The following is a 57,671-nucleotide window of genomic DNA, read 5'->3' on the forward strand; positions in this document are numbered from 1 at the left end:
CCGTCCACGAAGGACAGCACCGTCGCCTCGTCGTACTCGGTGGTGAACGAGGTCGACAGCCACAGACCGTAGGACCAGTCGGGGACGGCGGGCGGGCGGCCGGAGCGGGCGGTGTAGCGGTCGAGGACCTCGAGCGGGGTGCCGCCGCCGTAGACCTCGTACCGCAGTCGCTCTCCGGGCACGGAGAACTGGGTGGCGGAGACGTTCTCGGAGCCCACCTCGAAGGACACCGGGCCGGCATCGTCCACGAGCACGCCGTAGCCCCGAGAGGACAGGTAGAAGGGCACGTTCTTGTAGGCCTGCTCGGAGTTGGTGCCGCCGTCGGCGTTCCAGATGTCGATGCTCTGCCCGTTCTTCACGAAGGCGCCGAAGCGCTCTCCGAGTCCGTACACGTGCTCGCCGACGTCCAGGGACAGCTGCTCGTGGACGAAGGGGCCCTCGCCCTCGACCTGTGCGTACCCGATCGAGCGCTCGGTCGAGGAGGTGAGGACCTCCCCGTCCCACAGGTAGTCGACATGCCACGGCCCGGACAGGGCGATCCGGGCTGTCAGGCGTCCCGAGGAGAACTCGACGACCTCCCGCTCGTCATCGCGATGGATCCGCGGGGTCACCGGGGCGTCCTCGAGGACGAAGCGGGGGCGGGACTGGCGGTGCCCCGCGAAATGCTCGATCTCCACGGCGATGACGTCCTCCCGCGGGGCGGCGAAGCTGACCGTGATGACCGGGGTGTTCAGGGTGTCCCCGCGCGTGAGGATCCGTGTGACCGGTGCGTGCACGCGCAGCTCGTCGCCGCGCTGCTCGACGTCGTGCACGCCTGCAGGTCGCTGCAGCGTCACCCCGTCGCGGATCAGCCAGTAGCCATTGGTGAATTTCATCGGAGTACTCCTCGGAGGTGGACTGCTCGGGCGTCCAGGTGTCCTGGTGCGCGGGGTGAGGGGGCGGTGTCCCGGCGATCGGCCGGGTCGGTGATCAGCGCTGCTGCGTCACGAGGCCGGTCATGGCGAGCGGGCCGACGAGTCGTGCGCGGACCCGCCCGGTGGGCCGTCCCCGTTCGGAGGGCACGGTGTGCGGCAGCGACAGGCTCGGCGTGGTCGCGGGGTCTGCGGCGGCGGGGTCGATCAGCTCGACGCGGGAGGCGGGCTCGTCCTCGGCGCCCAGCGGGCGGCTCTCCAGCGAGGTGACGACGGTGCCGGCGTCGAGCACGAAGTCCGCCCAGCCCGGCGCGGTCCCGGTGGGGCGCAGGTCGGTGCCGGCCAGGAGCGTGAGCGCGCCGCGGGCGAGCCCCGAGGTCTCCTCGGCCCGCTCCGCGGGGACGCGGCCGGGGCGGGCGAGCGGCACCGGGGCCTCCTCCCGCACGACGGCGGGGACGCGCACCTCGTGGGAGGAGACGGCATCGGTGCTGGAACGGGCGACCCGGATGGTCACCGGTCCGTCCGGCAGCTCCCAGCCCTCGCGGTCCGGGGCGAACAGGGCCAGGCGGTCGAACGGGACCAGGAGCCGGACGGTCGTCGTCCCCTGCTCGGCGACCTCGCTGGTCGCGAAGCCGACGAGCCGGGTGCGGGGGGCCGCGTAGCGGCGCCGGGAGAAGGAGTCGACCGGGACGTCGGCATAGACCTGGACGATCTCGTGGAGCGGGCCCGCGGTATGCCGCGAGGGCGGCGGGGAGAGTGTGACCTCGACCTGCAGGCCGTCTGCCGTGGCCGTGACCTCGCTCCGCTCCCATCGCGGGCGGTCGATCGCGAGGCCGTGGCCGAAGGCGAAGCGTGCCTCCTGGCCGTACAGGTAGGTCGACGAGGTGGTGATGACGTCGTAGTCCAGGACGGACGGCAGCGGCGCGGAGCCGGGCCAGGTCTGCGCGAGCCGCCCCGAGAAGCTGCGGCGCCCCGTCAGCAGGTCGGCGAGGGCGGTGCCCTCCGCCTCCCCGGCATGGCTGGACCACACCACGGCCCCCACCCGGTCCTCGAGCCCCTCGAGGTCGTAGGGGTAGGAGGAGATGAGGACGAGGACGGTGGCGACGTCATCGGGGAGCGCGGCGAGCCGCTCGGCCGCGGCGCGGGCGGGGGCGGGCAGGCGCACGTCCGGACGGTCCTCGGTCTCCCGGCCGTGGACGTGGGGGTCGTTGCCGAGCACGAGCACGACGGTCTCGGCGCCGCGCGCGGCCGCGTCGAACGCCTCGCGCCCGGAGTGATGCTCAGCGACCGTGAAGGGGACGGCGGAGCCCGGCCGGTGGTCACGCAGCACGAGGGCGCCGCTTCGGTGCTCGACCCCGACCGACCGGCCGGAGCCGAGGTGCTGCAGGCGCCAGGTGCCGCCCGGCTCCCTCGTGCGGCGGAAGGTCTCCTGGGCGACCCAGCCGCCGATCCGGTCGGCGCACGCGGCCAGGCGTCCTCGCTCGTCGGGGGCGACCAGGCGCTGCGTGGAGGTCTCGCGCAGCGCGATCACGTCGTCGTCCAGCTCGAGCACCTCGAGGCGCGCGGCCTCGTGCGAGAGCGGGGCGGGGCCGTCCGCGGCCGGCCGCTTGCAGCGCAGCGAGGAGTCGGCGGCCAGGAGCACCGGGTCGGCAGAGACGGCGTCGGGGCAGACGCCCCCGGGGGCCGGTGGGAGCGGCGCGGACAGCGAGATCCGGTCCAGCGCCCGTGACGTGACGACGTCATGGCCCTCGGAGCGGCTCCGCAGCGCGTCGGCCAGGGGCGTGGCGTCGTGGAAGTCCCCGCTGTACCAGTCGCGCAGGACGGTGTGCGCCCGCTCGCCGAGCACCGCGGTGCGGCCCGGCCTCAGGGGCAGCGCCTGCGGGTCGCGTCGTGCCAGGAGCACTGCCGAGCGGGTGGCGACCTCGCGCGCCAGGGCGTGCGCGGCCACCCGGTCCACGGGCGCGGACGGCGCCGGGGAGTCGTCGAACTCCCCGGTGCGGGCGCGGGCCACGAGCTGGCGCACCACGGCGCGATCGAGGTGGGACTCCTCGATCAGCCCCTGCTCGAGCGCGTCGGTGAGCGCGGCGACGGTCTCGGTGGGATCGGCGTCGTTGTCGGTGAAGGAGTCCACGCCCGCGCGAAGCATCGCGGCGTACGCCTCGGGGGCGCCCGGGACGACCCCCTGGGTGCGGAACAGGTTCGAGGGAGCGCCCGCGTCCGAGACCACGAAGAGCAGATCGGGGTCCGGCAGCCGGGAGCGCAGCTGCGACTCCAGCAGGTCGGTGAGGTGGGCCGGTCGCCCGTTGACGAGGTTGTAGGAGAGCATCACGGAGGCGGCCAGGCCGCGCACCAGCGGTTCGAGGTGCCCGGGCAGCTCGTACTCGTGGAGCACCCGCGGGGAGAGGTCGGAGCTCGTCGCGTCCCGGTCGGTCTCGTTCGAGTAGGCCAGGAAGTGCTTGAGGGTCGGGAGGGTCGTCCACGTGTCTCCCTCGCCGCGCAGCCCGCCCGAGAAGCCGCAGGCCAGTTCCGCGTTCAGGAGCGGATCCTCCGAATAACCCTCCTCCGTGCGGCCCCACAGCGGATGGCGAAGCGGATTCACCACGGGCGCCCACACATCCAGGCTGGTGCGGGGATCTGCCGCGTGCAACGCGCGCACCTCGGAAGCGATCGCGGCGCCGACCTCTGACAGGAGCTCCGGGTCCCAGGACGCGGCCATCCCGACCGGTTGGGGGAACTGGGTCGCCGGCCCCCTCCAGGCCACGCCGTGCAGGGCCTCGGTACCGGTGACGAAGGGGGCGATGCCGAGCCGGGCGACCCCGGGGGAGTGCTGGTGCAGCTGGGCGATCCTCTCCCGGACCGTCATGGCGGCGACCGTGCGGCGCGCCCATTCCAGGCGTGACAGGTCCTGCGGGGAGACCTCGGCGACGGGGCGGGGACGGGACGAGGAGGAGGGCATGGCACCTTCTGACTGTCAGGACGGGAACGGGCGTCGGTGTCGGCGAGCGTCTTGCGAGCGTTCCTGGAGCGGAGTTAAGATCCACCCTATCGAAACGCTTCGATGGTCGACAAGTCCCCTCAGGATCCGGGTCGAGCCGTCCCCCGGAGCTCGTCGATCCCCTGTGCGCCGAACGGCGGCGCAGCGTCCCCCACGAGGAAGTGAGCGCATCCATGAACGTCCGACCGAACAGCCCTCAGAGCACCCGCAGCCTCCCGATGTCCCGCCGGAACGCCCTCGGCCTCGCCGGCCTCGGCGCCGGCTTCGCGCTGACCACCTCGGCCTGCGGTTCCGGAGGCTCCGGCGCAGGCGGGTCCGGGGGCTCGGCTGGAGGAGTCCTCACCGGCGCCGACCTCGCCGAGCAGGTGCAGGCGAACACCCCCTCCAGCGAGCTGTCCTTCCTGGTCGAGCCCGACTACCCGAGCGTGAACGGCTCGACCCCCGGCTATGCGGCGATGCCCTCCGAGTTCGAGACCTCCGTCCCCGACACGCCGGGCGCGGGCAGCACCTTCACCGTCATGAGCCCCGCCTGGTGGACCACGCCGCCGTCCCTGGGCGACAACGCCTACTACGACGCGGTGAACGAGGCGCTGGGGGCGACGCTCGACTTCCAGCCCTCCGACGGCAATGCCTACGCGGACAAGATCCAGACCGTGCTCGCCTCCCCGCGGAGCATGCCGGACTGGATCGTGCTGCCCTCCTGGAACATCCCGCCGCGCTTCATCGAGGGCGTGGAGAACATGTTCTCGGACCTCACCGAGCACCTGCAGGGCGATGGCATCAAGGACTATCCGAACCTCGCCCGCCTCGACCCCGCCACCTGGCAGTACTGCATGTTCAACGGCCGGATCTTCGGCCTGCCCTATCCGTCCGAGCTCATCACCGACGCCCTCTTCTACCGGCGCGATCTCTTCGACGAGCTCGGCCTCGACGTGCCCACCAGCGCTGACGAGCTGCTCGCCGTCCTCGCCGAGGCGACGGACGCGAGCGCCAACCGCTGGGGATGCGAGGACATCTGGACCGGCATCCAGCTGCTCCACGGTCTCCCGCCGACCTTCCGCGAGGAGGGCGGGGCGCTCGTCCACCGGTTCGAGACGCCGGAGTTCAAGGAGGCGATCGCGCTGCTCACCGAGATCATCGCGCAGGGGTCGATGCATCCCGACGCCGTCGCCGGCACGGGCAACGCCAAGGACCGCTTCGAGGCGGGGCAGACGCTCGTCATGAACGACGGCGTCGGCGGCTGGCACGAGGGCCTTGCCCGCGTGAGGCCGGGCAACCCCGACTACGACCCGATGGCCATGGACTTCTTCGCGCCGGACGGCGGCGACCCCGTCCTCTTCCGCAGCCACCCCGTCAACATCTTCTCCTTCCTGAAGAAGTCCGAGGACGAGGAGCGCGTCAAGGAGGCCCTGCGCATCGCCGACTTCTGCGCAGCCCAGTTCGGGACCACGGAGAACACCCTCCTCAGCTACGGGGAGGAGGGCGTGCACCACACCCTCGACGACGACGGCGTCCCGCAGCTGACCGACCAGGGCAGCCGCGAGATCACCTCCACCTACGAGTTCCTCGCGCAGCCCGCGATCTCCAACTCGGTCGTCCAGTTCCCGGAATACGTCCGCGACTCCTCCGAGTGGATGGCGCGGCAGTCCGAGTTCGTGCAGGAGCCGCTCTTCTTCGGGATCCAGATCCAGGAGCCCGCGAAGTTCGGCTCGCTCGGGCAGCCGATCGACGACCTCGTCGTCGACATCTCCCGCGGCCGCGCGAGCATCGACACCCTCGACGCCGCCGTCGAGAAGTGGCGCACGGACGGCGGCGACGAGCTGCGCGAGTTCTACGCCGAGTTCCTCGACTGAGCGTCGAGCGAGGTCATGAACAACCGAGGAACGGAGAGAGCATGAGCACCGCGCCGACCGTGCAGGAGAAGGCAGATAGGGGCGGCCCCTCCGGGGGCCGCGCCCCCGCATCCCGTCCGCCCTCCCGCTCTGCGCCCTGGAGGACCCGCCTGCGCCGTGACCGGTCCCTGCTGCTGATGACGCTGCCGCTGGTCGTGCTGCTGCTGGTGTTCGCCTATGTGCCGATCCTCGGCAACGTGATCGCGTTCCAGGACTACTCGCCCTTCGTCGGGATCCGCAGCAGCGAGTTCGTCGGGCTCGAGAACTTCCAGCGGGTCATCGCCGATTCGGCGTTCTGGAACGCCGTGACGAACACGCTGATCATCACCGCGTTCCAGCTGGTGTTCTTCTTCCCCATCCCGATCGCGCTCGCGATCCTGCTGAACTCGATCCTGTCGGTGCGGATCCGCACCGTCATCCAGTCGATCGTCTATCTGCCCCACTTCTTCTCGTGGGTGGTCGTGGTCTCGGTCTTCTACCAGATCTTCGGCGGGGCGGGGATAGTCAACCAGTTCCTGCGCGGCATCGGTGCGCCGCCGTGGGACTTCGTGACGAACCCGGACACCTTCCTGATCCTCATCACCTCGCAGATCATCTGGAAGGACGCGGGCTGGGGCATCATCGTCTTCCTCGCCGCGCTGAACGCGATCGATCCGGGCCTGTACGAGGCCGCCGCGATCGACGGAGCCGGCAAGTGGAAGCGCATCTGGCACGTCACCCTGCCGGGGATGCGCTCGGTGATCGTGCTGCTGCTGATCCTCCAGCTCGGCAACGCCCTGTCCGTCGGCTTCGAGCAGCTCATCCTGCAGCGGGACGCGGTCGGTGCCGGGGCGGCGGAGGTGCTCGACACCTTCGTCTACTACACCGGCATCCAGAACGGCGACTGGAGCTATGCGGCGGCCGCCGGACTCATCAAGGGGGTGGTCAGCACCGTGCTGATCATCGCAGCGAACAAGGTCGCCCACCTGCTGGGCGAAGCGGGGGTGTACCAGAAGGCATGAAGACCTCGACCGACCACGAACCCGACATCGCCCCGGCGATCGCGACGATCGACGAGGGGCTCCCTCGGGCGCGCCGCCGCGCCGGCGGCCAGCGCCCCGCGTGGGACGAGGAGCCCGGCCTCGTCGTCAAGAGCGGCAAGGGGACCGTGCTGGTCCTCATCTGCCTGGTCATCCTGGGGCCGCTCTACACGATCATCCTCACGAGCCTGTCGCCGCAGTCCGCGATCACCGCCGCCGGCGGGCTCGTCATCATCCCCGACGGGATCACGCTCGACGCGTACCGGCAGGTCCTCTCCGGCGGCGTGGTCACGCGGGCCGTGCTGGTCAGCATCGGCGTGACCGCCGTGGGGACCTTCCTCTCCGTGCTGGTGTCCGTCCTGGCCGCCTACGGCCTCTCCCGACCGGGGACCTTCGCGCACCGGCCGATCCTGTTCCTGCTGCTGGGGACGATGTTCTTCGGCGCCGGGATGATCCCCACGTACCTGCTGGTCGACGCGCTGCACATGATCGACACCTACTGGGCGCTGATCCTGCCCACGGCGGTCAACGCGTTCAACATCATCATCATGCGCGGCTTCTTCCAGGGCATCGACCAGGGGATCCTCGAGTCCGCGCGCATCGACGGGGCCTCCGACTGGCGGATCCTGTTCCAGATGGTGCTGCCGATGTCCAAGGCGGTCGTCGCGGTGGTCTCCCTGTTCTACGCGGTGGGCTACTGGAACGCCTTCTTCAACGCGGTGCTCTACATCAACACCCCGGAGAAGCTCCCTCTGCAGGTGGTGCTGCGCTCCTTCGTGCTGCAGGGGGTCTCGGTGCCCGGGCAGGTGGACGTGGGCTCCGGCCAGGTGGCGACGCTCGCGGTGCAGATGGCCGTCATGGTCATCGCACTGGTCCCGGTGCTCCTGGTGTACCCGTTCGTGCAGCGCCACTTCACCTCTGGCGTCATGATCGGGGCGGTGAAGGGCTGATCGCGTCCGCAGGCCGGACCGCCCTCGCCGGGCTCAGCCCCGGGTGGTCCCGCGCGCCTGGAAGGTCGGGCTGAGCAGTCGGGAGCGGCGGGGCGCCTCCCGGTCGGCCAGATGCTCGAGGAGCATCGTCACGGCGGTGCGCCCGATGGTCGCGATCGGGAGGTCCACCCCTGAGACGTCCCAGGGGCCCGTGGTCGCCACGAGCTTAGGAGCGAGGGCGACGACCTGGACCGCCTCCGGGCAGTCCACGCCCGCAGCCGCGAAGGCGCGCCCGAGCAGGGGCAGCGCCCGCTCGTGGTGGACGAACAGGCCGTCGTGTCCGGCCCCGTCGAGGATCTCGGCGGCGACGAAGGTGGAGACCTCCTCGAGGTCCGCGGCGATCTCGACGATCTCGACGGGGATGCCGAGGTCCCGGCAGGCCCGGGTGTACCCGAGCCGGGCACGGTGCGCGTAGGTCGGGGTCCTCCCTTCGCGGGAGGCAGGTGAGGTGACCATCGCGATCCGCTGCGAGCCGCGGCGGTGCATCTGGTGCACCGCGTCCTCGGCGGCCGCCAGGAAGTCGAAGTCCACGCACGTGAGCCCTCCGGTCTCGTCGGGATAGCCGATGAGCACGACGGGTCTGGTGAGCCGGGCGAGGGACGGGATGCGAGGGTCGTCCTCCACCAGATCCATGACGATGAGGGCGTCGACCTTGCCCTCGTCGACGACCCGCAGGGTGCGGGCATGGTCCTCGGCCGTCACCAGCAGGATGTCGAAGTCCTGCTCGTGCGCCGCTGCGAGGAAGGAGCTGACGAAGGCCATGATCACATGCGCATCGACGGCCTCCCGCTGGGGGACTGCGACTCCGAGCAGCGAGGTGCGCTTCAGGGCGAGCGCCCGGGCGCTCGCCGCCGGGTGGTACTCGAGACGGGCGATCGCGGCCTGGATGCGCTCCCTGGTCTCCGCCGAGATCGGACGCTTGCCGCTGAGGGCGTAGCTGACCGTGCTCAGGGAGACCCCCGCCTCCCGGGCGATATCGGTCATCGTGGCCATCGTGGATGTGTTCCCGTTCCGTCGAGCAGTGGCAGGGGCGTCAGTCATTCTCTCCCGTTCAGGATCGGAACGCGACGTCCGCACCTCGCCCCCGGTCGGACCACGCCGTGACGTCGACCTCGACCGTCCCCCGGCGCGGGACGGCGACCTCGGCGGTGCACCCGCGCCACCGCACCCGGTGCGTGCCGGCTCCTCCCGGCCCGGCCGCGCTCAGCCTCACCGCCGACGGGCATCCGTCGGCCCACTCCATGTCCACCACGAGCCCGGGGCGCGCACGGAGTCCCGAGACCCGTCCGTCGCGGAGCAGCTCGGGGACCGTGGGCAGCAGCTCCACCTCGCCGCGATGGGACTGGAGGAGGCACTCGGCGACCGCGGCGACGATCCCGAAGTTCGCGTCCATCTGGAACGGCGGATGGGCCGAGAAGAGGTTCGGGTACAGGCCCGCGCGTTCGCCCTGAGGAGTCTCCGCGGGGCGCAGGAACATCTCCAGCAGCCGCTGCACGCGTGCGGGCCGGCGCAGCCGCGCCCACAGGCAGGCCTTCCAGGCCAGCGACCAGCCGGTGGCCTCGTCGCCGCGGGCCTCGAGGGTCGCGGCGACGGCTTCCTCGGCGGCGGCGTCGAGCGCGTCGGTGCCGGGAAAGGCGAAGGCCAGGTGGGAGACGTGCCGGTGCGTCGGCTCCTCCTCCGGGAGCGAGGCGTGCCACTCGAGGACCCGCCCGTCGTGCCCGATCTGCGGATCCGGAAGGCGGGGGAGGAGCTTCCGGGCGCGCTCGACGACGGGATCGTCGTCCACCCCGAGGTGATCCGCCGCATCGACCAGGCCGCGCAGTGTCTCGCGCACCAGCCAGCGATCCATGCCGGAGCCCTCGGTGAGCGCTGCCGGGGTGGCGTCCTCCATGAGCCACCGACTCTCCGGCGAGGTCGAGGGGAAGGTGACCAGGCGACCCTCGCTGTCCGGGTGCAGCAGGCAGAGCGCGAAGCGGGCGGCCTCGCGTCGGTGCGGGAACCTGCGACGAGCGCGTTCGGCGGGGCGCTCGCCGCTGTAGGAGGCGATGTCGTCGAGCTGCAGCTCGAGCCAGAGCCCGCCCATGGGCCAGATCGCCCACCGTGTCTCCCCGGCGACGGGGGCGGTGTACCCCCAGGCGTCGGTGTTGTGGTGCACGGTCCAGCCGTCCGCGCCGTACAGGCGACGTGCCGTCTGGCGACCCCGCTCCCGGAGCAGCGCGACGAACTCCTCGAGCGCCTCCGCCGCGTGCGGCACGTGGGCGGGGCCGACGAGCCAGTGGTTCATCTCCAGGTTGATGTTCGTGGTGAAGTTCGAGGACCAGGGGGCGATCAGCTCGCGGTTCCAGATCCCCTGCAGGTTGGCAGGAGGCAGGCCGGGCCGGGAGGCGGCGTCCAGGAGGTACCGGCCGTAGGCGACCACCGTGGACAGGAGAGGGGCGAGCGCTGCCGGCTCCGGGGCGTCCCCCGCGGGCGGCTCGGTCTGCTCCGCGCCTCTGGTCGAGTCGCGGAGCACGAGGCGCATCCCGCTGGGCTGGGCCGCCCGGTGCGCGGCATGGCGGGCGAGGAGGTCGGACTCGGCGCGTGCGAGCGCCTCTGCTGCGGTGCGCGCCGCGTCGTCGACGATGTCAGCCGTCGGCCGATCGGGTCGTTCGCCGAGGCCGCGCCATGAGGTGCTGATCGCGCACACCAGCAGACACCGGCCGTCCTCGCACCGCCACCGGAGGGCGACGGCCGCGTGCGAGGCGTCATCGCCGAACTGCACGGGCGGCGCACCGGGGGCGTGGCCGGGAGGGGCGTCCGAGGGGGCCCGCAGCAGCACGTCGAGGCCGTCTGCTGAGGCGGTGCGGGTGATCTCGCGCAGCGGCGAGGTGAAGGTGACCTCGAGGGTCTGCTGCGGCGCGAGCGGGAAGGCGTGGACCAGCACTTCGTCCGCAGCGCTGATCAGGCTGAGGTGCTCGGCTCCCCCCGGCTCGATCACGCGGTGCACCCCTGTGTCCAGATCCAGCTCTCTCGTCGGCTCCGACGTGTGCTCGGAGGCGGCGCCGCGTGCGACGACCAGGTCGCCCACGGGAAGATAGGCCTGCGACCAGGTCATGCCGAGCACGGACAGCTCCTGCTCGGCGGCGGGGACCTGGCCCTGCGAGAACAGCTTCCGGGCGCGGGCGAGCGCGTCGCGCGCGGTCACCTGGTCCACGAGGCGATCCTGGTGGACGTCAGGCGCACCCGACCACAGCGTCGACTCGTTCAGGGAGAACCGTGCGTGCTCCGGATCCCCCCAGGCCATCGCGGCCAGGCGGCCGTTGCCGAGAGGGAGTGCTTCGAGCCAGCGTCTCGCCGCTCCACGGCGGATGAGGGTGCGGTGGTCCATCGGGTGATCGGGTCCCCTCTGCGTTCTGCGGTCGGCATCATTCAGTGCGCTCGCTCGATCCACGTGACGGGATGGTCGAACACGGGCTTCAGCGCCGCGCGCGCGGCCCCGTGCAGGGCGGGGTCGGCGAGGGTGTCGGCGCGCTGGATCGCGACCGGTCCGGCCTCGGCGGCGAGGGCGTGGGCGTCCACGGTCTGCTGCACCACCGGGGTGATCTCCTCGGCGATCGGGGCGAGATAGCCCGAGAGCACCACGGTGGACAGGTCCAGCACGTTCAGGGCGTTCGCGATCGCGAGTCCGAGGGAGCGGCCGATCACGCCGATCACCTCGGCGCGGCTCGAGCTGCGGGCGAGCTCCTCGACCAGGTCCTCGATCCGCACGTCGTCGGAGAGCCCTGCCTGGCGCACCAGGGAGAGATAGGAGATGTAGGCCTCGAGGCAGCCGCGCCGGCCGCAGCGGCACCGCCGCCCCTCGGGGGCGACGACGGTGTGCCCGAACTCGCCGGCCCACCCGTGCGCGCCCTCGAGGATGGTGCCGCCCAGCACCACCGCGCCGCCCACGCCGGTGGACCCGCGCACGTAGAGGAACGACTCTCCCGGCCGGCGGTCGATCTCGGTGAGCACGGAGAGGCGGTTGTCGTTCTGGGCGTCGACGGGCCAGGTCGCCGGCGCGATCAGCTCCTGGAGGCGGGAGACGACGGGCACGTCCGCCCAGTCCAGGCCGGGGGCGGAGAGGATCCGGCCGTCCTCGGGGGAGAGGCGTCCGGGGATCGCGGCGGTCACGCCCACGACCGGGACGTCGCGAGCTTCGTCGCGGACCTCGTGCACGAGCTGGGCTGCCAGCGCCAGGGCATCCTCCGCGGTGCCCTCGGCGACCCGGTGGTAGGTGGTGCGGCGGGCGAGCTCGGCGCCGGTGAGGTCGATGCCGAGGCAGGAGATGTGATCGGCCGCGATCTCGAGGCCGATCGCGATGAGCGTGCCGGAGGCGGGGCGCAGCGGCACCATCGGCCGCCCGGCGCCGGCCGCGACCGGCTCGCCCTCCTCGACCAGGCCGGCGCCGACGAGCTCCTCGACCAGCTTGGAGACGGTCGGCTTGGTCAGGCGGGTCCGGGTCGCCAGGCCCGCCCGGGAGGTGGGGGAGGAGGCGGTCTGCAGGGCGCGCAGCACGGCGGAGAGGTTGTGCTCGCGCAGGTGGGTGGACTGCATCGGGTCCTTCCTCTCGTCCTCGTCGTCGGCGGGGAGAGCTGGTGGGCCGTTCGGCTTGTGTGGGACAGCTTCCCATGGGTAGATTAGTAACGGAAACTTACTAAGGGATGGCGTGCGCCGCGAGCACCTGCCCGCAGCGCCACGACGACGCCGTCGACCCGACCGAGGAGCACCGCCCCATGACCGCACCCACCCCCACCCGCGACGACAAGTTCTCCTTCGGCCTGTGGACCACCGGCTGGCAGGCGCAGGACCAGTTCGGTTCCGCCACCCGCCCGCCGCTCGAGCTGACCGCCCACATCCGCAAGCTCGCCGAGCTCGGCGCCTGGGGCTTCACCTTCCACGACAACGACGTGGTCCCCTTCGACGCCACCCCCACCGAGCGCCAGCGGATCATCGACCAGCTCAAGGCCGTCACCGAGGAGACGGGTCTGGTGATCGAGATGGTCACCACCGACACCTTCGCCCACCCCGTCTTCAAGGACGGCGCCTTCACCTCCAACGACCGCTCCGTGCGCCGCTTCGGCCTGCGCAAGGTGCTCGCCAACGTCGACCTCGCCGCCGAGCTCGGCGCGACCACCTTCGTGATGTGGGGCGGGCGAGAGGGCTCCGAGTACGACGGCTCCAAGGATCTCCACGCCGCCCTCGAGCGCTACCGCGAGGGCCTGGACACCGTGGCCGGCTACATCAAGGACAAGGGCTACGACCTGCGCATCGGCCTCGAGCCCAAGCCCAACGAGCCCCGCGGCAACATCTTCCTGCCCACCGTCGGCCATGCGCTCGCCTTCATCGAGCAGCTCGAGCACGGCGACATCGTGGGCATCAACCCCGAGACCGGCCACGAGCAGATGGCCACCCTGAACTACACCCACGGCCTCGCCCAGGCGCTGTGGAGCGACAAGCTCTTCCACATCGACCTCAACGGCCAGCACGGCCCGATGTACGACCAGGACCTGGTGTTCGGCCACGGTGACCTGATCAGCGCGTTCTTCACCGTGGACCTGCTCGAGAACGGCTTCCCGTCGAAGCCCGGCGCCTACCAGGGCGCCCGCCACTTCGACTTCAAGCCCTCCCGCACCGAGCACGAGCAGGGCCAGTACGACTCCGCCGCGGCGAACATGGAGATGTACCTGATGCTCAAGGAGCGGGCCCTCGCCTTCCGGGCCGACTCCGAGGTGCAGGAGGCGCTGGCCTACTCCGGCATCGACGAGCTCGCCCAGCCCACCCTCGGCGAGGGCGAGACCCTCGAGGACCTCCTCGCGGACCGCTCCACCTTCGAGGACTTCGACGCCGATGCGGCGGGGGAGCGGAACTACGGCTTCGTGCGCCTGCAGCAGCTGGCCATGCAGCACCTCCTCGGCTTCCGCGCCTGAGCCCGGCCGGGCCCGGGGCGCGCCGCGCCGCTGGGCCCGGGATACGGCAGGGCCGTGTCGAATGGTGGCGCTCAGCCAGCTTCCGTCCCTCATAGGGTCGATGGATGCTGGCTGAGCGCCGGTTCTCGCAACCCGGCTCCGCTCGCCCACGCCTCTCCTGCTCCGCCCCCACTTCGCCCCTCCCACTCCGTCCCGCCCGCAAAGGACCACCTCATGGCATCGCTCGTCCTCGGCATCGACTCCTCCACCCAGTCCACGAAGGCGCTGCTCGTCGACGCCGAGACCGGTCAGGTCCTCGAGGAGCGCCGCGCCGCGCATCCCGACGGCACCGAGGTGGACCCCCGCTCCTGGCTCGCCGCGGTCGACGACGCGGCCGGGCCGCTGCTCGAGCGGGCCGACGCCGTCTCCGTCGGCGGCCAACAGCACGGCATGGTGCTCCTGGACGAGGCCGGCGAGGTGGTGCGTCCTGCGCTGCTGTGGAACGACACCCGCTCCGCCCCGCAGGCGCAGACCCTCATCGAGGAGATGGGTGGCGCCGCGGCGAGCGTCGAGGAGATCGGCAGCCTCATGGTCGCCTCCTTCACCGCGAGCAAGCTGCGCTGGGTGCGCGACGAGGAGCCCGAGAACGCACAGCGCGCCGCCCGGGTGCTCCTCCCGCACGACTACGTCTCCCTCCACCTCGCCGAGCCCGGTACCGCGCCGTTCACCGACCGCGGCGACGCCTCCGGCACCGGCTACTACTCCACCCGCGAGGAGGCATGGCGGCCGGATCTCGCCGAGGCCGCGCTGGGCCGCGCCGTCGAGCTGCCGCGCCTTCCGTCGGCCCCGCAGGAGATCATGGCCCGCACCGCTGTGACCTCCACGGGCCGTGGCGGAGCCGCGATCGCTGCCGGGACCGGCGACAACATGGCCGCCGCGCTCGGCCTGTCCCTCGGCCCGGGCGACGTCTCCGTCTCGATCGGCACCTCCGGGGTGTGCGCGATGGTGAGCGACGCCCGGCCCGGGGACGCGAGCGGGACCGTGACCGGCTTCGCCGACGCGACCGGCCGTTTCCTGCCCATGACCACCACCATCAACGCCTCCCGCATCCTCGAGGCCGGCCGCGCCCTGCTCGGCGTGGACCACGAGGAGATGGCGCAGCTGGCCCTCGCCTCCGTCCCCGGTGCGCACGGCGTCACCCTCCTGCCCTACTTCGACGGGGAGCGCACGCCGAACCGGCCCACCGCCCGCGCCACCCTCACCGGCATGAGCACCTCCACCACCCGCGAGGACGTGGCCCGCGCCTACGTCGAGGGCCTGCTCTGCTCGCTCGCCGACGGCATCGCCGCCCTCGAGGAGCGCACCGGCACCGCCGCCCGGCGCATCACCCTGATCGGCGGCGGCGCCCGCTCCCGCGCCGTCCAGCAGCTGGCACCGGCGATCTTCGGCCGCGAGGTCACGATCGCGCCCGACGGCGAGTACGTCGCCCTCGGCGCCGCCCGCCAGGCCGCCTGGGCGCTCGCCGGCATCGCAGAGCCGCCGGCCTGGGAGATCAGCGGCTCGCAGGTCGTCGACGCGGAGCCGACGCCCGAGGTGCTGGGCACCTACCGGGAGTTGAAGGAGCGGACCGAGGGCTGGGGCTGAAGGATTCTGGCGGCGTTCCCGCGGGAACGCCTCCCGCAGCTCAGCGCAGATGCACTGTCCCGTCGCGGTCCACATCGACGTGCGCCGACATCGCGGCGCAGAGGTCGATCCGCTGCCAGGACGAGGTGGAGTGGACGCTGAGGTCCAGGGGATGGCCGGAGTCGATCGCCGTCAGCTCGAGCACTTGCCGTCGCTGCCCCTCGGTGAGACGGGGATGGCTGGTCCGCAGCAGGGACGCGGCGATCCGGGGGACGTCCATCGGCACGCCGCTCGGGGCGACCCGGCCGAAGCCGTAGGTCAGTCGTTCGCGGTAGAGGCGGCACGCCTCCTCGGCCGGAAGGTAGGCGGTGTCCCTCTGGACGAAGCGCAGCAGGTCGCGGCCGCAGTCCTCCTGCAGCACCGCGTACAGCTCGGCACGAGCCGCGAGCAGCAGCTCGGCGAACTCGTCGTCCGCCCAGCGCTTGGCGATCGCGGCCTGGCCCATCATGCGGCCGCCGATCACGTCCAGCGGGTAGTGCATCGCCATCACGATCCGGAAGTGGCCGGACTCGGCGGTGCGCGCGAGGATCTGCGGGGCGAGCTCCGGAAGCAGCGTCGCCAGCAGCGTGCCCTGCCAGTAGGCCTGGTTCGTGTGGCCGCTGGGATACGCGCCCGAGGTCGAGGAGTAGGCGTCCCCGCCCTCCTTGTCCCGGGGGACGTAGCGGTCCGGCGCGACGACGTAGGGCCGGTCGTAGTCGAAGAACTCCTTGGCCGGGTTGGTCGACTCGCTCTGGGCCCGCCCTCCGTCCTTGTGGATCAGGGACGTGGTGCGGGGCAGTCGCCCGGCGTCCACCGCCGCCTGGTAGATCTCGCCGAGCCGTGCGCCGAGGCCGTTCGCCATCGTGTAGGACATGTCGCCGTACTCGTCGACGATCGCCGCAGCCTCCTGCTCGTCGGACGCGTCGTGGTTGATCCGCAGCGTGCGCTCGAGGTTCTCCTCGAGCACCTCGGGATGCTCCCGCTGCAGGGTCAGGAAGCCGGACAGCATCGGGACGTAGTCGACCGTGCGATCGGAGGCGTACTCGGCGGAGAGCTGCGCCTCGGTGAAGGGCCGGGGGCTGTCCACGTCGACGTCGTCGAGGCCCGGGATCCGCCCCCGGCCCGGCCCGTGACCGCGGCCGCCCGCCAGTGCCGGGCCCGCGGCCGTGGCGGCAGGTGCGCGGCCGCCGAGCACCCCGACCGCGGCGGCGGCCGAGCCCGCCAGGGCCATCGACAGCAGGGAACGGCGAGCTGGTGGGGAGGCGACCGCGTGGTTCGCCGAGGCGACAGCGCTCGCCGAGTCGGCAGGGGCTTCAGGCGCCGGGGAGCCGGAAGGCTCGGTGGGCGGGGCGGGGACGACGGGCGTGCTGGGAGGCATCGGGGATCCTTGCTCGAGGCGTCGGGCGAATCTGGGACGTCAGATGTGGAGGTCTCGCCGCCGCAGGTGCAGCGTCAGCGGGTCGGAGGAGGACGCGGGGATCAGCAGCACCTCGCCGCCGGGCTCGTCGGTGGCGCCGAGGAAGGCGTACGCCTCCCCGGGGTCGTAGAAGGCGCGCCCGCCGAGTGCGCCCGAGGCCGTGATCTCGATCCGCTCCTCGGCGCCGCTGAGCGTGCAGCGGGCGCTGCGCTCCCCGGCGTCCGGCCCGGAGATGCCGGGGGCCGGTTCGAGGACGGAGCGCCTCCGGGCCTCGCGGCGCGGCGCCGTGTTGGGGTCGCTGTCGAGGTCTCCGCCGTCGAGGGCGAGCAGCAGGCAGAGCGGGACGACGGGTCCCTCGAACTCCCAGCGCAGCAGCAGCTCGTCGGCCTCCAGCTCGACGTGCAGCGCGGTGCCCAGCGAGATGCGCTGGGTGGGCCGACGGGAGAACGCCATGGCGGCGGCGAAACGGCCGTTGAACTCGAGCGGGTACTCGCCGGACGGAGCGCGGTCGGCGCTCTCCAGGGGGCCGAAGTACTCGGCGCCGACCTCCTCGGTGAGCAGATAGCGCAGGGGAGCGGCATCGAGCGGGGTGCCGCCGCCCGGGGCGTCGCCCGTCCCGCCGGCCGGGCCGTCGCTCTCCGCCACCGATTCGACCCGCTGCGGCGGACCCGGCCGCAGCGGGCCGAGGGAGAAGAAGTCCCGCGAGAGCCGCAGCTCGCGCACCCCGAGCTCGCGGCCGCGGAAGCGGGCGAGGACGGGGCGGGAGGCCGAGCCGGAGGTGATCCGGCCCAGCGCAGCGGTGTCGGTGCCGCCGTGCAGCACCGTCCGGGAGGTCCCGTGATCGGCTGTGACCAGGCCCGATGTGTCCAGCTCGACCACCTCGGGGGCCGACGGCGCCGCCTCCGGCGCCGGGGCGGGCAGGGCCGAGAGGGCGTCCGGCTGCTCCGCGGCCAGGGCCAGCAAGGTCATCACTGCATCGGCGTCGGCCCGCGTGCTGGTCCGCAGCGCCGCGCGAGCCGTCCACGGATCCCCGGTGCGGGCGGCATGGGCGCGGAACCACGGATGCAGCGCCCCGCCGTCGAACAGCGCGAACTGGTCCTGGCGCCGGGAGGCGAGCGTCTCCACCATGCCCCGGTCGTCGGTGAGGGAGGCCTGGCGACGCGTCGCACGGTCGGCCGCGTCCTGCAGGTCGGGACGCGAGAGGACCCGGCCCATGGTCCACAGCGCAGGGATCGAGACGTGCGCGGCGTAGTTGGCGCTGCGCTCGGAGAACATGCCGTCCTCCTGCAGGTCCACCCCCTCGGCGAGCCACTGCTCGGCCCGGGAGCGGGTCGCCTGATCGCCGTGCGCCTCCCACAGCCGGGACAGCGCCGAGGCGATCTCCCAGCGGTGGTTGGGGGTGTGCACCCCGCCCGTGAGCAGTGCGGGGGTCGCGGCGAGGAGCAGCCGGTCCAGCGCGGGCAGCAGCGACTCCGGCGCACCGGGCGCCGTGCGCGCCCAGCCGAGGTCGTTCAGGGTGAAGGCGCTGTCGGGCGGGGAGTCGAGGTTGTCCCCGCCGCGGAAGGTGCCGCTGGGGTTCTGGAGCTCGGCGAGAGCGTCGAGCGCCTGGTCAGCGACCTCCAGCAGCCCCTGCTCCGACTGGCCGTGCGGGCCATCGCCGAGGAGCAGGAGGAGCACGGCGTCGCGGACCACCCGGCCCAGGGCCCGATGCGAGGGCTTCGCGAGCACCGTCTGCGCCCGTGTCGGCAGGTCCTCCGCGGCGCGTTCCAGCAGGAGCCGCTGGCCCTCCGGCAGAGCGGAGGCGTCGAGATCAGGCGCTGTCGGGCCGGGGTCTGTCGGGTCGGGCACGGGCACTCCTCCTCGGACGTCACGCGGGACGCCGGTCGGTCCTGTCGGTCAGTCCTTCAGCCCGGAGCTGATGTCGGAGTTCATGATCTGGCGTCGGAACACCAGGAACAGCAGCACCATCGGGATCAGCGAGATCACCGAGGCCCCGAGCAGCACCGACCAGTCGATGTTCTCCGCGCCGACGATCGAGCGCAGCGCGATCTGCAGGGTGTACTTCTTCTGGTCGTTCAGCACCAGCAGCGGCCAGATGTAGTCGTTCCAGCGCCACTGGAACGAGAAGATCGCGAGCACGGCGATGATCGGGCGCGCGATCGGCAGCATCAGGGTGAAGAAGATCCGGAACTCCCCGGCGCCGTCGATCCGCGCCGCCTGCAGCAGCTCGTCCGGCACCGTGAGGAAGAACTGGCGGAACATGAAGATGCCGGTCGCCGTGATGATCGACGGGATGATGATCCCGGCCAGCGAGTTGTACAGCCCGAGCCCCAGGATCACCGCGAAGGTCGAGGGCATGATGACCTCGGTGGGCAGCATCGTGGTCGCGAGGATGCACAGGAAGAACGCCTGCACCCAGCGGCTGCGGTACTTCGCCAGGGCGAAGCCGGTGCAGGCGCTGACGAACACGGTGAACACCGTGGTCACGACCGCGACGATGGCCGTGTTCAGGAAGTACGTCTTGAAGTCGAAGCGGGACCAGGCGGTCTGGAACCCGCTGACGGTCCAGTCCTGCGGGAGCAGCCGCAGGGGCCAGGTGAACAGCTCGCTGCCCGGCTTGAAGGAGCTCAGCAGGAACCACGCCACGGGGATCAGGAACAGGGCGGCGAGCGCCCACAGCAGCGCGGTCGGCGCGATCCAGCGCAGGGAGGGGTTCACTCGAGATCACTCCTGTCGAAGCGCTTCTGGATGAGGGCGATGAGCAGGAGGATCACCATCAGCACCATCGAGGCGGCGCTCGCGTAGCCGATCTTGGACTGCTCGAAGCCGGTCTTGTAGATGTACTGGACGATGAGCACGTTCGAGGTGCCGGGACCGCCGCCGTTCAGCGCCTGGATCATCGCGAACTCCTTCATCGCGTTGATGGTCCCCAGCAGGATCACCATGAACGAGGTGGGGCGCAGCAGCGGCCAGGTGATCCGCACGAACCGGGTGACCGGGCCCGCGCCGTCCAGCGAGGCCGCCTCCAGATAGGAGGCGGGCACGTTGCGCATCGCCGCCATGAACAGCAGCATCGAGAACGCGGTGCCGCCCCAGGAGCCGGCGAGGATCACGACGATCAGGGCGAGGTTCGGATCCGCGGCCCATTTCAGGGGATCCAGTCCTGCGGTGGAGAGCAGGTAGTTCACCAGGCCGAAGTTCTCCCCGAACAGCCAGCGGAAGATCACGCCGGTCACGATCGGCGAGACCAGCCAGGGGAAGAAGAAGATCACCTGGGCGATCGTCGTGCCCTTCGCGCCGCGGGCGACCAGCAGGGCGCTGATCAGCAGGGAGAGGAAGTACCCGAACGGCACCGCGACCGCCGTGTACAGCACGGTCCGCAGCAGGCTCGAGTAGAACTCGTCGTCCCCGAACAGGGCGGTGTAGTTCTCCACGCCCACGAATTCCGCGTCCCCGTAGCCGCGATAGTCCGTGAAGGAGTAGAAGACGCCCAGTCCCGCCGGCCCCACGAAGAAGATGAGGAACAGGACGATCGCGGGCAGGAGGAAGGCGGCGGCGACGAGCCCGCGCCGGCGCCGTTCGCGGACGGCGTTCGGGCGTCGTGCGCCGTCGCCGGCGCGGACCGGCGGCGGGGGCGGCGGTGCGAGGTCGGTGCTGGGCGCTGCGGCGGACATGTGCTCAGGCGAGGCTCTCGTTGAGCTGGTCCAGAGCGGTGGTCACGGCGTCTGCGACGGAGACGTCCCCGGCGATGGCCTTGACCGTCTCGTCGCGCAGCGGGTCGCCGCTGAGCGGGGCGGCGGCGCCGGAGACCTGCAGCTCGAGCTCGCGGGTCTTGCCTTCGCCGACGAAGGCGGGGGAGGCCGCGATCGCCGCGTTGTAGAGGTCGAAGTCCTCCTGGCGGTCGTCGTAGCTGACCTCGATGCCCTCGGTCGCGGGCAGGAAGCCGGCGATGCGCGAGATCTCCGCGTAGTTCTCGGGGCTGTACAGCCACGACACGAAGTCCAGGGCCTGCTCCTCCTGGCCGGTCCCCTCGAACACGACGATCTGGGCCGCGGCGCCGAAGTTCGTCGCCTGCTCGGGCTGGGCGGGCATCGGCACGCCGATCCACTCGAAGTCCGCGATGTTGGCGATGAAGTCGGCGATCTGCCAGGAGCCCGAGTAGTAGGCCGTGACCTGGCCGGTCTTGAACATGGCGTTGGGGTCCTCCTCCGTCAGCCAGACGGAGCGGGGCATGACCTCGTCGTCGTTCATCGCCACGAATCGCTCGAGAGCCTCGACGGCGGCGTCGTCCGCCGCGTACTGGCTGAGGTCCTCGCTCAGGGCCAGCCCCTCGGAGCCGTGCTGGTACAGGAACGAGTTCAGGCGGTGGGAGCTGCGGTCCATGGTGAGGGAGAACTTCACCCCGGTCTTCTCGCGCACGGTGTTCGCCGCCTCGAGGAACTCGTCCCATGTCCACACATTGTCGTCGATCGAGGTCGGGTACTCGACGCCCGCCTCGTCCCACAGGTCGCGATTGAGGAACATGCCGACGGCGGTGAGGTCGCTGGGCAGTGCGGGGACCTTCCCGTCCTCGTCCGCGGCGACCATGCCCTCGATGGGCTTCACCTCGGCGGCGATGTCCGCGAGGTCCACGGTGCGGTCCAGCCAGACCGGATCGACCGCGGGCATGCGGCCGAGGGCGGGCAGGTCGTTCGCCTTCGCGGCGTTGCGGACCTTCGTCTCGAGGTCGTCGTAGGGGACGTCGACGATCTCGACTACCACGCCGGTCTCCTCCTGGTACTTCTCGACCATGGCCGCGTAGCCGCCGCCCTGGTTCGCATCGCCCGAGAGGATGAACTGCAGGGGGCCGTCCGACGTTCCCGAGGAGCTGCCCCCGCAGGCGGCGACGGCGGGCACGGCAGCGGTGGCGAGCCCCGCGGCGAGCAGGGTGCGGCGGTTCATGGTGGGCATCGGATCTCCTCGAGAGTTGCGCTTCGTCGACGCGACCGGAGCCCTCTGCATCGTTGTAGTACTCGCGGAGCCCGGTGGGTGGGTCATATCGTCCGGACAAAGACCTGGTTTGTCAAGCGCTTTCCGCTGTGGCGTCATGGAGGCCCCGACGGACGGCGCCCCACGACGGCGGAAGTACCGGTACCCTCCATCGCAGACACGGGGTGCCCCGACGGGGCTGAGATCACACCCGGTGAACCTGATCGAGTTCGTACTCGCGGAGGGATGTCGTCGATGAGCTGTGCGCTGCTGGTATGCACGCCGTCGTCCCATGCATCGGTCCCCGCGGCGCAGGCTTCCCTGCCGCGCCATCGGGGCGGCATCGCCGCGCGCCCGGACCTCCCGGGCTCGCCGGCCGGGTCCTCGTGTCCTCTCCAGCGCGGTGCCGCATCCCGGCGCCGCTCCGTGCGCGATGCGCTCCCGCCCGCTGCGCGGCGGGTGCGGTCGCATGCCCTGAAAGGACCGACCGACCATGACCACACCGACCCCTGACCAGACCACCCGCACGGCCCCGCCGCTCTCCGAGCAGGTCGTCCTGGTCACCGGCGGCGCCCGCGGCCTCGGCCGTGCGCTCACCGAGGCCTTCCTGCGTGAAGGCGCCCGAGTCGTCATCGACCACCTCACCAGCGAGGACGCCGCACGCGAGCTCGCCGAGAACCATCCGGGCCGCGCCGTCGCCGTGCGCGGGGACGTCCGCGACCGGGCCCAGGTCGAGGCCCTGTTCGAGCAGGCCGAGGACGCCTTCGGCGCCCCCGTCGACACCGTCGTGAACAACGCCCTGACCGGCTTCACCTTCGACGGGGATGCACGCGCGAAGGCGCACGAGATCGGCTACGACGCCTTCTCCGCCCAGTTCTCCGGGGCCGTGCAGGGCGCGCTGAACACGATCCAGGCCGCGCTGCCCGGCTTCGCCCGGGCGGGCTCCGGGCGCGTCGTCAACGTCGGCACCAACCTGTTCCAGCACCCCGTCGTGCCCTATCACGACTACACCGCGGCGAAGGCGGCGCTGCTGGCGCTGACCCGCACCTTCGCCGCCGACCTCGGCCCGCGCGGCATCACCGTGAACATGGTCAGCGGTGGGCTGCTGCGCACCACCGACGCGAGCGCCGCGACTCCCGAGGCGGTCTTCGACGCGATCGCCGCGGGCACCCCGCTGCAGTCGGTCACCACGCCCGCGGAGTTCGCCGACGCCGCGCTCTTCTTCGCCTCGCCGTGGTCCCGCTCCGTGACCGGGCAGAACCTCGTCGTCGACGGCGGGCTGGTGAAGGACTGATGGCGGCCGCGCCCCGCCGCCACGTGCGGCTGAACCTGTTCGCGCATGCCTGCGGCCACCACGCCGCGGCCTGGCGGGAACCGGGCTCCTCGGTCTCCCGCCTCGGCGAGATCGGCTACTGGGAGGAGCTCGCCCGGATCGCCGAGCGCGGCCGGCTCGATGCGCTCTTCCTCGCCGACGGCCAGTCGATCGGGACCGCCGGCGTCGAGCGCGGCCCCGCCTGGACGCTCGAACCGCTCACCGTGCTCACGGCGCTGGCCCGCGCCACCGAGCGGATCGGACTGGTCACGACGGTCTCGAGCACCTTCTGGGACCCGTTCCACGCCGCCCGCCTGCTGGCGAGCCTCGACCACATCTCCCGCGGCCGGGCCGGGATCAACGTGGTCACCTCGATGACCGACGACGAGGCCCGCAACCACAGCATGTCCGCGCTGCCGGACCACGAGCACCGCTACGCCACCGCGGCGGAGTTCATCGAGGTGCTCCAGGGCCTGTGGGACTCCTGGCCCGCCGGCAGCATCCTCGCCGATCCGGACGGGGTGTACGTCGACCCGGCACGGCTGCGGCCGCCGCACCACCACGGGGAGTCCTTCCAGGTCGCCGGACCGCTCAACGTGCCGACGCCGCCGCAGGGCCGCCCGGTCCTGTTCCAGGCCGGCGCCTCCGAGCCGGGACGCGAGCTCGCCGCCCGCCATGCCGAGGGGATCTACGCCGTGGCCTGGGACCTCGACTCCGCCCGCGCCTATCGCAGCGACATCCGCAACCGGTCCGCCGCGCAGGGCCGGGACCCGGAGGCGATCGCGGTGATGCCGGGGCTGGTCGTCCATGTCGCCTCGAGCGAGGAGGAGGCCCGTCGGGCGCGCGCCGAGCTCGACGCCCGCCTGCCGGTCGCGGACTCCCTGCGTCAGCTCTCCTTCTTCATCGGCCAGGACGCCTCGGACTGGGAGCTCGACGCGCCCGTCCCGGCGCTCCCGCCGCTCGAGGAGTTCACCGGCCCGAAGGGGCGCTACGCCACGGTGCTGCGCATCGTCGAGTCCGTGCGGCCGACGGTGCGGGAGCTGCTGGGCCTGCTCGCCGCCGGCGGCGGCCACGCGACCGTGATCGGCACCCCGGAGTCGGTGGCCGACGAGATCGAGCGCTGGGTCGACGCGGGTGCGGCCGACGGCTTCAACCTCATGCCGCCCACCCTCCCCGGCGGGATCGAGGACTTCGTCGACCAGGTCGTGCCCGTGCTGCAGCGGCGCGGACGCTTCCGCCGCGAGTACGAGGGGACCACGCTGCGGGAGCACCTGGGGCTGCCTCGACCTCAGCCCTTCGAATCCCGCGCGTAGCGGACCGGGATCAGCTCACCGGCACCCGCACCGTCGCCTGCACCGGCAGGTGGTCGCTCGGGAACACCCCGTCGGGTCGCGTCGCAGTGATCGAGGCCTCGAGCACCTCCACGCCGGGGCTCGCCAGGACCCAGTCGATCCGGAACGGGGACTCCTCGACCTCGCCGAAGTGCGGGAAGGTGCTCCAGCCCGGGGTGGTGCGCTCGGCCGCGGCGAGCCAGGTGTCCTGCAGCCCGAACTCCTCGACCAGCACCTCGTAGGCGGGGGAGTCGGCGGCGACGGAGTTGAAGTCGCCCGTGACCAGCACCGGCAGGTGCAGGAGGTGGAACTGGCGCAGAGTGTCCGCGATCAGCTGCGCGCCCTTGACCTTCGCCTGCGTGATCACGTGGTCGAGGTGGGTGTTCAGGTGCACCAGCTCCCCGCCCGTCTCGCGGTCCCGGAAGCGCGCCCACACCGCGACCCGCGGCCCGGCGTTGCCCCAGGTCGCGGAGCCGATCTCGCGCGGACGGTCCGAGAGCCAGAACTGGTTCCAGGCCACCAGCTCGAGCCGCTCCGTGTCGAACAGGATCGGGTTGATCAGCCCGTCGCTGCCGCCGCGGGTGGCCATGCCGAGGCGCCGGTACGCCCCTCCCAGCCCGCGCTCGACCGGCCCGAAGGTGTGCTCCTGCATCTCCTGCAGCCCCACCAGGTGCGGGCGCTCACCGGCCAGGAGCGCCTCGATCGCCGGGGCGCGGCGCGGCCAGTGCCCCGGATCGTCCTCGGTGGTCCGATCGGTCGCGAACAGCGCGTTGAAGCTCATCACGCGCAGCAGCGGGACATCGGCCGACGGGGAGGGCAGGGCGGGCGTGGTCATGCGGGGGACTCCTGGGGTGGGACGGTGGGAAGGGATCGGAGGAGGCGAGCGGGACGAGCCCGCTCACCAGTAGCGCTCGAGCGCCTCCTCGACGGAAGCGAGCGCCTCGAGGGAGCGCTCGTGATGGCGCACCACCACCCCGCTGACCAGCGCGTCGGCGAGGAACAGCTCGGCGATGCGGCTGGTGAGGTTCCCGGTGCGCAGCGGAGTGCTGTCCTGCACCGCGAGCAGCACGTGGTCGGCGACCTCCGCCGCCGGGGAGGTGGACAGGCGGGAGATCAGCACGGTGAGGCAGCCGCGGCGCTTCGCCTCGGTGAGCTGGGGGACGGTCTCGCTCGCGGTGCCGGTCTCCGAGACCACGATCAGCACGTCACCGGGACGCGCTGCGGCCAGGCCGATCACAGCCGAGGGCGGGTCGTGGAAGCTCGTGGCGGGGATGGCGAGGCTGCGCAGCTTGTGCTCGAGGGAGACGGCGATCAGGTGCGCGGAGCCCGCCCCCGTGGCGAAGACGTGACCGGCCGCCCCGAGCGCCTGGACGATGCTCGCGAACACCTCCATGTCCAGCAGGCGCGAGGTCTCCTCGATCGATCCCGAGGCGAGCACTCCGAGACTCCCCACGAGCTCCGGCAGAGGCGTCTGGGCCGTGATGTCGCCGGTGACCCGCGCGGCCCCGCCGGCGGGACGCTCTGCGGCGAGCACCAGCTCGGTGCGCAGCGTCGCGAACCGCTCGATGCCGAGGGTCCGGCACAGCCGGGTCACGGAGGCGGCCGAGGCGCCCGCTCGCTCGGCGTACTCGGTGATCGTCATCCGCCCCACCTCGGCCGGCGAGTGCAGGGCGAGCTCGGCCAGGCGCTGCAGCTGCGGAGGCAGAGTCGGCAGGGAGGTGCGCAGCAGCGCGAGGACCGGCGGGTGCGCGGACCCCGTCGCGTCGGGTGCGGTCGAGGGCATGGGGGCCTTCCTGGTCGTGGGCTCCCGGACGGGTCCGGGCCCGTGTGCTGGGCATCATGGCATGCAGGGCGGAGCCGCTACTTCAGGGCGCCGGCGCTCAGCCCCTGCTGGACCTGCTTCTGGAACAGGACGTACACCACCAGCACCGGCACCATCGAGATGATCAGCCCCGCGAACAGCTGCGCCATCGACGTCGGCGAGGTCTCGTAGTTCTCCCCGAGCGCGAGCGCGGCCAGGCCCTGGCTGAGCACGAAGTTCGAGCGCTCCTCGTCCTGCTGCGGGTTCAGCACCTGCGGGAGCAGGAACTGGTTCCACTGCCCCAGCACGTTGAACACGCCGATCGAGATCAGGCCCGGGCGCGCCAGCGGCAGCATGATCCGGAAGAACACCCCGAAGTGACCGGCCCCGTCCAGGAACGCCGCCTCCGCGAGCTCCTTCGGCAGGGTGCGGAAGAACCCGGTGAGGAAGAAGATCGAGAAGGGCAGCGAGAACGCGGCGTACACGAGCACCAGGCCCAGGCTCGAGGCGAACAGGCCCAGGCCCTGCACGATCCGCACCAGCGGCACGATCGCGAGGAACACCGGGAAGGTCATCCCCGCCAGGTACAGCCAGTACAGCGCCCGGCTGCCGGGGAAGGGATAGCGCGCCATCACGTAGGCGGTCATCACCGACAGCAGCATCGTCAGCACCACGCCGCCGCTGACCACGATCACCGTGTTCATGAAGAACGCGCCGATGTTCGCGGTCCGCCACGCATCGACGTACACGCCCAGGCGCAGCTCGCCGGGCAGGCCGAAGGGGTCGTTGTAGATCTCCTCGTTGGTCTTCAGCGAGGAGGCGAGGATCCACACCAGCGGCACCAGCACCACCAGCGCCCAGGGCACGAGCATCAGGTGCGGCAGCCCGGAGGCGCGGGGCCGACGCGGCCGACGAGGACCGTGCGGCCCGTCGGCCGCGGACGAGGAGGGCGCCGACGGCTCGGGCGCCGACGGCTCCGTGGCGGGAGGGGAGAAGACCATCAGTACTCGAGCTCCTCGCGCTTGGTGAGGCGGAAGGTGACCAGGGCCAGCGCCACGGAGCCGAGCATCATCACGGTGCCCATCGCCGAGGCGTAGCCGAACTGGGAGTTGTAGGAGAACGCGGTGCGGTAGAGATAGGTCGACATCACGTCGGCCCCCGAGTCCGCCGCGGTCCCGGTCATGGCCATCACCGCGACCAGCGCGTACGAGTCCAGGGTGCCGATCGCGAGATAGATCAGCGCGGTCTGGGCATGGGACCAGATCAGCGGCAGGGTCACGTGCGCGAAGCTGCGCAGCCTGCCCGCGCCGTCCAGCGACGCCGCCTCGTACAGCTCCTGCGGCACCCCGCTCATCGCGGACAGGAACAGCACCATGTAGAAGCCGACCGAGGACCACACCGCCGCCAGCGCGATCGCGAGCAGGATCGTGCGCGGGTTGCCGAGCGGCCCGTTCGGCACGATCGCGAGGATGTCGGTGCCCACCAGGCGCAGCACGCCGTCCAGCAGCCCGCCGCGCGAGGCGTAGATGTAGCTGAACATGATGCCGATGATCACCACGGGAACGACCTGCGGGAAGAAGAAAAGCACCCGGTAGGCGCCCGCCCCGCGGACGGCCCGGAGCGTGCCCGAGCCGCCGCGGGTGATCAGCGTGGCCAGCATCAGCGCGAGCCCCAGGGTGACCACCGGGATGATCACCAGCAGCACCGCGTTGTGCGACACCGCCCGCCACCAGGCGCCGTCCCGGGTCATCCGCACGTAGTTGTCGAACCCCACGTACTCGAGCGTGGGGGTGTAGCCCGTCCAGTTCGTGAACGAGATCTGCACCCCCTGCGCGAAGCTCGACAGCACGAACACCGTGTACAGGACCAGGCCGGGCGTGATGAAGGTGAGGATCAGCCACCACCTGCCGCGCAGATGCATCAGCGGGTCGGCTTCGCGATCGCGTCGTCGCCTGCCGTGCGGTCCGCCGCCTCCTGGCAGCGGCTGAGGAAGCCGTCGACGTCGAGGTCGTCCAGCAGCAGCGCGATGAGCGCCGCGCGGGTCTCCTCCGCCATCGCCGGGTACCAGGTCGGGTACTTCACCACCTGCCAGGGCTCGACGGCGTTGGAGCGCTCGATCATCGCGATGAGCGTCGTGAACGGCTCGCTGAGCTGCTGGTCGTCGTGCGCGCCGGCGACCACGGTCACGGAGTTGCTCAGCTCGGCGTAGTTCCGCGCCGACTCCTTCGACAGCAGCGCGCGCAGGAACTCGAGGGCGGCAGGCCTGTTCGCCGCGCCCTCGGGCACGAACCAGCCGGCCCCGGGGTTGTTCGGGGTGAGGTCGGCGAGCGCCGGATCGGGGGAGGGCAGCGCCGACGCGGTCATGCGGAAGCCCTCCGGGATCGCGGACCTCATCTCGTTCTCGAGCCAGGCGCCGACGGGGATGAACACCGCCTCGTGGTTCAGCCACGCGGTCTGGGACTGGACGTGGGTCATCTGCGCGACGCCCGGGAGGATCAGCTCGTCGGTGCGCAGCTGCAGCAGCGCCTCGGCGGCCTCGCGCACGGCGTCCTGCTGCCAGGCGCCGTCCTCGAGGTTGTCGATGCTCTTCCACACCTCCTGCCCGCCGAGCTTGGCCACGAGCGGCTGGAAGAGTCCCTCGTCGGGGTAGTTCGCGTGCTGCCCGGTGAAGGCGAAGGGGTGGATCCCCTCATCCTTGATCTGCGCGGACAGCGACATCAGCTCGTCCCAGGTGGTCGGCAGCTCCCAGCCCTTCTCCTCGAGCAGGGCGGCGTCGTGCCAGAGCGCCCAGGCGTACTGGACGGTGTTCAGGCCCACGAGGGTGCCGCCGACGGTGCCCGCCTCGCGCACCCCCGGGTTCAGGGACTCCTCGACGGTGATCTCGGGATCGTCCCAGCTGGGTGCGGCCATGAGGTCCTCGAGCGAGGCGAGCTGGGAGTTCGCGGCGAGCGAGGTGATGTCCAGCGAGCCGGCGCCGGAGTTCTGGAAGAGGTCCGGGGGAGTGCCGTTCACGAACTGGGGCTGGAGGGTGCTGAGGTCCTCGGTGCGCACGATGTCCGCATCGACGCCGGGGTGCTTCTCCTCGAGGAGCTGCTCGGTGAGGTCGAGATACGGCACGCCGCCCCCGCCGTCGAAGACGAAGGCCTTCAGCTCGCCGTCGCCGACGCCGAAGGGGTTCTCGGGGTCGGCCCCGGCACCGCCGTCGGAGGAGCCGGAGCCGCCGGTTCCGGCATCGGCGCCCGGGGCGCCCGAGGTCGCGCAGGCGGAGAGGCCGAGGGCGCCGACCGCCCCGGTCAGGCCCAGGAAGGAGCGGCGGCTGGTGGGGGAGACGGGGCGGAACGGGGTGGGGGAGTGCTCGACAGACACGACGGGCCTTTCGACGTCCGAGGGAGTGGCCTGTTCAGCGTGCGCGGCCCAGATGACGGGCCGGTGACCTGGGGGTGAAAATCGGGACCACGCTGTCCGGTGCTGACGTTAACGATTTTCATCACCAGGCGGAAGGCAATGCGGCAGAGGGCCGACGAGAGGCGCCCCGGCTCAGGCCCTGGCGAGGATCGCGTCGGCGAAGAGCTCGGTCACCTCGGGGGCGAGGTGCAGGTTGTAGGTCGGCTCGAGCAGCTCCGCCTCGAGCAGGGCGAGGCCGTGCTCGGCGGAGTCGACCATGTCGATCCGCCCGTACAGCGGCGTGGGCAGCCCGGTGGCCTCGGCGACCGCGGCGAGCACCCGCTCGGCGAAGGCCCGTTCGGCATCGCTCACCGCGACCAGGCGAGGATCCTCCTGGTAGGTGCCGCCGCGCAGACCGCCGCCGCGCGCGAGGAGCGCGCCCTTGGCGACCGCGTGGGTGAAGCGGCCGTCGAGCGTGTACACCGCCTTCTCCTGCCCCGCGGAGAGCTCGGGGACCTCGGGCTGCAGCATCACGGTTCCGCCCGCGGCCAGGATCTCCCGGCCGAGGTCGAGCGCGGCGGGGTCCTCGCGTGCGAACAGGCCGGTGCGCTGCGATCCGGCGCCGACCGCTGGCTTCACCACCGCGTGCGCGGCGTGGTCCGGCGCGGCGAGCGCCTCCTGGAGGGAGGCGGCATCGCGGTGGTAGGTCGTCGGGATCACAGTGATCCCCGCGGTCTCGAGCTCGGCGAGATAGCGCTTGTCCATGTTCCAGCGGAGGAGCGCGGGCTCGTTGAGCACCCGGGTCAGGGAGCCGGCGCGCTCCAGCCAGTGCGAGAACTCCTCCGCGTGTCGGGCGTAGTCCCAGGGGCTGCGGATCACGGCGAGATCCCAGGAGGCCCAGTCCACCCCGGGATTGTGCCAGTCCAGCGACCGCGCGTGAACACCTCGGGCGCGCAGCGCGGCGATGAGCGGGGCGCAGTCGCGGTCGGGATCCGCGGAGGTGAAGGCGTCGGGAGAGGTGGTCACGATGCCGATGCGGGTCATGCTCCGAGGCTAGGGCAGGTGCCGTGACGCCGGTCGGCGCGCCCGCCCTGCGGCACCCGGGCCGACCCGCTCGCAAGGCATCGGTCGTGCATGTGTATGCGGGGCATGCAGGATGTTCGGCGGCGGCGACCTCCTCCGGATGTCTGACAATCCAGTAATGCACGCGGACCAGGGGTTGTTACCGGTTCGTTGCCGTCCGGCTGGCAACTTCCTGAAGGCTGTGCGAGTATCTATGCGACTCCACGCGTGATCGAGGACGAGGACGCGGTGCCCGAGTAGGCCCGCGCCGTCCCTGCCGTCCCGGCGCGCCGCCACCGGCGCGCCCACCCGGAGCTGAGGTGAGACCTCGTCCGGACGCAGCTCGACGGAATCTGCGACGGGGGTCGATCGCCGGTCGGCCCCGCGGGTCCCACCTGGCCTCGCGCGCCCTCCGGCGCGGGGGACCGGCCGTACGAGACCGGTTGTCCGCGACGAAAGGAAGTCCAGTGCCGCCCGCGCCCTCAGGCGAGATCGTCCAGCTCGGAATCATCGGAGTGCTCCTCCTCCTGCTCCTGTTCTACGGGGGCACCATGTGGATGTCGGTCGCGATCTCCCGGAAGAAGGAGAACGCCGACGACTACATGACCGCCGGCAACCGCATCGGCTTCGGCGTCTCCGCCGCGTCGATGACCGCCACCTGGATCTGGGCGTCCTCGATGTACGCCTCGGTCACCGCCGGCTACACCTACGGCGTCTCCGGCCCCATCCACTACGGGCTCTGGGGTGCGCTGATGATCCTGTTCATCTACCCCTTCGGCAAGCGGATCCGCGCCGTCGCGCCCCGCGCCCACACCCTTGCCGAGGTGATGTACGCCCGCCACGGCCGCTCCTCGCAGCTGATGCTCGCCGGCTCCAACGTGCTCGGCTCCGTCATCTCCCTGACCTCGAACTTCATCGCGGGTGGGGCGATCATCGCGATGCTGTCCCCGCTCAGCTTCGGCGCGGGCATCCTCATCATCGCCGGCGGCGTGCTGCTGTACACCCTGTGGTCCGGCTTCCGCGCCTCCGTCCTGACCGACTTCGCGCAGGTCATGGCGATGCTCGGCGCGGCCGTCGTGATCATCCCGGCCGTCTTCTTCCTCGCCGGCGGACCCTCGATGTTCGCCGAGGGCGTCTCGGCCGGGCACGTCACCCCGCAGCAGGAGAGCTTCTTCTCCTCCGACGCCTTCATGAACCAGGGCGCCCCCTACATCGCCGCTGTGCTCGCCTACGCGATCGGCAACCAGACCATCGCCCAGCGCCTCTTCGCCGTGCGCGAGGACCTCATCAAGCCCACCTTCATCACCGCGACCGTCGGCTACGGCGCGACCGTGATCGGCGTGGGCATGCTCGGCGTGATGGCGCTGTACCTGGGCATCGAGCCCATGGGCGGCGACGTGAACAACCTGATGCCGCAGATGGTGGGCACCTACCTGCCCGTCGCGCTGGTCGCGCTCGCGTTCATCATGATCGTCGGCTCGCTGTCCTCCACCGCCGACTCCGACCTCGCCGCGCTCAGCTCGATCGTCATGACCGACATCTACGGCCAGTCCGTCGGCCGACGGAACGCCGACCCGAAGCTCATGCTGCTGATCGGCCGGATCACGATGATCGTCGCGACGGGACTGGCGCTCTACTTCGCCACCGCCCGCTTCAACATCCTGGACCTGCTGGTGTTCGTCGGCGCCCTGTGGGGCTGCCTCGTGTTCCCGGTGATCGCCTCCTTCTACTGGAAGAAGGTCACGAACAAGGCCTTCACGCTCTCCGTGATCGCGGCGCTGGCGGTGTTCCTGCCGGTGCGCTTCCAGCTGATCCCGCTCGAGGGCGCCTGGGCGCTGCTGGTCGAGCTGCTGGCGATCATCGGCGTCGGCGTGGTGCTCGGCATCATGGCCTTCGGCTTCTTCGGCCTGCGCCCGGCGATCGTGATCGGTGCGACCACGACCATCGCGGTGCTGCCCTTCGGCTTCGGGTTCCTGCGGGACTTCGAGACGCTCTCCGGCTCCCTCGTCGCCTACTCGGTGTCGTTCCTCGTGTGCTACCTGCTCAGCGTGCGCTCCTCGCAGGACTTCGACTTCTCGGTGATCAAGAAGGTCACCGGCGACTTCGACGAGGAGACGCCGGTCTCCGGCGCGGAGCCGCGGCCCGGCACCGACCCCGACGACCTCGACCGCGTGACCGCCGATCGCTGACCTGCCCGTTCCCATCTCAGCGGGCCACGACCCCGGCCCGCGCCCCTCGAAGGAGGAGAGACCATGACCGCTCTGCTGACCGCCTACGTGCTCATGTGGCCCGTGCTCGTGCTCGGGATCCTCATCACCATCGCCCGCGGCTTCGCCAAGGACGTCGCCGAGGCCCGCAAGGAGGGCCGCCCGATCATCTGAGTGCCGATCTGGGCTGTGAGCCGCCGGTCGCGAGGCCGGCGCTCCGGGCGACCTGCAGAATGGGGCGTCTGGCGGCATGCCGGGGCGATGAGCGCCGCGGCGTGCCGCTGGGCGCCTCTTTCTGCAGGCGGATCAGTTCCCGACGCCGCTGTTGCGGTAGGCCTGCTTGAGGATCCGCAGGGACGTCATCGCCTCGGCCGGTCCGATCCAGAACGGCTCCGGGGCGTCCAGGCCGGCGTAGAAGTCCCGGATCAGCTCCTCGTGGGAGATGCCCCAGTAGGAGCGGCCGCCCGCAGTCGCGACCCGGTCGGAGAAGGTGTCCACGCGCCCGTCCTTCCAGCGCACCGTCAGCCCGCCGGCGGCGCCGGAGCGCACCTCCAGGTACGCGTGGTCCGTCTCGACCTCGAGCTCGACGGGCCGGGCGACCGGCGCGGTGAGCGTCGCGAAGAACGTGGTGGTGATGCCGGAGGCGTGATGGAGGACCAGATCGGCCGTGTCCTCGGTCTCCACCACGCCGGCGAACTTCTTCTGCGAGACCAGTCCCTCGGTCCGCTCGACCGGGCCCAGCAGCCACTGCACGAGGTCCAGGGTGTGGATCGCCTGGTTGATCAGCAGGCCGCCGCCCGCGGTCTCCCAGCGGCCGCGCCACGGCTTCGCGGCGTAGTACTCGGCCGTGCGCGTCCACACCACCGAGGCGTACGCCCCGCGCACCGCGCCCAGCTCACCGCTCGCGAGCAGGCGGGCGAGCTCCTGGCTGCCGCGGTTGTAGCGGTTCTGGAAGCAGATCGCGATCTTCGGCGCGCCCGCGCCGCCGTCGGCCCGCGGGGCGGAGGTCGTGGCCAGCGCCTCGACCAGGCGCTCGCCCTCGGCGAGGGTGTGCGCGAGCGGCTTCTCCTGCAGCACGTGCACGCCCCGCTCGAGCGCGGCGAGGGAGGGGCCGACGTGCTGGTCGTGCGGGGTGGTCACGTGCACCGCATCCGGTGAGAGCTGCTCGATCAGCTCCTCCGCGGTGGCGAAGGTCGGCACGGACAGCTCGGCCGCGGCGCGCTCCCGGGCCGCGGGGTCGACATCGGCGACGCCCACGAGCTCGAGCCCGTCGATCGCCTCGATCGCTTCGACGTGGACGACGGACACGTCCCCGCAGCCGATCAGTCCGATGCGCCGCTGCGCCATGAGCCGTGCCTCCTCGCCGCTCCGCTGCGGCATCCGGGAAAGATGTGAACAGTCCGTCCCATTGTGCGCGGAGGCGGTGACGGCACGGCAGCCGTTGCCGCGCGATGCCCCGGGCGGCGTCCCGCTGTGCGAGGGGCCGCCGCAGGACGAGCCGTCGTGCGCGCTGCCCGGCTCAGGGCACCATCCACCCGGCCGCGCGGAACAGCTCGTACCACTCGGCGCGGGTCAGCGGCACCTCGGAGCCGGCGGCGGAGTCCGCGACCCGCTGCGGGGTGGTGGTGCCCAGCACCACCTGCATCTGCGCCGGATGGCGGGTGATCCACGCGGTCGCGATCCCCTCGGGGGCGACGTCGTACTTCGCGGCCAGACGGTCGATCACGGAGTTCAGCTCGGCGTGCTCGGGGTGGCCGAGGAACACTCCGTCGAAGAACCCCGCCTGGAACGGGGACCAGGCCTGGATCGTGATGCCGTGCAGGCGGCAGAAGTCGAGGATCCCGCCGCCGTCGCGCACCAGCGACTGCTCGGTGCCCTGCATGTTCGAGGCGATGCCCTGGGCGATGATCGTCGAGTGGGTGATCGACAGCTGCAGCTGGTTCGCCACGATCGGCTGGTCCAGGTGCTTCTGCAGCAGCTCGATCTGGCGCGGGGTGTGGTTGGAGACGCCGAAGTGGCGCACCTTGCCGCTGGAGTGCAGCTCGTCGAAGGCGCGGGCGACCTCCTCGGGCTCCACCAGCGCATCGGGTCGGTGCAGCAGCAGGATGTCGAGGTGGTCGGTGCGCAGCGCCCGCAGCGAGCCCTCGACCGACTCGACCAGGTGCTCGTAGGAGTAGTCGAAGTGCGGCCCGTCGGTGACGATCCCGGCCTTGGACTGGATCGTCACCTGCTCCCGCTCGGACGGGCTCAGCTGCAGCGCCTGCGCGAAGCGCTCCTCGCAGCGATGCTTCCGTCCGCCGTAGATGTCGGCATGGTCGAAGAAGTCGATGCCGGCCTCGCGCGCCGTGCGGACCAGGGTGCGGATCTCCTCGTCGGACTTCTCGGCGATCCGCATCAGGCCGAGCACGACGTTCGGCGCGCTGATCTCGGTGCGGGGGAGCGTGAACTGCTTCATGGCATGACCTCGTCGGCATCGGGGGCGGGTCGCCGCGCTGCGGCGCATCGACGCCCGGCAGGCGCCGCCGTGCAGAAGCCTAGACCCCGGCCGCTGTGCAGTTCGTCGGCCTGCTCCTCCCCCTGTGCCTCGAGGAGTCCTCGGCATCCCGTCGGAGGTGTCGGAATCGGGGGTCGATTCCAGCACCTGAGAGGGGACGCCCCCAGCGCGGCAGGGCGGCGCGGGAGGGGACGAGGCGAGGATCCATCGTTCGGTGGATCCGGCCGACGGCGAGGGCTCCTAGGTTCGAAGCATGAACCGACTGATGAACACCGCATTCGCCTACATGGTCCTCGGCCTCGTCTCGGGGCTGGGATACCGCGAGTACACCAAGGCCACCGACACCCTCGGCGTCGACAGCCAGCTCTCGACCCTGCACACGCACTTCCTGGCGCTGGGGATGATCGTCTTCCTCGTCGTCCTCGCGCTGGACGCGCTCTTCGGCCTCAGCGGTCGACGCTCCTTCACCGTCTTCTACTGGACCTACAACGTCGGCCTGCTGATGACGGTCGTGATGCAGGCGGTGCGCGGCGTCCTCACCCTCGACGGCCAGGACCCTGCGACCACCACCGCCGCGATCCCCGGCGTCGCCGGGCTCGGCCACATGCTGCTGACCGTCGGCCTCGTCGCCCTCTTCGTCGCCCTGCGCGCCGGGATCGCGGAGCGTGCCGCGCGTGAGAAGCACGCCCCGGTGACTGCCTGACCTGGGTGGGCGCGTGCGGGCACGGCAGCCGGCCCGGTGGCGGCGAGCCGCCGTCTCCCGCTCAGCGCCGGCGATCCGTCGTCGCCCGCAGTGCGCTGCCCGCGAAGCATCGCCGGTGCGGCACTGCCCCTGCGGTGCGCAGCCGAGGATGCGTGATTCTGAACCGCTTCCGGCCAGGAAGTGGTTCAGAATCGCACCTTCTCGAGGCAGGGCGTGGCAGGGCAGGGCGAGGCGGGGCAGGGCTCAGCGGGTGGCGGGGGAGAGCTCGCTCTGCAGGAACAGCGCGGCCGCGCCGAGCGCGCCGACGTCGCCGCCGAGCCGTGAGGACTCCAGCCGCAGCTGCTCGGGCGGGGCGTCCCGGCGCACGCTCTGCTCGACCGCCGGCAGCACATGGGGTGCGAGCGTGTCCCAGTGCGGCCCGCCCAGCACGATCCGGTGCGGGTCATGGATGCCGACCAGGGTGCGCAGCGCCTCCCCGAGCGCGACGCCGTAGGCCGTGAGCAGGCCCTGCATCCGCTCGTCTCCCTCGGCGGCCGCGCGGGCCAGCTCCTCGAGCGAACCGGAGGGGGAAGCTGCCGGCCCGGGCTGCGCTTCGGCCGAGCCGGGCTGCGCGTCGCCCGCCCCGGGCTGCGCGTCGGCCGGAAGGCGCGTCGCCTCGGCCGGGGTGGGCAGTCCCTGCGCCGCCGCGGCCAGGAGAGAAGAGACGTCGGTGAACTGGCTCAGGCACGCCCGACGTCCGCATCCGCACACGGGCCCCTCCAGACCGGTGGGCAGATGCCCGATCTCCCCGGCCAGCGCCGCCGCCCCGTGGTGCACCCGGCCGCCGACGCTCACGGCCGAGCCGATGCCGGCGCCCGTGAAGACGTACAGCACCGTCTCCTCGGGGCGCTGCCCGGTGGACCAGTTCTCGGCGGTCAGCGCCGCGTTCGTGTCCTTGTCCAGCACCGCCGGCAGCCCGGTCGCGGCCTCGAGCCGGGCGACCAGCGGCACGCCGCGCCAGCCCGGCAGCCAGGGCGGGTTCACCACCACGCCTTCGCGCACGTCGATCCCGCCGGGGCTCGCGACCCCGATCCCGAGCATCGCCTCGCGCGCCGTGGCCCCGGCGGGTGTGCGCCAGCCCTCCGCCTCGAGCGTGGCCTGCATCTCCCGCAGCGCCTCCGCGATCCGGTCGATGTCGGCGGCAGGGTCCTCCGTCGGCGCGGGCAGCGAGCGGTGGGCGACGGGCCTGCCCAGCAGGTCCACGATGACCAGCGCGATCTGCGAGGGATCCAGGTGCACGCCCGCGGCCAGCCGGGCCGTGGGCACGACCCGCAGCACGGTGCGGGGCTTGCCACGCGAGCCCGCGAGCGTCCCGTCGGTCTCGATCAGGCCCTGCTCGCGCAGGCGCCGCGTGATGAGGGAGACCGCCTGCCGGGAGAGGCCGCTGGTGGCGACGACCTCCGACTGCGAGGTGCCCTCGGGGGCGTGGCGGACAGCGTCGAGCACGATGAGCTCGTTGCGCTGCCCGAGGTCGAGCATCGTCGTGCCCTGCACGGTCACCTCCCGGGTCGTCCGGATTCCCCGGCGGATCCGAGTATCTCCCGCCGGACCCCTTCCTTTTAGTCCAACGGTGTGAGTAATGTACGTCACCGAGCGCCGCACCGCGGCGCCGGGCCCGCCCCCCGATGTCGAGGAGCGCGGGTCGGGAGGCCCTGCAGGACCATGGCCTCCCCTCGGCCCGGGGATCGGGTCGGGCGTTCCATCGGCACGACACGGACGTCGTGCCCCAGCATGGAAGGAGGGACGGATGAGCACATCGCAGGCAGTCGACGCGCGCAGCGCGGATCCCGGCGGAGCAGCCGAGCCGGCGACCGTCGACCCACCCGCTCGGGCCCGCAGGTCGACGGTGCGCCGTCGCAATCTGCGCACCGCCCTGCTGTTCATCTCGCCCTGGATCATCGGCGTGCTGATCTTCATCGTCTACCCGGTCGCGTACTCGATCGGGCTGAGCTTCACCCGCTACTCGGGCATGGAGGCCCCCACCTGGGTGGGCCTGCAGAACTACGTCACCGCTTTCCTGGACCCGCTGGTGCGGACCTCCGTGGGCAACACGGTGTTCTACGCCGTGATCGCGGTGCCGCTGGGTCTGGTCGTCGCGCTGACCCTCGCGATCGCGATGAATCAGAACGTGCGCGAGGTGGCGCTGTACCGCACGATCTTCTACGCCCCCTCGCTCATCCCGGCGTTCGCGATGTCGTTCATCTTCATCGTGTTCCTGAACCCGCAGTTCGGCGTGTTCAACCGGATCCTGAACGTCTTCGGCGGCTCGAACGTGAACCTGCTGGGTGATCCGACGGGCGTGAAGATCGCGATCATCCTCATGGCGCAGCTCGGCGCGGGCAACGCCGCGCTGATCTTCCTGGCAGGGCTGCGCAACGTCCCCAAGACCGTCTACGAGGCGGCGCGCGTGGACGGGGCCGGGCCGATCCGGCAGTTCCTCTCGATCACCTTCCCGCTGCTGACCCCGGTGCTGCTGTTCAACCTGATCACCGGCGTCTCCGGCGCCCTGCAGGTGTTCACCGAGGCGTACATCGTCACCAACGGCACCGGCGACCCGGATGCGGGTGCGCTGTTCTACATGATGTACCTCTACAAGAACGCCTTCGGCTTCGCCGAGCTGGGATACGCCTCCGCGCTCGCGGTGCTGCTGTTCCTCGTCGGCCTCGCCCTCGCCCTTCTCATCTACTGGCTCTCGCGCCGGTTCGTGAACTACGACGTGGAGGCCGGCTGATGAGCAGCATGATCCAGACCGACACCCAGTCCGTCGTGCGGTCCAAGAAGGCCGACGCGGAGACCTACAACCGCCGGGCCGACGGCACGCGCCGCCCCTGGTACTCGACGCTCACCGCCCGAGTGGTGATGATCGTGCTGAGCCTGCTGTTCCTGCTCCCGCTGTACTGGATGATCGCCTCGGCGCTGAAGTCCGACGAGGAGCTGGCACAGTTCCCGCCCACCCTCATCCCGCGCAGCTGGGAGTTCGGGAACTTCGTCGAGGCCGTCACGGCCATGCCGTTCCTGACGTTCTTCGCGAACTCCGCGATCATCACGGTCTCCGTGGTGGTGCTCTCGGTGCTGTCGAACTTCGTCATCGCCTACGGCTTCGCGTGCATCGACTGGCCGGGCCGGGACAAGCTGTTCTACGTCGTGATCGCGACGCTGTTCCTGCCCTTCCCGGTCACCCTCATCCCGATGTTCGACCTGTGGGCTCGGCTGGGACTCGTCAACACATTGTTCCCGCTGATCATCCCGGCGGCGTTCGGCTCCGCGTTCTACGTCTTCCTGCTGCGGCAGTTCATGCTGCAGATCCCGCAGGCGATGCTCGACGCCGCCCGCGTCGACGGCGCCAGCGAGTGGCGGATCCTGTGGACCATCGCCTTCCCCACCTCGTTGCCCGCTCTGACGACGGTCGCGATCTTCGCGGCGGTCGCCTCGTGGAACGACTTCATGGGACCGCTGATCTACCTGCAGGACCAGGAGGTCCAGACCCTCTCGATCGGTCTGCAGGCGTTCCGTTCGGTCAACGCGCAGGACGTCTCCTTCAACCTGCTGATGGCCGCCTCGTTCCTGGTGATCCTGCCCCTGCTGGTCCTGTTCTTCGTCTTCCAGCGGTACTTCATCCGCGGCATCACGATCGGAGGCTTCAAGTGATCTCGAGGCGATCCCTCCTCACCGGCGCCACCGCCGCCGGGCTCGCGCTCGGCCTGGGCGCCTGCGCCTCCTACCCGGATCCCGGACCGAACGTCATCCGCTACTGGGGCGTCGGCGCGGCGGACAAGGACAAGGACGAGCAGGTCCGCGAGGCCTTCCGCGCCACCGATGCCGGGAAGGACGCCCAGATCTACATCGATCAGGTGCCCTCCTCCGGCGTGGCCGACATGTCCCAGATCATCACGGCCGTGCGCGGCGGGACCGCCCCGGACCTGTGGTGGATGGACCGCTTCAACGCGGTGCAGAACGCGTCCATCGGCCTGCTCGAACCGCTCGACGAGCTCATCGAGAAGTACGAGGACGTCTCCCCGGAGGAGTTCAAGTCCCAGTGGATCCAGTTCGCCGTCGACGAGCTGACCTACGACGGGAAGCTTTACGGGCTGCCCTGCACGACAGACGCCCGCGGCCTCATGTACAACGAGGACCTGCTGCGGGACGCGGGCGTGGACCTGGACCTCTTCGACGCCGACCAGCACGTGCTCACCTGGGACGAGCTGAGCGAGGCCGTCGAGCAGATCGTCGAGATCGACGACCGCGGCAACTACACCCGCTTCGGCTTCGCGCCGTGGCTGGGGGAGGGCTGGCCCTACACCTGGGCCTTCGGTCTCGATGCGCAGGCGTACGACAACGACACCGCGACCGTCACCCTCGACTCGCCCCAGTGGGAGTCGGTGTTCCAGCTGTACGCCGACTGGGCCGAGCGCTTCCCCTACGCCACGGTCGACGCGTTCATGGCCACCTACCAGCCGCCGAACGCGCCGCCCACCCAGACCGCGATGTTCAGCGGCCACCTGGGGATCGACATCACCGGTCCCTGGCAGATCTCGGCCAACGAGAAGTACGCCCCTGATCTGCCGCTGAAGTTCACCTATCTGCCGGTCGCGCAGGAGGGCGATCCCACCTACACCTGGTCCGGCGGGCAGTGCCTGGTCATCCCGGCCGGCGCGAACATCACCAAGACCCTCTGGGAGTTCCTGAAGTTCTACGCCGGCTACGAGGGGCAGTCCCGGGTGGTGCCGCAGTACGGCAACCTCCCCACGAACCTCAAGGCCATCGAGGAGGGGACGTACAACCCCAAGGCCGAGCTGTTCCGCAAGATGCTGCCGAACTCGACCTCCCGCCCGCCGCTGCCCGTCGGCTCGGCGATGTGGGACACGCTCACGCGCACCCGCTCCTCGGTGGCGCTGGGCTCCCGCACCCCGGCCGAGGCGGTCGCCGACAACCAGTCGATGATCGCCCCGAAGATGGACCTCTTCGAGGGCTACCGGATGCCGGACACCTACGGCCAGCCGAGCCCCGTGCCGGGCAGCTGAGAACCACCACCACCCATCGACGGGAAGAAGGAACCCACCCCATGACCCACCCCCTGCGCATCGCCGTGCTCTCCGCCTGGCACGTCCACGCCGAGGAGTACGGCCGCGCCGCGATCGACCACCCGGACACGGAGCTCGTGGCCGTCTGGGACGACGACACCGGCCGCGGCCGCGAGCTCGCGGGCCGCCTCGGCGTCCCCTTCGAGGCGGACCTCGACACGCTCCTGGCCCGCGAGGACCTCGACGGCGTCACGAACACGACCGCGACCACCGACCACGACGAGATCCTGGGCCGCGTCATCGCCGCCGGCAAGCACGTCTTTACCGAGAAGCTGCTCTCGCCGACGGTGGAGGGCTGCGACGCCCTGACCTCGGCGGCCGAGGCCGCCGGCGTGCAGATCACCGTCTCCCTGCCGCGCCTGTCCCACGGCTACACGCGCGCGCTGCGCGAGGTGCTGGACTCGGGCCGGCTGGGCCGGCTCACCTACTCGCGGGTGCGCCTGGCCCACAACGGCTCGACCGCCGACTGGCTGCCCGAGCGCTTCTACGACCCGGCCGAGGCCGTCGGCGGCGCCTTCTCCGACCTCGCCGCCCATCCCGTCTACCTCACCCAGCTGATCCTGGGCGAGGAGGCCGCGACCGTGCGCGCGAGCTACACCGACATGACCGGGCGCGGCGTCGAGGACAACGCCTCGGTCACGATCATCACGCCGGACGGCGCGATCGGCGTGATCGAGACCGGCTTCGTCACCCCCGCGAGCCCCTTCTCGATCGAGATGCAGGGCACGGAGGGGGCCCTCCTGTTCGACGACGCCGAGCAGCGGATGCGCCTGGGCACGGCCGACGGGTGGGAGGACCTCCCGGTCCCGGCCGACGCCCCCGCACCCTTCGACCAGTGGGTCGAGGCGATCCGCACCGGTGTGCGCACCGAGGAGAACCTCTCCCGCGCCCGGGCGCTGACCGCCCTGACCGTCGCCGCCAACGCCGCAGCGACCGCCTGACCCCGGCGGCCGGCGCCGCCGGCGCGTCGGCCGCCCACGATCCCGCCGGCCCCACCGGGCCGGCCCCGTCGGCCCGACCTCGTCGGCCCGGCCCCGCACGACCCGCAGACCAGAACCAGACCTCGCAGGAGCACCCATGACCCTCACCCTCCCCGTCCGCATCGGCATCATCGGCGGCGGCGGCATCGCCAACGCCCACCTCAAGGGCTACGGCGCGATCCCCGACCGTGCCCGCGTCACCGCGATCGCCGACGCGAGCCCGGAGACCCTCGCCGCCCGCACCGAGGAGACCGGCGCGAGAGGCTACGCCGACTTCCACGAGCTCGTGCAGGACCCCGAGGTCGACGCCGTCGACATCTGCTTGCCCCACCACCTGCACAAGGCCGCGATCGTCGCCGCCGCCGAGGCCGGCAAGCACATCCTGTGCGAGAAGCCGCTGTGCCTGACCGCCGAGGAGGCCGCCGAGGTGCGCGCCGCCGTCACGACGGCCGGCGTCACCCTCATGTGCGCCCACAACCAGCTGTTCCTCCCCGCCGTCGCGAAGGCGAAGGAGATCATCGACTCGGGCCAGCTGGGCGAGGTCTACGAGGTGCGCACCACCGACTCGTTCTACAACGACTTCGACCCCGCGAACATGGGCTGGCGCGCGCACACCGCGACCAGCGGCGGCGGCGAGTACATCGACACCGGCTACCACCCCACCTATCTGCTCATGCACCTCTCGGGCGGCAGGCCCGTCTCCGCCTTCGCGATGATGTCCACGCATCGGCTGAAGTTCATGGAGGGCGAGGACTCCGCGCAGGTGCTGGTCCGCTTCGACAACGGCTCGGTGGGCCAGCTGGTCACCTCCTGGGCCTATGAGGCCGCGCCCGGCACGGACCGCTTCTCCGTGGTGGGGGAGAAGGGCTCGCTCTCCTCCGACGGCACGACGCTGCGCGTGAAGCTGCGCGGCGGCGAGGAGCAGGTCTTCGAGCACGAGCCGGTGGACACCTTCGTCGCCGAGATCGCGGACTTCGTCACCTGCCTGGAGACCGGCCGACGCCCGCTGAACACCGAGGACGAGGGCATCGCCGTGCTCGGCATCATCCTCGCCGCCTACGAGAGCTCCCGCACCGGCAGCGCCGCCGACGTGATCAGCGTCTGAGGCCCGCTTGGGCCGGGCGGCCCGGTCGTTCGGCCGCCCGAGCCGCGTGAGCTGGCCGAGCCGTTCGAGCCGCCCGAGCCAGCCGAGCCGCCCGAGCCGCGCGAGCTGCCCGAGCCGCCCGAGCCGCGCGAGCCGCGCGAGCTGCCCGAGCCGCGAATGCTCGTTTCTGAGCCACTTCTTGCCCCGAGGTGGCTGAGAAGCGAGCATCCCTCGGGTGCGGGTGCGGCGGGGGCTGTCGGCTACAGTCGGAGGCGCACGTCAGGCACCGATCGGCCTGTCGCTCCGGCAGGTCAGGCAGCCCGGCGCCGCCATGTTCTCGACGACGAGGGAGACCCCCATGACCCCGACCGCCGCCACGCCGCCTTCCGCGACCTCCACCGCCCCCGATCGCAACCTCGCCCTCGAACTGGTGCGCGTCACCGAGGCCGCCGCCATCGCCGGCGGCCGCTGGGTGGGCGCGGGGGACAAGAACCGGGCCGACGGCGCCGCCGTCGACGCGATGCGCTCCTTCATGGACACCGTGCGCATGAACGGCACCGTCGTGATCGGCGAGGGCGAGAAGGACGAGGCCCCGATGCTGTTCAACGGGGAGGCCGTCGGCGACGGGACCGGGCCGGACGTCGACGTCGCGGTCGACCCGATCGACGGCACCCGCCTCACCGCTCTCGGCTACAACAACGCCCTGGCCGTGTTCGCAGTCGCGGAGAAGGGCAGCATGTACGACCCGTCGGCCGTGTTCTACATGGAGAAGATGGTGGTGGGGCCCGAGGCTGCGGAGTACGTCGACCTGCGCCTGCCGATCGAGCAGAACATCAAGCTCGTCGCCAAGGCGCTGGACAAGCCCGTTAACCAGGTCACCGTGTGCGTGCTCGAGCGGCCGCGCCACGAGCCGCTGGTCCAGGAGATCCGCGCCGCCGGGGCGCGCGTCAAGTTCATCATGGACGGCGACGTGGCCGGTGCGATCGCCGCCGCCCGCGGCGCCGGGGTCGACATGCTGCTGGGCACCGGCGGCACCCCCGAGGGCATCATCGCCGCCTGCGCCGTCAAGGCCACCGGCGGCATGATCCAGGGCCGGCTCGCCCCGACCGACGACGACGAGCGCCAGAAGGCGCTCGACGCGGGCCACGATCTGGACCGGGTGCTCACCACGGACGACCTGGTCACCTCCGACAACTGCTACTTCGCCGCCACCGGCATCACGGACGGCGACCTGCTGCGCGGGGTCCGCTACCGCCACGACCGCATCGTCACCGAGTCGATCGTCATGCGCTCGACCTCCGGGACCGTGCGGCTCGTCGAGGCCGAGCACCGCGCCGAGAAGTGGGACCGCTGGATCGCCGAGTGAACCGGAGGGGCCGGTCGGCGGCCGGGGACCAGGGACCGGTGGACGTTACCTGTGAGTCGTCCGACCAACAGGTGTCACAGTGACCAGAACCCCACATATCGTGGGCGCATGTCCTCCTCGAGCGAGAGCCGCGCCTCCGAGATCCACGTCGCCGTCGACCTCGTCGTCCTGACCCTCCGCGACGGCGCGCTGAGCGTGCTGCTCATCCAGCGCGAGGACGAGCCGCACCGCGGCGCCTGGGCGCTGCCCGGCGGGTTCATCGAGCACGGAGAGGAGCTCGAGGGCGCCGCCTACAGGGTGCTGTCCGACGAGGCGTCGCTGGGCAGCGGCGCCGTGCACCTCGAGCAGGTGCGCACCTTCGGCACCCCCGGCCGTGACCCGCGCGGCCACGTCGTCTCCGTCGCGTTCATGGCGCTGGGCGCCGACCTTCCCGATCCCCTCCGCGGCGAGGACGTCGCCGACGCGCGCTGGTGGTCGCTCGCCGATCTCGACGGGATCACCCTCGCCTTCGACCACGCCACGGTGCTCGAGGCCGCGATCGAGCGGGCCCGCAGCAAGCTCGAGTACACGACGCTCGCGGTGACCTTCCTGCCCGACGAGTTCACGATCTCCCAGCTGCGCGGGGTGTACGAGAGCGTGTGGGGGTGCAGCCTCGACGCCGGCAACTTCCACCGCAAGGCCACCCGCTCGGAGGGCTTCCTCGTCGACCTCGAGCGCCACGCCGCGCCGACGGGCGGGCGCCCCGCCCGGCTGTACCGCGCAGGTCCCGGCACCTCCCTCGTCCCGCCGCTGCTGCGCGCGGGGGAGTAGCGCGCCACGCCCGGCCCTGCCTGTCGCGCGAGGTCCCGCCCCGCTCCGTCCGGCCCCCGTCGCTCCGTCCGGCCTTCCGCACGCAGCGGCCAGTCGCCGACGGGCCTATGGCGACACGAGGTGGAGATATAGCCACCTGATGACGCCATAGGCCCGCCCGTGACACCGGGACGCGTGGCGGTGCCCGGGTGCGCCGTGACACCGGGACGCGTGGCGGTGCCCGGCTGCGCGGTGACACCGGGGCGCGTGGTGGGGCCGGGGCGCGTGGCGGGATCCCCCGGCACCATCGCCGACTCGATCGGCATGGGCGACGTCTTCCAGCACGTGTCGAGCATTCGTCCCGTCCTCACCCTCACCGGCACACGGGACCTGAGTCCCTCCGTGGAGGCCCGGCGCGCCCCTACATTTGAGCCATCGCCTCCTCCCGGCAACGGGGGTCGAGGCAGATGGACCCCGGGTCGGCAGGGGAGAGCGGACTCGGCATGAGGGCGGTGAGCTGGGCTCACCGCCCTCGGTCCGTCCCGGCACCTGTAGGCCCCTGCGCCCGTCGGCCGGGCAGCCCCCCCGTCCCGCGCCGGGCCCGCCCGTCGGCCGGGGGCGTCGCGTCTTGCACCGCCACGACCTGTGCGCAGAGCGATATGAGTCGTGGGCGGTGGACGAGGTCGCCATCGCCGTCCTCTCCGCCGTCTGAGGATCTCCTCATGATCGGCTCATCCTCACCTCACGCGGGACGAGGAGCATTCCGGTGTCCGACCACCACAGGACCGAGCACAGGAGGGCCCACACCATGGCGGAGACGACCATCGCGCTGTACTCCCACGACTCCGTGGGGCTGGGGCACGCGCGCCGTAACCGGGCCCTCGCCCACGCCCTGGACCGGCACCTGCCCGCGCTGACCGGCGGCCCCGTGCGCGGCATGCTCGTCGCCGGCCACCCCGACGCCGGCCGCGACCCCCTCCCCGACGGCTGGGACTGGCTGATCCTCCCGGGCCTCACCCGCGGTCGCGAGGGCTGGACGCCGCGCAGCCTCGGCATGGACCCCGCCGCGCTGCGCGACCTGCGCAGCGGCGTCATCGCCGCGGCGCTCGAGACCCTGGACCCCGACCTCCTCGTCGTCGACCGCCACCCCTTCGGCATCGACGGCGAGCTGCTGCCCGTGCTCGAGACCCTCCGCGGCCGCGGCTGCCGCACCGTGCTGGGGCTGCGCGAGGTGCTGGACACCCCGCGCGTCGCCGTCGCGGAATGGGAGAGCCTCGGCGGCGCCGCCCGCGTCGCCTCCCTGCTGGACGCTGTGTGGGTCTACGGCGACCAGCGCGTCTACGACCCGCGCCGCACCGGCGAGCTGCCCGGCCCCCTCGCCCGCCTCGCCGAGCCGACCGGCTACCTCTCCCGCGGCCGACCCGCCGCACGCATCGCCCGCACGCCACGTGCCTCGCCCGCCCCGCCTCCGCCGTACGTGCTCACCGTGCTCGGCGGCGGGTCCGACGGCGCCGAGCTCGCCCGCCTCGCCGTCGCCGCCCGGACCCCGCACGGCTGCCGGCACCTGCTGGTGACCGGGCCGCAGATGCCCGCCGGCGCGCTCGAGGAGCTGCGCGACCTCGCCGACGAGACCACCGCCGTGGTCCGCACCGCCCCCGACGTGCCGGAGCTGATCGCCGGGGCCGCCGCCGTGGTGTGCATGGGCGGCTACAACACGATCGCGGAGCTGCTGGACACCGACACCCCCGCCCTGGTCGTGCCCCGCAGCCGGCGCCGCCAGGAGCAGCCGCGCCGCGCGGAGGCCCTGGCCGCCGTCGGCGCGCTCGAGACGCGCCGGATCGAGGACCTCACCCCTGAGGACATCACCGCCTGGTGGGCCCGCGCCGTCGGCACGAGCACCGAGCGCACCGGCCTCGACCTCGACGGACTCGAGGCCGTGCCGCACCTGGCCGCGGCGCTGCTCGAGCGTCCCTCCCGCCCCCTTCCCATCCTCCCGGAGGTGCACAGCCATGCAGTCTGACCAGCCCCGACGCCTCGGGTACGTGCTGAAGATGTACCCGCGCTTCTCCGAGACCTTCATCGTCTCGGAGATCCTCGCCCGCGAGGCCGCCGGCGAGCAGATCGTCATCTTCTCCCTGCGCCCGCCCACCGACGCCCGCTTCCATCCCGAGCTCGCCCGGGTCCAGGCCCCGGTCATCCCCGTCGGCCGCTCGGCGAGCCCGCGACGGCTGTGGGAGACCTGGCGCGCGGCGATGGCGGACCCCGTCCTGGCCGCCGGGGCCACCGCGACGCTGGACGAGCTCGTGGCCGCCGAGGCCGACGAGGCCGAGCAGGCCCTGGACGTCGCCCGCCTGGCGCGCGAGCACGGCGTCACCCACCTCCACGCCCACTTCGCGTCGATGGCCACGACGGTCGCCCGCCTGGCCGGGTCGATCGCCGGCCTGCCCTACTCCTTCACCGCCCACGCGAAGGACATCTTCCACCGCGACGTGGACGACGCGGAGCTCGAGACGAAGCTCTCCGGCGCCCACCACGCGATCACCATCAGCCGCTACAACCTCGACCACCTGCGCGAACGCTTCCCGCGGGCGGCGCAGCGGCTCCACCTGGTGCGCAACGGCCTCGAGCTCGAGCGCTTCCCCTACCTGCCGCGGCCGGAGATGCGGCCCGTGCCGCAGGTCCTCGCCGTCGGCCGCCTCGTGGAGAAGAAGGGCTTCGCCCTGCTGATCGACGCGATCGCCGCGCTGCGCGACCGGGGCACGGCGATGACCGCCTCGATCGTCGGCGACGGCCCGCTGCGCGAGGAGCTCGCCGCCCGCATCACGGCGCACGGCCTCGACGACGCGGTGCAGCTGCTGGGCCCCCGCACGCAGGAGGAGGTGCGCACCCTGCTGCAGGAGGCGGATCTGTTCGCCGCCCCCTTCGTCATCGCCGCGGACGGCAACGCCGACGGCCTGCCCACCGTGCTGCTCGAGGCGATGGCCAGCGGGATCCCGTGCATCGCGGCCGACGTCACGGCCGTGGGCGAGGTGGTGCGCACCGGCGAGACCGGCTGGCTGGTCCCGTGCGACGACGTCCCGGCCCTCGCCGCAGCGCTGCAGGAGGCGGCCACCTCGACCTCGCGGCGCCGCCTGACCGACGCCGCCCGCGCCCTCATCGAGAAGGAGTACTCCTCGCCCGGGCAGGCCGCACGGCTGCGCGCCCTCGTCGAGGACACGGCGGTGCCCGACGTCGTCGACGATGCCGCACCGCCCGCCGCGCACCCCGCCCTGCTCGCCACCATCACCAGGAGCTGACCATGAGGATCGCCTACGTCCTGCTCGACCCGGGCATCGGGGTGTTCGGCAGCAAGGGCGCCTCGGTGCACGTCCAGGAGGTCACCCGCGCCCTGCGCGCCGAGGGCCACGACGTGACCGTGTTCTGCACCCGCACGGACAGCCACGTCCCCGCCGACCTCGCCGACCTCGACGTGCGCCGCCACCGCCTCCCGAAGGGGGCCGGACCGGAGCGCGAGGCCGCCGTCGCCGCGGCCGCCGGCGCGATCGCCGAGGAGATCTCCGCCGACGGCTTCGACCTCGTCCACGAGCGCTACTCCCTGTTCTCCGACGTCGCCGCGCGCCTCGCCGATCCCGCGCACGGCCCCGCGATCCCTGCGATCCTCGAGGTCAACGCGCCGCTGGTCGAGGAGCAGCGCGCCCACCGCAGCCTCCACGACGAGGCCGGCGCGCGCGAGGCCACCCGCCGCCAGCTGCGCGCCGCACGGCTCGTCTCCTGCGTCTCCCCGCAGGTCGCCCGGTGGGCGCGCGACGAGGGGGCCGCCGCGAGCCGCGTGGTCGTCACCCCCAACGGCGTGAACACCGCCCGCATCACCCCGCGACCCGACGGGGAGCGCCGCGTCACGAACTCCCCGGTCACCGTCGGCTTCGTCGGCACGCTCAAGCCCTGGCACGGCACCCACCTGCTGCTGCATGCTCTCGCCGCCGCCCGCGAGGACCTGCGCCTGGAGGTCATCGGGACCGGCCCCGAGCACGAGGCTCTCGCCCGCCTCGCCGCCGAGCTCGGCATCGCCGAGCGCGTCCGCCTGCACGGCGCCGTCGCCCCCGACGAGGTGCCGCAGGTGCTGCACCGCCTCGACATCGCCGCCGCGCCCTATCCGGCCGGAGACCACTACTTCTCGCCCCTGAAGGTGTACGAGTACCTCGCCGCGGGGCTGCCCGTGGTCGCCTCCGCCATCGGCACGATCCCGCAGATGCTGGCCGGCGGCGAGCTCGGCGTGCTGGTCCCGGCCGGGGACGTCGCCGCACTCGCGGAGGCGCTCGACGCGCTCGCCGCCGATCCGCAGCGCCGAGCCCGCCTGGGTCGCGCCGCCCGGGAGGCGGCCGTGGCCGAGCACGACTGGCGTCGCCGCTGCCGGGACCTGCTCGAGCAGGTGGAGGTGGCCGCGTGATGGCCGTCGGCACCTCCCGCACCGGACGGAAGCAGGGCGGGGCACGGCTGCGGACCCCCGCGCCCCCGGCCCCCCGCCGGTCCGCCAAGCGCACCAAGGACACGCTGGACGCCTCCGCGTTGCGCCGCACACTCCACGTCGTGCGCCCCCACCTGCCCCGCCACGCGGGGCTCGTCGTCCTGGGACTCCTCGCCCTGCTGGCCGACGTGGTCTTCCGCGTGCTCGAGCCGTGGCCGATGAAGTTCGCGATCGACGCGGTCAGCGCCGCGCTCGGTGCCTCCCTGCCCGAGGCGACCCCGCTGGGCCTGGACGTCACCGGCACCGTGATCGCCTGCGCGATCGCGCTGGTGATCCTCGTCGGCGGCCGCGCCGGGGCGAACTACCTCTCCACCGTCTCCTTCGCCCTCGTCGGCGCGCGGGTCGCGACCGAGCTGCGCACGCGCGTGTTCGACCACGTGCAGTCCCTGTCGCTGCGCTACCACCAGCGCGCCTCGATCGGCGACACCTCCCAGCGGCTCGTCGGCGACATGGGACGCCTGCAGGACGTGGCCGTCACCGCCGGCCTGCCGCTGATCGGGAACGTCATCACCCTGGCCGTGCTGATGGTCGTGATGACCATCCTTCAGCCCTCCCTCGCCGGGATCGTGCTGGTCGCGGCGCTCGGCTACCTGCTGCTCTCGCGCACCAGCTCGCCCGCGATCGTGAAGGCCTCCCGCAGCACCCGCAAGGGGGAGGGGGCGCTCGTGGGCTCCGCCGCCGAGGCGCTCGGCGCGATCCGGGTGGTCCAGTCCTACGGCCTCGAGGGCACCGTCGCCGGGGAGTTCGCCGGCGGGAACGAGCGGGCGATGAAGGCCGGGGTGCGGGCCAAGCGTCTCGCCGCCGGGCTCGAGCGCTCCACGGACCTCGTCGTCGGCATCGCCCAGGCCGCGGTGCTGCTCTCCGGGGCGCTGCAGGTGCTGCGCGGCAGCATGACCCCCGGCGACCTGGTCCTGTTCGTCATGTACCTCAAGATCGCGATGAAGCCCCTGCGCGACATGGCCAAGTACACCGGCCGCATCGCCCGCGCGAGCGCCTCGGGGGAGCGGATCGCGGACCTCCTGGACGAGGAGGTCGAGATCCAGGACCCGCCGGCCCCGGAGCCGATGCCCCGCTGCGACGGCACCATCGACCTGCGCGGGCTCACCGCGCGCGACGGCCACGGACGCCCCCTGTTCCGGGGCCTGGACCTGCACGTCCCCGCCGGCCAGCAGCTCGGGATCCTCGGCCCCTCCGGCGGCGGGAAGTCGACCCTCGTCTCCTACCTGCTGCGCCTGGCCGAGCCCGACGCCGGGGCGCTGCGCGTGGGCGGGCACGACGTGCGCCGGGTGCGGCTCGCGGACTTGCGCCGCCACGTCGCGATCCTGCCCCAGGAGTCGGTGCTGTTCACGGTCTCGGTGCGCGAGAACATCCGCTACGGCCGCCAGGACGCGACCGACGCCGAGGTGGTCGAGGCCGCTCGCCGCGCCGGCGCCCACGAGTTCGTCTCCGCCCTGCCCGACGGGTACGACACCGTGCTCGGCAACCGCGGCGACACCCTCTCGGGCGGACAGCGCCAGCGCCTCGCCATCGCCCGCGCCATCATCCGCCGCTCCGCCGTGGTGGTGCTCGACGAGGCCACCACCGGCCTCGACCCCGCCTCGAAGGCGCAGGTCAACGAGTCGGTGAGGGAGCTGTCCCGGGACCGCACCACGATCTCGATCACCCACGACGCGACGGTCGTGGCCGGGTTGGACCGGGTGCTGTGGCTCGAGGACGGCGAGATCCTCGAGGACGGCACCCCGCAGCAGCTCGCCGCCGATCCCGATTCCCGCTACAGCCGCTGGATGCTCGAGCACCGTCTCGAGGACGACCTCGCGACGACGACGGAGGAGAGCCGATGATCGCCCCCGCTCACCGGGCCGCTGCTCGCCGGGCAGGTGCCGACCGGGCCGGCGCCGACGGGCACGGCGCCGACGGGGACGGCGCGACCGATCTCGTCGGCCGGCTCTCCGCGTACTCGGCCCTGCCCGGCGCCGAGCGGCTCCTGGAGGCGGAGTCGCTCTCGGCGCTGCACGGGCGCGGGATCGTCCCGCGGCGACTGCGGGTCAAGCCCGGCGCGAGCGTGCTCGTCGGACACTGCGGGGTGCGCGAGGACGTGGCCGACGTCCCGGACGGGGAAGGGATCGCCGTGGCCGGCTGGACGCTGCTGACCGCCTCCCGCGACAAGCGCGACGGAGTGCTGCGGCGCGCCGCCCGCTCCGGCGCGCCCGTCCACGAGCACCTCGCGGCGGCAGGGACGTTCCTGCTCAGCGGCGGTCTCGAGGCAGATCCCCGGATCGGCCGCTCCGTGCATCGGCTCCTGCGCCGCGAGGGCGGGGTCGGGGGCGCGGACCTGCAGGTCCTGTCCTACAACCCCGTCCGGCACGCCGTGATCGTGCTGCCCGGGGGCGGGGACGTGCTGCGCGTCGCGGCCCGCCCGCTGGACCGGCTGCTGCACCTCGCGCAGCAGTGGCGGGAGCTGGGCGTGCCGACGCTCCCGCTGCATCCCACCCGCGACCGGTCCGTGGTGCGCTGCGCGCACTGGGGTGCAGGGGACCTCTCCTCCCGAGCGCCGAGCGCCGGAGAGCCGACCCCTGCCTCCTCCGGCACCGCCGCCGCGGCGGCGGGAGCGACCGGTGCGGCGATCGCACGGCTGCACGCCGCGCCCGCCGACGGGTCCCTGCCGACGGCGCGGCTCGGCCCGCGCCTGCCCGCCACCCTGGCCGAGCTCGAGGCCCTGCTCCCGCACCGCGCGCTCGCCATCGCACAGCTCGCCGGCGAACTCGCCGCGCGGCTGCCCGAGCGGCCCGCGACCGGCCTGCTCCACGGCGACCTCAGCCCGGACCAGGTGCTCGTGGATTCTCCCGGCGGTGAGCCCCGGATCCGCATCATCGACCTGGACCGCTCCGGCACCGGGCCGCTCGGCGCCGACCTCGGCAGCTGGCTCGCCGCCTGCCTGACCGGCCGGGACGAGCACGTCGGCGCCGCGCTCCTCGAGGGCTACGTCGCCGGTGGCGGCGACCTCCCGGCGCGGGACGAGCTCGCCGCCTGGACCGCCCGCGCGCTCCTCGCCACGGCCCTGGACCCCGTGCGCCGCTTCCTCCCCCGCGCCGGGGAGGCGGTCGAGGAGCGGCTCGACCTCGCCGCCGCCGTGCTCGCCGACCCCGCGCTGCTGCCCGCGCCCGGCGGGGCCGGTCCCGTGCCCGTGCCCATGACCTCGCGCGATGCGGTGCCCGCCGGCCCGACGTCCGTGCCCGGCCCGCCGATGTCGGCAGATATCCCCGCTCTCGTCCACGACGGGGCGGAGACCTGGCACGTCGAGCGGGCCTGGCCGGACGACGGCCGCGGTCGCCCGCTCGAGCTGCGCGGTCCGGGGGCGGAGGGCGAGGCGCTGCGCGGAGCCCGGATGGACGCCCTGACCGGGCAGGTCACCCTCCACGCGCCCGGAGAGGACCCGCGCCTGCCCGGCCTCGCCCGCACCCTCGCCGCCCACCCGGGAGCCTGGATCGTCTCCCTGCGTCCCGGCAAGCGCGCAGTCGTGCGGATCGACGAGGGAGGTCGCCCGGTGCGCTTCGTGAAGATCGTGCGCCCCGGCCGTGCCTCGCGCCTCCTGGACGCGATCGAGCGCGCGCACGCCTTCGACGGCCCCTTCCGCACCCCGGAGGTGCTCGCGGCCGACGGGGACACGGTCACCTTCGCGGCCCTCGCCGGCACCACCCTGCACGAGCCGCTCCCTCTCCGCGACGGCACCTGGCGCCGCGCCTGGCGCGGCGTGCTCGAGGCCTGGGCAGACTCCTGTGCACGTGCGGGTGCGGCTCCGCCCGACGCGCCCGTCCACGGGCCCGAGGCCGAGGCGGAGGTGCTGCGCCAGTGGCGGGACCGTGCCGCGGACGTCGACCCCGGCGGCGCCGAGGGCCGTGAGCGCGCCGTCGAGGAGGCTCTGCGCTCCCTCGCCTCGGTGCCCGCTCCGGACCACCCCGCTCTCCTGCACCGCGACCTGCACGACAAGCAGATCCTCCACCTGACGGGGGAGCGGCCCGGTCTGCTCGACGTGGACACCGCATGCTGGGGCGACGCCGCACTCGACCTCGGGAACCTCCGCGCCCACGCCCGCTGGCGCGAGCTGCAGAAGCTGTGGAGCGCCGATCACGCCGCCGAGCTGCGTGCCCTGATCGACGAGACCGCCCGCAGCTCGAGCATCTCGCCGGATGCTCTCGCCGCCTACGAGAGCAGCACGCTGGCCCGTCTGACCTGCGTCTACGCGCTCAGGCCGCGCTGGCGGGCCAGTGCGCGCGCCCTGACTGTCGAGGGCGTGGCCGGGTAGTCGGGGGCGTGGCCGGCACGGCGGAGCGCGATCCGGCGGGCGGGGCATGGTCAGGTACTGGCTCAGGGCGTCCCAGTACGCCTATATAGGCGTACGGGGACGCCAGCCGCCAGCAGCTGACCACACCCCAGAGCAGCCCGGCAGATCGGAGGAGCCCGGCAGAGCAGCGGCGGGGTCCAGCGGCGAGGGAGCCCGGGGCTCAGGCGTGCGAGGCGGCCGTCTCGGCCTCGGCCCCGCCGGGCTCGGCCGCGTCCTCCGCAGCGAGCTCGCGCTGTGTCCGTCGTCGGCCGACGATCGCGCCCAGCAGGCCCAGCACCACTCCGAGGACGAGCCAGCCCACCAGCCAGGTGATGTCCCCGGCCGGGTCGATCCAGCCGCCGCCGATCGCGCCGCGGAAGGCGTCGACCGCATGGGTCATCGGCAGGTACGGGTGGAGCATCTGGAAGAAGCCCGGCAGGGTCGCGACCGGATAGGTGCCGCCCGCCCCGGAGATCTGCAGCGCGATCAGCACCAGTGCGACGAACTTCCCGACCGGACCGAACAGGGCGCCGAATCCGTGGTTCAGGGCGACGAACACCAGCGAGGTCAGCCCCGCGAGGCCGAGCAGCAGCGGCAGGTCCTCCACGGTGATGCCGATCAGCCAGTGCAGCGCCCCGACGGCGATCAGGGTCTGGACGAGGCCCAGCAGGAGCGCCGGGACGAGCCCGCCGGCCAGCAGCCGCACCGGCCCCGCTCCGCGCGCCATCGCCTCGGCGGAGAACGGCGGCATCATCAGGAAGATCGCCATGCCGCCGACCCACAGGCTGATCGCCAGGAACAGCGGGGCGAGGCCCTCGCCGAAGCGGCCCAGGTCGTGCTCCCGCTCGAAGCTCATCTGCACCGGGTCCGAGGCGGTCGCGGCGAGCTCGCTGCTCTCCTCGTCGGTGTAGGAGGGGACGTCGTCCTTCGAGTCGGAGAGACCGTCGGCGAGCTCGGTCGAGCCGTCGTCGAGCTCACCGGCGCCGTCGTCCAGCTCGGTCGCGCCGTCATCGAGCTGCGTCGCGCCGTCGTCCACCTGGCGGGCGCCGTCGGCGAGCTCCGCCGAGCCGTCCGCGAGGGTGCCGGAGCCGTCGGCGAGCTGCTGCGCCCCGTCGCGGGCGTCGCCCGTCCCGTCGGCCAGCGTCCCGGCGCCGTCCCGGAGGGTGCCGGTGCCGTCGGCGAGCTGCTGGGCGCCGTCGCGTGCCGAGCCCACGCCGTCGGTGTACTGGGTGACGCCGGAGGCGAGATCCTGGGCGCCGTCGCGGGCGGTGCCCGTCGCCGCGGCGAGCTGGTCCGCGCCGGAGGCGACCTCGCGGGCGCCGGCGTTCAGGCGGTGGATGTCCTTCGCGCCCTGGTCCAGAGTGCGGTACGCCTCGGGCAGCGCGAGCGCGGCGGTGCGGGCCTGGTCGGCGAGGTCCTCGGCGAGGTCGGAGGCGCTCTGGCCGGGCTCCGCCGACGGGACGGCGGAGGCGAGGTCGTCCCGCGCCGTGCCGAGGTCCGTGTGCAGGGTCGAGGCGTCCTCGGCGAGGGTCGAGGTGGTGCTCTCGAGAGCCGAGGCGCCTTCGGCGAGGGCCGAGGTGGTGGTGGAGAGGGTCTCGAAGTACTCCTCCATGTCGGCGGCGGCGCCGGTCATGCCCTCGGCGGTGCCGGCCACGTCGGCGGAGGTGCCCGCGGCGTCCTGGGCCAGGCGGTCGGCCTCGGCCGCGTCCGTGGAGGCGGTCCCGGCGTCGGTGGAGGCGGTCGCGGCGTCAGCGGAGGCGGTCGCCGCGTCGTCCCGTGCCTGCGCGGCGTCGTCGGACAGCCCTGCCAGCTCCTCGCAGAACGCCTCGTCCGCGCCCGAGTCCGCGCAGCGTCCGGCGAGGTCCTCGGCGCTCTCGGCGACCGCGCCGGTCTCCTCGGCGACGGTGGCGGCCGAGCCCTCCGAGGTCGCCGCGGACTCCGTCGAGGCCTCGGCGGACGTCGCGGACGCAGAGGCCGCCTCGGCCGCATCCTGCACGGCCGTCTCGAGCGTCTCGACGTCCTCGGCGATCGAGTCGGCGCCCTCGCGGAGGGTGCGCGCGTCCTCGGCGCGGTCGCCCGTGGCCTCGTCCAGGCCCCGGGCGGTCTCCGCGAGCTCGCCGGCCCTCTCGTCGAGGGTCTCGGTGGTGGTGGCGATGGTGTCGGCGGCGTCGACCGGGGCGTCCAGCAGCTCCGGCATCCCGTCGATCGCGCTCTCGAGATCGTCGATCGCGGTGACCAGGTCCTCGCTCGTGGCCTGGACGCTCTCCTCGGTCACGCCCAGCTCGCGGGCGCGCTCGGCGGCCCCGGCGACGGTCTCGTCCAGCTGCTCGGTGCCGTCGGCGACCTGTCCCGCGCCGCCGGCGAGCTCGCTCGCCCCGGTGGCGAGCTGCTCGGCGCCGCCGGCGAGCTCGTTCGCGCCGCTGCGCAGCGGCCGCCCCTTCTCGTCGAGGGTCACCAGGCCGCCGGAGAGCTCCTGAGCGCCTGAATCGAGCGTCGCGACGCCATCGCGCAGGGTGACCGCGCCGTCGGTGAGCTGGTCCAGCCCGACCACGAGATCGAGGCTGCCGGAGTGCAGGTCGACCGCACCCCCGGCGAGCTCGGTGGACCCGTCCACGAGCTGGCCGGTGCCGTCCGTGAGCTCGCCCGTTCCGTCGACCAGCTCGCCCGTGCCGTCGTGGAGGTCGCCCGCCCCGTCGGAGAGCTCGGCGGCGCCGTCGGCCGCGTCCACGATCCCGTCGTGGATCGTCGTGAAGCCGACGTAGATCTGGTCGAGGTACTCCTCGAGGACCGAGGCGCGCAGCGCGTCGGTGAGCGCGGTGCCGACGGACTTGGTGAAGTTGCCGCCGACGTAGTTCACCGAGTCGTTCGTGGTCACGGTGATCATCGCGGGGGCCGCCTCCATCGCATCGCCCCCGAGCGAGGCGACGTTCTCGGAGAAGTCCGAGGGGATGGCGACGGTGGCCCCGTAGGTGCCGTCGGCGAGGCCGCGCTGCGCCTCGCCGGGGGAGACCTCCACGAAGCGGTAGAGGTTCTCCTGGTCCTTCTCCAGCAGGGTGTCCGTGAACTCCGCGCCCACGTCGAGGTGGGAGACCTCGCCGTCCGGGCTCTCCGCGTCCGCGCCCGTGTCCTCGTTCACCACGGCCGCGGTGATCTGGTTCAGATTGTTGCTCGGATCGATGAACGACCAGGTCATGTTGCCCGAGTAGACGAGCGGCACGAGTGCGAGGCCGGCGACGAACAGCGCGGCGATCGGCTTCTTCCACTCCCCGGGCAGGAGAGCGACGGCGCCGCGCCCGGCGGCGGCGGTGCCGCGTCCGACAGCGGCGGCACCGCGCCCGACGGCGGCACCGGCGTTGCGGAGGGCGGACAGGACGGTGCTGAGCGCGGTCGAGAGTGCGGTGAGGAGAGCACGGAG

At 72.4% G+C, this 57,671-nt stretch carries 42 protein-coding genes and 1 riboswitch (2 of these 43 cut by a window edge); of the genes, 22 read left to right on the plus strand and 20 right to left on the minus strand.

Annotated elements, in window-relative coordinates; all coding sequences use genetic code 11:
• Positions 1 to 875, minus strand: the start of a protein-coding gene (gene yicI / locus D1648_RS01770) for an alpha-xylosidase (RefSeq protein ID WP_122939104.1). It extends 1,180 nt beyond the left edge of the window; the window shows 875 of its 2,055 coding nt (coding positions 1-875); the start codon lies at positions 873 to 875; its stop codon lies off the left edge, out of view.
• Positions 876 to 969: 94 nt separating this feature from the next.
• Positions 970 to 3,867, minus strand: a complete 2,898-nt coding sequence (locus D1648_RS01775; RefSeq protein WP_122939105.1) for a glycoside hydrolase family 3 protein — start codon at positions 3,865 to 3,867, stop codon at positions 970 to 972.
• Between the two features lie 212 nt (positions 3,868 to 4,079).
• On the opposite strand from D1648_RS01775, the gene D1648_RS01780 reads away from it, so the two are divergent.
• From D1648_RS01780 to D1648_RS01790, 3 genes are read left to right on the plus strand one after another with little or no spacing between them, the layout of a single operon-like run.
• Positions 4,080 to 5,759: an extracellular solute-binding protein gene (locus tag D1648_RS01780; protein ID WP_122939106.1), complete on the plus strand. Its 1,680-nt coding sequence runs from the start codon at positions 4,080 to 4,082 to the stop codon at positions 5,757 to 5,759.
• A 41-nt stretch (positions 5,760 to 5,800) separates the two neighbouring features.
• Entirely contained in the window at positions 5,801 to 6,799 is a 999-nt protein-coding gene (locus D1648_RS01785; RefSeq protein WP_122939107.1) for a sugar ABC transporter permease, read from the plus strand.
• Positions 6,796 to 7,767, plus strand: a complete 972-nt coding sequence (locus D1648_RS01790; RefSeq protein ID WP_122939108.1) for a carbohydrate ABC transporter permease — start codon at positions 6,796 to 6,798, stop codon at positions 7,765 to 7,767. Before D1648_RS01785 ends, D1648_RS01790 begins: the two co-directional genes overlap by 4 nt.
• 33 nt (positions 7,768 to 7,800) lie before the next feature.
• Here the strand turns inward: D1648_RS01790 and D1648_RS01795 are convergent, their stop codons facing one another.
• The 3 genes from D1648_RS01795 to D1648_RS01805 form a co-directional block, all read right to left on the minus strand.
• Positions 7,801 to 8,790, minus strand: a complete 990-nt coding sequence (locus D1648_RS01795) for a LacI family DNA-binding transcriptional regulator (protein ID WP_164518539.1) — start codon at positions 8,788 to 8,790, stop codon at positions 7,801 to 7,803.
• Positions 8,791 to 8,857: 67 nt separating this feature from the next.
• Positions 8,858 to 11,173, minus strand: coding sequence for a glycoside hydrolase N-terminal domain-containing protein (locus D1648_RS01800; protein WP_122939110.1), 2,316 nt, complete (start codon positions 11,171 to 11,173; stop codon positions 8,858 to 8,860).
• A 41-nt stretch (positions 11,174 to 11,214) separates the two neighbouring features.
• Positions 11,215 to 12,378 (minus strand): ROK family transcriptional regulator, encoded by a 1,164-nt coding sequence (locus D1648_RS01805; RefSeq protein ID WP_122939111.1) that lies wholly within the window; start codon positions 12,376 to 12,378, stop codon positions 11,215 to 11,217.
• A gap of 179 nt (positions 12,379 to 12,557) precedes the next feature.
• Here D1648_RS01805 and xylA point away from each other — a divergent pair, with 179 nt between their 5' ends.
• Both xylA and xylB read left to right on the plus strand, forming a co-directional pair.
• Positions 12,558 to 13,751, plus strand: a complete 1,194-nt coding sequence (gene xylA / locus D1648_RS01810; protein ID WP_122939352.1) for a xylose isomerase — start codon at positions 12,558 to 12,560, stop codon at positions 13,749 to 13,751.
• A 213-nt stretch (positions 13,752 to 13,964) separates the two neighbouring features.
• Positions 13,965 to 15,374, plus strand: a complete 1,410-nt coding sequence (gene xylB, locus D1648_RS01815; protein ID WP_122939112.1) for a xylulokinase — start codon at positions 13,965 to 13,967, stop codon at positions 15,372 to 15,374.
• Positions 15,375 to 15,414: 40 nt separating this feature from the next.
• Here xylB and D1648_RS01820 read toward each other — a convergent pair whose 3' ends face one another.
• From D1648_RS01820 to D1648_RS01840, 5 genes are read right to left on the minus strand one after another with little or no spacing between them, the layout of a single operon-like run.
• Positions 15,415 to 16,770, minus strand: coding sequence for a phosphatase PAP2 family protein (locus D1648_RS01820; protein WP_122939113.1), 1,356 nt, complete (start codon positions 16,768 to 16,770; stop codon positions 15,415 to 15,417).
• Between the two features lie 39 nt (positions 16,771 to 16,809).
• Positions 16,810 to 18,657, minus strand: coding sequence for a hypothetical protein (locus D1648_RS01825; RefSeq protein ID WP_122939114.1), 1,848 nt, complete (start codon positions 18,655 to 18,657; stop codon positions 16,810 to 16,812).
• 48 nt (positions 18,658 to 18,705) lie between these two features.
• Positions 18,706 to 19,527: a carbohydrate ABC transporter permease gene (locus D1648_RS01830; protein ID WP_206424759.1), complete on the minus strand. Its 822-nt coding sequence runs from the start codon at positions 19,525 to 19,527 to the stop codon at positions 18,706 to 18,708.
• Positions 19,524 to 20,483, minus strand: coding sequence for a carbohydrate ABC transporter permease (locus D1648_RS01835; protein ID WP_122939115.1), 960 nt, complete (start codon positions 20,481 to 20,483; stop codon positions 19,524 to 19,526). Before D1648_RS01835 ends, D1648_RS01830 begins: the two co-directional genes overlap by 4 nt.
• A 4-nt stretch (positions 20,484 to 20,487) precedes the next feature.
• Positions 20,488 to 21,759 carry an extracellular solute-binding protein gene (locus D1648_RS01840; RefSeq protein WP_241155317.1) on the minus strand — a complete coding sequence of 424 codons (1,272 nt, stop codon included), beginning with the start codon at positions 21,757 to 21,759 and terminating at the stop codon, positions 20,488 to 20,490.
• 189 nt (positions 21,760 to 21,948) lie between these two features.
• Positions 21,949 to 22,041, plus strand: a riboswitch (TPP riboswitch).
• A 229-nt stretch (positions 22,042 to 22,270) separates the two neighbouring features.
• On the opposite strand from D1648_RS01840, the gene D1648_RS01845 reads away from it, so the two are divergent.
• Both D1648_RS01845 and D1648_RS01850 read left to right on the plus strand, forming a co-directional pair.
• Complete coding sequence (locus D1648_RS01845; RefSeq protein WP_122939116.1) at positions 22,271 to 23,071, plus strand: 3-oxoacyl-ACP reductase; 801 nt, start codon at positions 22,271 to 22,273, stop codon at positions 23,069 to 23,071.
• Positions 23,071 to 24,402 (plus strand): LLM class flavin-dependent oxidoreductase, encoded by a 1,332-nt coding sequence (locus tag D1648_RS01850; RefSeq protein ID WP_122939117.1) that lies wholly within the window; start codon positions 23,071 to 23,073, stop codon positions 24,400 to 24,402. Before D1648_RS01845 ends, D1648_RS01850 begins: the two co-directional genes overlap by 1 nt.
• A 10-nt stretch (positions 24,403 to 24,412) precedes the next feature.
• Here the strand turns inward: D1648_RS01850 and D1648_RS01855 are convergent, their stop codons facing one another.
• From D1648_RS01855 to D1648_RS01880, 6 genes are all read right to left on the minus strand, one after another.
• Positions 24,413 to 25,255 carry an endonuclease/exonuclease/phosphatase family protein gene (locus D1648_RS01855; RefSeq protein WP_122939118.1) on the minus strand — a complete coding sequence of 281 codons (843 nt, stop codon included), beginning with the start codon at positions 25,253 to 25,255 and terminating at the stop codon, positions 24,413 to 24,415.
• Between the two features lie 63 nt (positions 25,256 to 25,318).
• Complete coding sequence (locus D1648_RS01860; RefSeq protein ID WP_122939119.1) at positions 25,319 to 26,203, minus strand: MurR/RpiR family transcriptional regulator; 885 nt, start codon at positions 26,201 to 26,203, stop codon at positions 25,319 to 25,321.
• 77 nt (positions 26,204 to 26,280) lie between these two features.
• Positions 26,281 to 27,222, minus strand: coding sequence for a carbohydrate ABC transporter permease (locus D1648_RS01865; RefSeq protein ID WP_241155318.1), 942 nt, complete (start codon positions 27,220 to 27,222; stop codon positions 26,281 to 26,283).
• The gene (locus tag D1648_RS01870) at positions 27,222 to 28,142 is read right to left on the minus strand and encodes a carbohydrate ABC transporter permease (RefSeq protein WP_122939120.1); all 921 of its coding nucleotides are present in this window, start codon (positions 28,140 to 28,142) and stop codon (positions 27,222 to 27,224) included. Before D1648_RS01870 ends, D1648_RS01865 begins: the two co-directional genes overlap by 1 nt.
• On the minus strand, positions 28,142 to 29,587 hold the full coding sequence (gene ngcE / locus D1648_RS01875; protein ID WP_164518540.1) for an N-acetylglucosamine/diacetylchitobiose ABC transporter substrate-binding protein: 1,446 nt from the start codon (positions 29,585 to 29,587) through the stop codon (positions 28,142 to 28,144). The genes D1648_RS01870 and ngcE overlap by 1 nt, the downstream gene beginning before the upstream one ends.
• Positions 29,588 to 29,758: 171 nt before the next feature.
• The gene (locus tag D1648_RS01880) at positions 29,759 to 30,649 is read right to left on the minus strand and encodes a RimK family alpha-L-glutamate ligase (RefSeq protein ID WP_122939122.1); all 891 of its coding nucleotides are present in this window, start codon (positions 30,647 to 30,649) and stop codon (positions 29,759 to 29,761) included.
• A gap of 569 nt (positions 30,650 to 31,218) precedes the next feature.
• On the opposite strand from D1648_RS01880, the gene D1648_RS01885 reads away from it, so the two are divergent.
• Together D1648_RS01885 and D1648_RS18075 are read left to right on the plus strand one after the other, a co-directional pair.
• Positions 31,219 to 32,856 carry a sodium:solute symporter family protein gene (locus tag D1648_RS01885; RefSeq protein ID WP_370239754.1) on the plus strand — a complete coding sequence of 546 codons (1,638 nt, stop codon included), beginning with the start codon at positions 31,219 to 31,221 and terminating at the stop codon, positions 32,854 to 32,856.
• Between the two features lie 63 nt (positions 32,857 to 32,919).
• Complete coding sequence (locus D1648_RS18075; protein ID WP_122939123.1) at positions 32,920 to 33,048, plus strand: putative transporter small subunit; 129 nt, start codon at positions 32,920 to 32,922, stop codon at positions 33,046 to 33,048.
• Positions 33,049 to 33,180: 132 nt separating this feature from the next.
• On the opposite strand, the gene D1648_RS01895 is transcribed toward D1648_RS18075, so the two are convergent.
• Positions 33,181 to 34,254, minus strand: coding sequence for a Gfo/Idh/MocA family protein (locus D1648_RS01895; protein WP_370239743.1), 1,074 nt, complete (start codon positions 34,252 to 34,254; stop codon positions 33,181 to 33,183).
• A 139-nt stretch (positions 34,255 to 34,393) separates the two neighbouring features.
• A complete protein-coding gene (locus D1648_RS01900; RefSeq protein WP_122939125.1) occupies positions 34,394 to 35,329 on the minus strand; it encodes an aldo/keto reductase family oxidoreductase in 936 nt (311 codons plus the stop codon).
• 292 nt (positions 35,330 to 35,621) lie between these two features.
• Here D1648_RS01900 and D1648_RS01905 point away from each other — a divergent pair, with 292 nt between their 5' ends.
• Positions 35,622 to 36,071, plus strand: coding sequence for a DUF2871 domain-containing protein (locus D1648_RS01905; RefSeq protein WP_122939126.1), 450 nt, complete (start codon positions 35,622 to 35,624; stop codon positions 36,069 to 36,071).
• 243 nt (positions 36,072 to 36,314) lie between these two features.
• Here D1648_RS01905 and D1648_RS01910 read toward each other — a convergent pair whose 3' ends face one another.
• Entirely contained in the window at positions 36,315 to 37,610 is a 1,296-nt protein-coding gene (locus D1648_RS01910; RefSeq protein ID WP_122939127.1) for an ROK family transcriptional regulator, read from the minus strand.
• Positions 37,611 to 37,857: 247 nt separating this feature from the next.
• On the opposite strand from D1648_RS01910, the gene D1648_RS01915 reads away from it, so the two are divergent.
• The 12 genes from D1648_RS01915 to D1648_RS01970 all read left to right on the plus strand — a co-directional run bounded on the left by D1648_RS01915 (position 37,858) and on the right by D1648_RS01970 (position 54,238).
• Positions 37,858 to 38,841 (plus strand): carbohydrate ABC transporter permease, encoded by a 984-nt coding sequence (locus D1648_RS01915; RefSeq protein ID WP_122939128.1) that lies wholly within the window; start codon positions 37,858 to 37,860, stop codon positions 38,839 to 38,841.
• On the plus strand, positions 38,841 to 39,758 hold the full coding sequence (locus D1648_RS01920; RefSeq protein WP_122939129.1) for a carbohydrate ABC transporter permease: 918 nt from the start codon (positions 38,841 to 38,843) through the stop codon (positions 39,756 to 39,758). Before D1648_RS01915 ends, D1648_RS01920 begins: the two co-directional genes overlap by 1 nt.
• Complete coding sequence (locus tag D1648_RS01925) at positions 39,755 to 41,131, plus strand: extracellular solute-binding protein (RefSeq protein WP_122939357.1); 1,377 nt, start codon at positions 39,755 to 39,757, stop codon at positions 41,129 to 41,131. The genes D1648_RS01920 and D1648_RS01925 overlap by 4 nt, the downstream gene beginning before the upstream one ends.
• Before the next feature lie 41 nt (positions 41,132 to 41,172).
• Positions 41,173 to 42,132: a Gfo/Idh/MocA family protein gene (locus D1648_RS01930; RefSeq protein ID WP_122939130.1), complete on the plus strand. Its 960-nt coding sequence runs from the start codon at positions 41,173 to 41,175 to the stop codon at positions 42,130 to 42,132.
• A 136-nt stretch (positions 42,133 to 42,268) separates the two neighbouring features.
• Entirely contained in the window at positions 42,269 to 43,276 is a 1,008-nt protein-coding gene (locus D1648_RS01935; protein ID WP_122939131.1) for a Gfo/Idh/MocA family protein, read from the plus strand.
• Between the two features lie 337 nt (positions 43,277 to 43,613).
• Positions 43,614 to 44,621 (plus strand): class II fructose-bisphosphatase, encoded by a 1,008-nt coding sequence (gene glpX / locus D1648_RS01940; RefSeq protein ID WP_122939132.1) that lies wholly within the window; start codon positions 43,614 to 43,616, stop codon positions 44,619 to 44,621.
• Positions 44,622 to 44,729: 108 nt separating this feature from the next.
• Complete coding sequence (locus D1648_RS01945; protein ID WP_122939133.1) at positions 44,730 to 45,431, plus strand: NUDIX domain-containing protein; 702 nt, start codon at positions 44,730 to 44,732, stop codon at positions 45,429 to 45,431.
• 787 nt (positions 45,432 to 46,218) lie between these two features.
• Complete coding sequence (locus D1648_RS01950; RefSeq protein WP_122939134.1) at positions 46,219 to 47,430, plus strand: glycosyltransferase family protein; 1,212 nt, start codon at positions 46,219 to 46,221, stop codon at positions 47,428 to 47,430.
• Positions 47,420 to 48,706, plus strand: a complete 1,287-nt coding sequence (locus tag D1648_RS01955; protein WP_122939135.1) for a glycosyltransferase — start codon at positions 47,420 to 47,422, stop codon at positions 48,704 to 48,706. The genes D1648_RS01950 and D1648_RS01955 overlap by 11 nt, the downstream gene beginning before the upstream one ends.
• Before the next feature lie 2 nt (positions 48,707 to 48,708).
• Positions 48,709 to 49,857, plus strand: a complete 1,149-nt coding sequence (locus D1648_RS01960; protein ID WP_122939136.1) for a glycosyltransferase family 4 protein — start codon at positions 48,709 to 48,711, stop codon at positions 49,855 to 49,857.
• Positions 49,857 to 51,776, plus strand: coding sequence for an ABC transporter ATP-binding protein (locus D1648_RS01965; RefSeq protein WP_122939137.1), 1,920 nt, complete (start codon positions 49,857 to 49,859; stop codon positions 51,774 to 51,776). Before D1648_RS01960 ends, D1648_RS01965 begins: the two co-directional genes overlap by 1 nt.
• Complete coding sequence (locus tag D1648_RS01970) at positions 51,773 to 54,238, plus strand: aminoglycoside phosphotransferase family protein (protein ID WP_122939138.1); 2,466 nt, start codon at positions 51,773 to 51,775, stop codon at positions 54,236 to 54,238. Before D1648_RS01965 ends, D1648_RS01970 begins: the two co-directional genes overlap by 4 nt.
• Before the next feature lie 199 nt (positions 54,239 to 54,437).
• On the opposite strand, the gene D1648_RS01975 is transcribed toward D1648_RS01970, so the two are convergent.
• A protein-coding gene (locus D1648_RS01975) for a YhgE/Pip domain-containing protein (RefSeq protein ID WP_122939358.1) crosses the window boundary here: on the minus strand, positions 54,438 to 57,671 show its 3' portion. Its footprint extends 9 nt past the window's final position; only the last 3,234 of its 3,243 coding nucleotides appear in the window; its start codon lies beyond the right edge, outside the window — the gene reads right to left on this strand; the stop codon is at positions 54,438 to 54,440.

It is taken from the genome of Brachybacterium sp. EE-P12, assembly GCF_003711805.1.
In the GTDB taxonomy this organism is placed as follows: Bacteria; Actinomycetota; Actinomycetes; order Actinomycetales; family Dermabacteraceae; genus Brachybacterium.

What these genes read in the sequence shown, in the direction of transcription:
- D1648_RS01775 (WP_122939105.1), bottom strand. Translation starts at nt 3,867, where the DNA reads ATGCCCTCCTCCTCGTCCCGTCCCCGCCCCGTCGCCGAGGTCTCCCCG.
- D1648_RS01780 (WP_122939106.1), top strand. Translation starts at nt 4,080, where the DNA reads ATGAACGTCCGACCGAACAGCCCTCAGAGCACCCGCAGCCTCCCGATG.
- D1648_RS01785 (WP_122939107.1), top strand. Translation starts at nt 5,801, where the DNA reads ATGAGCACCGCGCCGACCGTGCAGGAGAAGGCAGATAGGGGCGGCCCC.
- D1648_RS01790 (WP_122939108.1), top strand. Translation starts at nt 6,796, where the DNA reads ATGAAGACCTCGACCGACCACGAACCCGACATCGCCCCGGCGATCGCG.
- D1648_RS01795 (WP_164518539.1), bottom strand. Translation starts at nt 8,790, where the DNA reads ATGACCGATATCGCCCGGGAGGCGGGGGTCTCCCTGAGCACGGTCAGC.
- D1648_RS01800 (WP_122939110.1), bottom strand. Translation starts at nt 11,173, where the DNA reads ATGGACCACCGCACCCTCATCCGCCGTGGAGCGGCGAGACGCTGGCTC.
- D1648_RS01805 (WP_122939111.1), bottom strand. Translation starts at nt 12,378, where the DNA reads ATGCAGTCCACCCACCTGCGCGAGCACAACCTCTCCGCCGTGCTGCGC.
- xylA (WP_122939352.1), top strand. Translation starts at nt 12,558, where the DNA reads ATGACCGCACCCACCCCCACCCGCGACGACAAGTTCTCCTTCGGCCTG.
- xylB (WP_122939112.1), top strand. Translation starts at nt 13,965, where the DNA reads ATGGCATCGCTCGTCCTCGGCATCGACTCCTCCACCCAGTCCACGAAG.
- D1648_RS01820 (WP_122939113.1), bottom strand. Translation starts at nt 16,770, where the DNA reads ATGCCTCCCAGCACGCCCGTCGTCCCCGCCCCGCCCACCGAGCCTTCC.
- D1648_RS01835 (WP_122939115.1), bottom strand. Translation starts at nt 20,483, where the DNA reads ATGTCCGCCGCAGCGCCCAGCACCGACCTCGCACCGCCGCCCCCGCCG.
- D1648_RS01840 (WP_241155317.1), bottom strand. Translation starts at nt 21,759, where the DNA reads ATGCCCACCATGAACCGCCGCACCCTGCTCGCCGCGGGGCTCGCCACC.
- D1648_RS01845 (WP_122939116.1), top strand. Translation starts at nt 22,271, where the DNA reads ATGACCACACCGACCCCTGACCAGACCACCCGCACGGCCCCGCCGCTC.
- D1648_RS01850 (WP_122939117.1), top strand. Translation starts at nt 23,071, where the DNA reads ATGGCGGCCGCGCCCCGCCGCCACGTGCGGCTGAACCTGTTCGCGCAT.
- D1648_RS01855 (WP_122939118.1), bottom strand. Translation starts at nt 25,255, where the DNA reads ATGACCACGCCCGCCCTGCCCTCCCCGTCGGCCGATGTCCCGCTGCTG.
- D1648_RS01860 (WP_122939119.1), bottom strand. Translation starts at nt 26,203, where the DNA reads ATGCCCTCGACCGCACCCGACGCGACGGGGTCCGCGCACCCGCCGGTC.
- D1648_RS01865 (WP_241155318.1), bottom strand. Translation starts at nt 27,222, where the DNA reads ATGGTCTTCTCCCCTCCCGCCACGGAGCCGTCGGCGCCCGAGCCGTCG.
- D1648_RS01870 (WP_122939120.1), bottom strand. Translation starts at nt 28,142, where the DNA reads ATGCATCTGCGCGGCAGGTGGTGGCTGATCCTCACCTTCATCACGCCC.
- D1648_RS01880 (WP_122939122.1), bottom strand. Translation starts at nt 30,649, where the DNA reads ATGACCCGCATCGGCATCGTGACCACCTCTCCCGACGCCTTCACCTCC.
- D1648_RS01885 (WP_370239754.1), top strand. Translation starts at nt 31,219, where the DNA reads ATGTGGATGTCGGTCGCGATCTCCCGGAAGAAGGAGAACGCCGACGAC.
- D1648_RS18075 (WP_122939123.1), top strand. Translation starts at nt 32,920, where the DNA reads ATGACCGCTCTGCTGACCGCCTACGTGCTCATGTGGCCCGTGCTCGTG.
- D1648_RS01895 (WP_370239743.1), bottom strand. Translation starts at nt 34,254, where the DNA reads ATGCCGCAGCGGAGCGGCGAGGAGGCACGGCTCATGGCGCAGCGGCGC.
- D1648_RS01900 (WP_122939125.1), bottom strand. Translation starts at nt 35,329, where the DNA reads ATGAAGCAGTTCACGCTCCCCCGCACCGAGATCAGCGCGCCGAACGTC.
- D1648_RS01905 (WP_122939126.1), top strand. Translation starts at nt 35,622, where the DNA reads ATGAACCGACTGATGAACACCGCATTCGCCTACATGGTCCTCGGCCTC.
- D1648_RS01915 (WP_122939128.1), top strand. Translation starts at nt 37,858, where the DNA reads ATGAGCACATCGCAGGCAGTCGACGCGCGCAGCGCGGATCCCGGCGGA.
- D1648_RS01920 (WP_122939129.1), top strand. Translation starts at nt 38,841, where the DNA reads ATGAGCAGCATGATCCAGACCGACACCCAGTCCGTCGTGCGGTCCAAG.
- D1648_RS01930 (WP_122939130.1), top strand. Translation starts at nt 41,173, where the DNA reads ATGACCCACCCCCTGCGCATCGCCGTGCTCTCCGCCTGGCACGTCCAC.
- D1648_RS01935 (WP_122939131.1), top strand. Translation starts at nt 42,269, where the DNA reads ATGACCCTCACCCTCCCCGTCCGCATCGGCATCATCGGCGGCGGCGGC.
- glpX (WP_122939132.1), top strand. Translation starts at nt 43,614, where the DNA reads ATGACCCCGACCGCCGCCACGCCGCCTTCCGCGACCTCCACCGCCCCC.
- D1648_RS01945 (WP_122939133.1), top strand. Translation starts at nt 44,730, where the DNA reads ATGTCCTCCTCGAGCGAGAGCCGCGCCTCCGAGATCCACGTCGCCGTC.
- D1648_RS01950 (WP_122939134.1), top strand. Translation starts at nt 46,219, where the DNA reads ATGGCGGAGACGACCATCGCGCTGTACTCCCACGACTCCGTGGGGCTG.
- D1648_RS01955 (WP_122939135.1), top strand. Translation starts at nt 47,420, where the DNA reads ATGCAGTCTGACCAGCCCCGACGCCTCGGGTACGTGCTGAAGATGTAC.
- D1648_RS01960 (WP_122939136.1), top strand. Translation starts at nt 48,709, where the DNA reads ATGAGGATCGCCTACGTCCTGCTCGACCCGGGCATCGGGGTGTTCGGC.
- D1648_RS01965 (WP_122939137.1), top strand. Translation starts at nt 49,857, where the DNA reads ATGGCCGTCGGCACCTCCCGCACCGGACGGAAGCAGGGCGGGGCACGG.
- D1648_RS01970 (WP_122939138.1), top strand. Translation starts at nt 51,773, where the DNA reads ATGATCGCCCCCGCTCACCGGGCCGCTGCTCGCCGGGCAGGTGCCGAC.